The organism is Bradyrhizobium campsiandrae, from assembly GCF_014529705.1.
Lineage (GTDB): Bacteria > Pseudomonadota > Alphaproteobacteria > Rhizobiales > Xanthobacteraceae > Bradyrhizobium > Bradyrhizobium campsiandrae.
Genome location: NZ_JAANIH010000011.1, coordinates 1 through 56,001, shown reverse-complemented (window position 1 = coordinate 56,001; position 56,001 = coordinate 1). Strand labels below are relative to the sequence as shown.

The window sequence follows — 56,001 nt, the reverse complement described above, 5'->3', positions numbered from 1 at the left end:
TGTCCGGTTCTGGTCAAAGCTGGGCTTCGAACAGTTGCAACTGGCGGATGACTGTCCGAGCCGAACCATCTGGATGGGCCGCTCTTGAGAGCTGCTTGCTAGGAGAACATGCCCGAGCGTGGAAAAGCGAAGCGTGGTGCCCAGGGGCGGATTGCGATTTACCCGTCTTGATGGATTGAAAAGACTAGAGAATTTCTACTAGATATCTGATGAAGCTTATCCTTATCGCTCAAGATAATTTTGGGTCACCAACGCGAAGAGTAGGGCGTGGGAGCCGCAACGCGACTTCCCCCGCGGGGTATCACGAGGCCGGATGCCAAAGGCCGCTTGCTCCAAGCAGGCGCTCGAAAAGAATAGATGGCAGCGCCTATAATCGTCGAACTACCCGAAGGGGCGAGGGCGTAACTAGCTCCTCGCATCTGATGCCCGGGGCCTCGGCGATCGTAATCCAGAGAGAGGCTGTCCAGTACTTGACGAGGCAAAGCTCGATTGATCACGTCTGATCATCGGCTGTCATCGAGTTAGCTCACGGCACCGTACCAAGCAGCTTTAGCTCGGCCCTGGCGGCGTCCCACTCGTCGAAGCCGTGCGGGCACTCGTTTGCGACCTGACGGAAGAGACGCGTCGCATCCTCCTTCTGCCGCTTCGTCAACGCGAGCTCACCGATGTAGAAATTCGCCTCGCAGATATGGCCCTTCTTTGCGATGGAATCCGGGTGGTCTGCGGCGGCAAGAACGGCCTCTGGCGTCGTCTGGTCCATGAACAGCTTGACCAAAGGCGCCGGCCAAACAGTCATGTCGAGCTTGGAGCTGGTCTGCGCGAGGTGGCTCGGCTGGTTGTTGCGCCGGCCGGCGATATCGGCCCACAATGCCAATTGGACAATGTCCGGCGCATTCGTGTTGGCCTGGTTGAAATCGGCCAGCGCTTTTTCCGCCGCGCCGGCCGCGAGATAGAAACGCCCGCGCGCGAAATAGGCCAACGGTGACTTCGGATCGAGGCGTATGGCCTGATTGACGTCGGCGATGGCACGGTCGAATTCACCTTTTTCGCTGAACGCGTAACCTCGCCCGACCAAAGCTCGGACCGATTTCGGATCGCGCCGGATCGCCTCGTCGTAGTCGGCGATGGCGCGCTCGATGTCGCCCTTGGCGCGATAGGCGGAACCTCGCCTGGAGAGGGCGCTGACGTCTTCAGGGTAGAGCCGGATCGCCTCGCCGTAATCGGCGATGGCCGCGTCGTTGTCACCCTTTTCCAGGTAGGCGTCGCCCCGATGCCTGAACGCCGAGGCGGATTTTGGATTGAGCCGGATCGCCTCGTCGAAGTCGGCCATCGCGCGCTCGTAGGCGTCCTTGTCGCTGAAGGCGATGCCGCGACCGAGGAAGGCCTTGGCGCGTTGGGGATCGAGCCGGATCGCCTCGTCGTAGTCGGTGATGGCGTGGTCGTTGTCACCCTTGTCGTGGTAGGCGTTGCCGCGATTCTGGAAGGCGATGGCAAGCTTGGGAGCCAACCGGATCGCCTCGCTGTAGTCGGCAATGGCACGGTCGTTGTCGTCCTTGTCGTTGAAGGCGTTGCCGCGATTGATGAAGGCCGCGGCATGGGTCGGATCGAGCCGGATCGCCTCGCTGAAGTCGGCGATGGCATGATCAGTGTCGCCCTTGTCCCCATAGGCGACCCCTCGATTTTGGAAGGCCCTGGCGAAGTGGGGATCGAGCCTGATCGCCGCACTGTAGTCCGCAATGGCGCGGTCGTTGTCGCCCGTGTCGTGGTAGGCGTTGCCACGATTGTTGAAGGCCAAGGGCAATTTGGGATCGAGGCGGATCGCCTGATTGTAGTCAGCGATGGCGCGATCGTTGTCGCCTTGCTCGTTGTAATAGGCGCCGCGATTGTTGTAGGCCATCGCCAGCTTCGGATCGAGCCGGATCGCCTCGTTCAGGTCGGCAACGGCGCGCTCGTTGTCGCCCTTGGCGCGGTAGGCAGCGCCTCGATTGTTCAGAAGGGCCGCGAGATAGCGTCCCTTCGCCTTGTCCGAGATGATGGTCTGAGTACAGTCGACGATCGCCGCATCAGGATCTAGCGGGCTGTCACACCGCTCCCCGGCGCTGGCCAGACAGCTCAGGAAGATGGTGGCAGCGAAAAGCGAGCTCCAAAATCTCCAGTCCGTAGAGGCCATGCAATCGTCCCGAAGCGAACCTGGTCTTCTGAACTATGTGTCCGCATTGGTGGTCCTGGTTCACAGTTTGCCGGGTCAAGCGGGTGCCAAGTTCAAACGGTCTGCGAGGGATCGAAACGGTATCGCTGAGCTCGACCCGATGTTCAAAGATCGCACGGCTGAAAGAGGACGATCCGCGATCTGGCTCGCACTGACGCAGTTCTTGCCGACGAAGGCCCGCGATCTCGAAGCAAGGCAGCGCCGGACCCATCGCAGTGCCGAAGGCGCCGGATGCGATTGCGGACTGAGGGCTCGCGAAGCTTATTGAATGGCGGAGGAATGGTGCCCAGGGGCGGAATCGAACCACCGACACTGCGATTTTCAGTCGCATGCTCTACCAACTGAGCTACCTGGGCTTGCTCCACGAGAGGGGCCAAAGCCCATCGAGCGGGCGGTTTATAGTGGGCTCGCGGCGGCCTGTCTACCCACGCTTCGCCTTCGCTTGCGCGGGCTCAGGGCTGGCTGTGCACAAGCTGGGGCGGGCTTGCCGCCGCACCCCGCTCACTCGAATAAAGCATTGATATTACTGATCATTCAACGTCGTCCACGTCGTCATCACGACCGGGGATGACGTAGGAGCCCTTCAGCCAGCGGTTCAGATCGACGTCGCGGCAGCGCGAGGAGCAGAACGGGCGGGTGGCCTGCGCCTGCGGCTTGCCGCAGATCGGGCAGGTTTTGAGGGGGGCGGTGGGCTTTTTGACTTGGTCGTCCATGATGGCGGCAGTCTACACGAGGTGACGAGGCTCAAGAGCCTCTCGGCAAACGGGTTCCTCCGGCGAAGGCGCAGGCGCCCCGCCGGCCGATTGTACTGTGCATGGGGTTGTTTTCGAGATCTTTGTCAGGCGCGCCTACACGGCGGTGGCGTTGAGCCAGCCGAAGCGGATCGGAAAGCCTTCGCCGCCGAGCAGCGTCGTGGTCTCGTACAGCGGCAGGCCCACCACGTTGGTGTAGGAGCCCACCATCTTCACCACGAACGAACCGGCGATGCCCTGCACCGCATAGCCGCCGGCCTTGCCGCGCCATTCGCCGGAGCCGATATAGGCCTGGATGTCGTCTTCCGAGAGGCGCTTGAAGCGAACGCGAGTCTCGACCAGGCGCTGGCGGAAGGCCTCGCGCGGCGTCACCAGGCAGATCGCGGTGTAGACGCGGTGGTTGCGGCCCGACAACAGCCGCAGGCACTGCGCCGCTTCGTCGACGAGGTTCGCCTTGGGCAGGATGCGGCGGCCGACCGCCACCACCGTGTCGGCGGACAGGATGAAGGCGCCGCGCAGCTCATCATCCAGCTGCACCGATTTCAACGCCGCATCGGCCTTGGCCCGCGCGAGGCGGTTGGCGCAGGCACGCGGCAGCTCGCCCCGCCGCGGCGTCTCGTCGACGTCGGCCGGCCGGAGCGCATCGGGGTCGATGCCGGCCTGGTTGAGCAGCGACAGACGTCGCGGCGAACCGGAGGCAAGAACGAATTTGGGGCGGCCGAGCATCAGGTGATTTTTGGGAGATTTGGCAGGGGTTGAATTGCGCGCGGAACCTATCGGAAGGGGGCTGATTTCACAACCCAGGAACCCTGACTTTGCTGATTCGAAGGGCACCGACATGGCTGTGCCCTCAGTCTGTGACGCGGGTGTTACGGGAGGCCAATGCTACCCGCTCGCCGCGCCCGCCTTGGCGAACCGCCGGCGGATGCGCATCAGCAGCTGGTCGCAAACCTCGCGGTAGGCGGCAAGCTTCTGGTCGCGGCTGCCTTCGATGGTGGTGGGATCCTGCGTCGGCCAGTATTCGACGTCGGCCGCGAGCGTGCGGGTCAGCTCCAGCGCCTTGTGGTGCGCCTCGGGCGAGAGCGTGATGATGAGGTCGAAGTTCAGCCCCTCCCAGTCCTCCAGCTCCTCGAAGGTCTGCGGCTTGTGGGCGGAGATGTCCTGACCGAGCTCGGCCATCACGGCGACGGCGAAGGGATCGAGCTCGCCCTTCCTGGCACCGGCCGACTTGACGTAGAGGCCTTGCGGAAACATGTGCTGCAAGAGGCTCTCGGCCATCGGCGAGCGCACGCTGTTCATCGCGCAGGCGAACAGCACCGATTGCGGATCGCGTGCGCGTGGCGGACCCGCCATCGCACTTAACCCTTCCAGTGAAGAACGGTAATGAGCGTGAACAGCCGGCGCGACGTCTCGAAATCGACCCGCACCTTGCCCTTCAGCCGCTCCTGCAGAGTGCGCGATCCCTCGTCATGGATGCCGCGGCGGCCCATGTCGATGGCCTCGATCTTGTCCGGGGTCGCCGTGCGGATCGCCTGGTAGTAGCTGTCGCAGATCATGAAATAGTCCTTCACGATCCGCCGGAACGGCGTCAGCGACAACAGATGCGCGACCACGGGCGTGCCGTCCTCCTGGCGGATGTCGAACATCAGCCGGTTGCCGCTGATGCCGATATGCAGCGTGAACGGCCCCTTCCCCTCCGCCCCTTCAGGCGCGAACAGATTCTGCTCGATCAGATCGTAGATCGCGATCGCACGCTCATGCTCGATGTCGGGCCCGGAACGGCCGATCGAGTCCTCGTCGAGGGTGACCGCGACGATGCGGTTCTGCGAGTCGTCCTGTTCGGGCGGCTTTGTCATGACAGATTGAGGCGCAATCCAATCGAGCGCGAATGGGCGTCCAGCCCTTCCGCTTGTCCGAGCGTCATCGCGGCCGGACCCAGCGCACGCAACTGATCCGGGCCGCATTTCAGGATCGAGGTCCGCTTCATGAAATCGGCGACGCCAAGGCCTGAAGAGAACCGCGCCGAGCGCGCCGTCGGCAGCACGTGGTTGGAGCCGCCGACATAGTCGCCGATGGCTTCCGGCGTGTGCGCGCCGAGGAATACGGCGCCGGCGTTGCGGATCTTTGCCGCGAGCGCGTCGGGATCGCGGGTCATGATCTCGAGATGCTCGGCGGCGATCGCATCCGCGAGCGGAACGGCGTCAGCGAGAGTCTTCACCATGATGATGGCGCCGAAATCGGCCCAGGACTTGCCGGCAATCGCAGCGCGCGGCAGCGTCTTCAGCTGCGCTTCGACGGCCTTCTCGACGTCGGCGGCCAGACGCGCGGAATCGGTGATCAGGATCGACTGCGCGCTGGCGTCGTGCTCGGCCTGCGCCAGCAGATCGGCGGCGATCCAGTCGGCATTGCCGGTATCGTCGGCAATGACAAGCACCTCGGAGGGGCCCGCGATCATGTCGATGCCGACCTTGCCGAACACCAACCGTTTTGCGGCGGCGACGAACGCGTTGCCGGGGCCGACGATCTTGGTAACAGGCGCGATCGTCGCGGTGCCATAGGCGAGCGCCGCAACAGCCTGCGCGCCGCCGACGCGGTAGATTTCCGTGACGCCGCCGAGTGAGGCGGCCGCGAGCACCAGCGGATTGAGCTTGCCGTCCGGCGAGGGCACCACCATCACGAGGCGCGAGACGCCCGCGACCTTGGCCGGCACCGCGTTCATCAGCACCGAGGACGGATAGGCCGCTGTGCCGCCGGGCACGTAAAGACCGGCGGATTCGATCGCGGTGTAACGCCAGCCGAGCTCGACGCCGAGCGGATCGGTAAAGCGTTCGTCCTTCGGCAACTGGCGGCGATGGTAAATCTCGATGCGGTCACGCGCGAGCTTGAGCGCATCCAGCGTCGCGACATCGCAAGCCTTTACCGCATTATCGATCTCGGCGGCCGTGACGCGCAGGCCGGACGCATCCAGCGTCAAGCGGTCGAACTTTGCCGTGGCCTCGAGCAGCGCGGCATCGCCGCGCTTGGCCACGTCATCGACGATGGCACGGGTGGCGGCTTCGACGTCGGCCGACACCTCGCGCTTGGCGGCGAGGAAGGCCGCGAACTGCAGGTCAAAATCGGCGCTGCTGCGGTCGAGACGAACGGGCATATTGGGCTTGGCTTCTGCTGGTTTGAGGAGGCGCAGTCTGGCTCACCGGCCCCCTGCTCAATGGCGCGACGGGGAAGCTGCGTCAACCCTTGCCGGGTGCAGTTCGGGCGAAGGCCTGAGCCGGTTCGGGTGGTATACAGAGGTTACCTCACCCCTCCCCCTCAATCCCGACTCCCATCCCCAGCTCGTCCGTCCCAAGATCGGTCAACTGGCATTCCAGGCATTCGACGTCGAGGCGAATCGCGCCGCCATGGGCAAACAGCAACAGCGCGCTGCCGCCGGGCTCCTCGTCGCGGCCGCCCTGGGGATGAAACTCGATGCCGACGAGGTCCAGGACCTTGTCGGGTGCTTCCAGGTCGATGTTGCGTGATTTGCAGGCGAGCACGCGGTCGAAGCGGAGCGCTGCGACCAGCCGGCGCGGTTCGGCCTCACCGTCCAGCGTCTGCTCCCAGTCCAGCCGGCTCATGCCAACCACCAGGCGCTTCTCGCCCTGCCGCCAGATGATGTCGGAGGGCTGGACGCGAGCATCCTGCACATGGGTCGAGATCACGGCCAAATCGTCGGCGTCGAGGGCGATCAATTTGAGCTGGGGAGACATCACCGACACTTCTCCTCGTGGACTGATCCGGTCCAACGCGCGGGGCTGCCGAAATTTCCCCGCAAATTAGCGGCCCCGCGGACCACGGACTAGAGCCTATTGATATCCTTCATCTCCAATACCTTCTTGGGATAACCGAGCCGGGCGACCTGGATCATGGGCGCATCGATCAGATACTCGCGCAATACGCCCTGGCCGACCATGCCGGTCGCGCCAAAACCAATGACACGCATCGGACCGTCCCCGCCGAAGCTGCGGCTCACGCGGCGGCCGCGATGTCGTCGAAGGATACGCCGGTCAACGCCGCCGAGACATCCCACAGCCTGGCGGACGAAGCGAAATCCTTTGCCTGCGGCATGATCCGCGCAGCTTTGGGCGCTCCCTTCAACTCGTAGAACCCGTCAGGACCATAATAGCCGCCGGGCTGCGCCGCCGGCGAGGTCGCCGCAAACAGCGTCGGCAGCGCGCCTTCGGCCGCGGACTGGCTGATCAACGGCTGCAGCAACCGGCCGACGCGCCACTGCAAGGTGTTGGCGCCCGGGCCGTTCGAAATAAGGTCGGTGCGCGCAGAGCCGGGATGGGCGGCAATGCTTCTCAAGCCCCAACCGGCCGCATCACTGCGCCGCTGCAATTCGAGCGAGAACATCAGCATGGCGAGCTTGGACTGGCAGTAGGCGCGCCAGGGACGATAGGACCGCTCGCTCTGCAGGTCGCCGAAATTGATTCGACCTGAGCGATGCGCCAGACTCGAGAGATTGACGACCCGAGGCGCCCTGGCGCGGCGAAGGCGCGGCAACAGGCGCGCTGTGAGCGCGTAATGGCCGAGATAGTTGGTGCCGAGCTGCATCTCGAAACCATCCTCGGTCTGCTGCTGTTTCGGCAGCGCCATCACAGCGGCATTATTAACCAGGAGATCGAGCTGGTCGTTGCTGGCGGCGAAACGCCGGGCGAAATCGGCGACCGAGGACAGGCTGGCGAGGTCGAGACGCTCATAGGCGATCAGGGCGTGGGGAAACCGCGCGCAAATGCCCTCGATCGCCCGCAGGCCCTTTGCGTCGCTGCGTCCGGTGAGTATGACGATGGCACCAGCGCCCGCCAGCGCCAGCGCCGTCTCGTAGCCGAGACCGCCGGTGGCCCCTGTGACGACGGCGGTCTTGCCAGCGAGAGAGGGGATGTCAGCCGTGGTCCAGTCGGTCATGCCATGTCTCCGTTCGGGGCTGGATAAGGCCCGCGACCGGTCTAAATGTGCACTGAGTGCAAATTTGCAAGAGGTGAAATAGTTTGAAGGCTTCCAAACCCACCCGCCATCCGGTCAGGACAAGCGCCAAGCCGTTGCCGGCAAACGCAGAATCCCCTGAGAGCCCTGGCCTGCGCCAGCGCAAGCAGCAGGAGACCCGCGAGCGGCTGAAGCGCGCGGCGATCGCGCTGTTCCTTGAGCGCGGCTTCGAGGCCACGACCATCGACGACATCGCAACCGCTGCCGACATGTCGCGGCGGAGCTTTTTTCATTACTTCGCGTCGAAGGAGGACGTGGTCGCCGCATGGCAGGAGGATGCGGCGGCGGCGCTGGTCACCGAAATTCTGGCGCGGCCAGCGGACGAATCCATGCTGACGGCGGCCGAGAACGCCATCGCGGCGGCGATCAAGCGGATCGATCCGACCGAGGCGGCGGCGATGTCGCGGCTCAAGCGCGACAATCCTGCGCTTCACGCCCGCGACCAGCTCAAATACGAAAAACTCGAGCGGGCGCTGGCGGAGGGCCTGACACAACGTTCGGGGCGCAAGTCGGAGCGGCTGAAGGCCCGGCTCGTCGCCATGATCGCCACCGGCGCGATGCGCGTCGGCGGCGAGAGTTGGCTCAGCGAAGGCACGCGCGACAAGCCGGAGGCTTTCATCAAGCGGACCTTCGATGCAATCAGGGCGATCCTGGCGTGAGCGATCGGCTCACGCCTTGAAGAACGCCAGCAGATCCGCGTTGATGGTCTCGGCTTCCGTGGTCGGCATGCCATGCGGAAAACCCTTATAGGTCTTCAGCGTGCCGTTCTTGAGCAGCTTGGCCGACAGCGGCGCGGAATCGGCGTAGGGCACGATCTGGTCGTCGTCGCCATGCATCACCAGCACGGGCACGCTGATCTTCTTCAGATCCTCGGTGAAATCGGTCTGCGAGAATGCGACAATGCCGTCGTAATGCGCTTTCGCGCCGCCCATCATGCCCTGGCGCCACCAATTCTGGATCACCGCTTCCGACGGTTTTGCGCCGGGACGGTTGTAGCCGTAGAACGGGCCGGCTGCGATGTCGCGGTAGAAGGCCGAGCGGCCGCCGGCGAGCGCGGACTGGAAGCCGTCGAACACGCTCTTCGGCAGGCCGCCGGGATTGGCTTCGGTCTTCACCATCAGCGGCGGCACCGCCGAAAGGATCGCGGCCTTGGCCACGCGGCTCTCGCCATGCCGCGCGATGTAGTGCACGACTTCGCCGCCGCCGGTGGAATGGCCGACATGAAGCGCATTCTTGAGGTCGAGATGCGCGGTCAGCGCCGCGAGATCGTCGGCATAATGATCCATGTCGTGACCGTCGGCGACCTGCGCCGAGCGGCCATGGCCGCGGCGATCATGGGCGATGACGCGATAGCCACGCGTGACGAAGAACATCATCTGCGCGTCCCAATCGTCCGCCGACAGCGGCCAGCCATGGCTGAACACGATCGGCTGGCCCGAGCCCCAGTCCTTGTAGAAGATCTCGACGCCGTCTTTGGTGGTGATGGTAGGCATTGGGTAACTCCTTTAGCGAGATGCAATCAGGCGAACACCATCGGCTTGTAGCGGCGCCAGGCGCCGATGGTGACCACCACGAAGAACACCAGCACGATGCCCTGCACCACGGCAAACACCGGGCCGGATGGCGGTGCCGGCGGCACGGCGGGTGCGAGCGCGGCCAGCGCCGGGATCTTCAGGAAAGACTGGATGATCAGCACGAAGACATTGAAGTAGAGCGAGATCATCGCGGTCACGACATAGACCGGCCGCCAGACGCCTTTGAGCTTCATGCCGTACAGCGCGACGCAGGCGATCGCGAGCAGCACCAGCGAGATGCCGGCAATGATGTAGGAGGGCAGCAGCTCCTTGAACGGAAACAGGAAGCCCGTTGCATTGGTCAGGATGGTGAACACCAGGAAGATCGCGGTGAGGCCTGGCATCGGCTTCGAGCCGAGCAACCCGAACATCACGACGAGACCAGCCGCGATGGCGATCAGGCTGATGATGACATGGACCAGTGTGAAGGCTTGCAAACTCATTCCGAGAACCATGACATCTCTCCTCATGTCGTCACTGAGATCAGAGGATTGATATTACGCCCCTCATCGAATTGCCACCGGCGCTGGCCTCACATATCTGCGCGCAGCCATGCGTCATCGTGCGAATCGACAAACGCATGGCTGATTTTGAAGCCGAGCTTCACACGTCCTTGGTGTCGAAGATCAGGAGGTCGGCGCCGCCGCTGGCGAATTTCGGCACGTCGCCGGCGGCCGCCTTGCCCGCTTCGCTGCCGAAGGCCTTCTGGATGTCGGCCACGCTGTCGAAGGTGAGGATGGCGACGAGGTGAACGCCTGAGGGTCCGGCGGGCGAAGCAACTGCGCCGGTGCTCACGGCGTATTTCTTCAGGCCGGGAAGTTTCTTGGCGAGCGGAATGTGGGTCTCGGCATAATGCTTGTCGAAAGCGGCAGCGTCCTTGGGCGTCTTGTAGAGCACGACGAGTTCGGCCATTTAGTCCTCCCGTTGAATCTTCGTTTTCCACGCGCGATTGGGTTCGCGACGTGCGAGATAGTCAGGCATCACAGGGCACAATGGCAAGCCGGATTCGACTTGCCATTCGCTTGTCTTGTCCTTGACTAAAGCGCCGGTTTTGCGGCGTCGCCGAGATAGCCGTGGAGGGAGGCCACGACCTGGGCGCCTTCACCGATGGCGCCGCCGACGCGCTTGACCGAGCCGGAACGGACGTCGCCGACGGCATAGACGCCGGGCACGGAGGTCTCGAGCGGAGCCACCAGCTTGCCCTGGTTCAGCTCGGACTGTGCGCCTGTCACCACGAAGCCGCCGCGGTCGAGGGTGACGCCGCAGCCGTCGAGCCATGAGGTGGCGGGATCGGCGCCGACGAACAAGAACAGGTTCTTGATGTCGGCGACCTCCTCGTCATCGGACAGCCGACTCTTCCAGCGGATCCGCCGCAGCAGCGAGCTCTCGTCGCCTTCGAGCGCCGATATCTCGGTGTTGAACAAGAGCTCGATGTTCGGCGTTGCTTCGATGCGCTCGATGAGATAGCGCGACATGCTGGCACCGAGGCCGCCGCCGCGAATGATCATCAGGACCTTCCTGGCGTGGCCCGAGAGAAACACCGCCGCCTGTCCCGCCGAATTGCCTGCACCGACCAGCGCGACTTCCTCGCCGGCGCACAGCTTCGCCTCCACCGGAGAGGCCCAGTACCAGACGCCGCGCCCTTCGAACTTGTCGAGATTGGCGATCTCAGGCCGGCGATAGCGCGCACCTGATGCGACCACGATCGAGCGCGAACGCAAGGGATCGCTGCCATCGAGCGCGACTGAGAAGGCGCCGTCCTTGCGCGTGCAGTCGAGCGACTTCGCCGTGACGGGGATCATGATGTCGGCGCCGAATTTTTGCGCCTGGTTGAAGGCGCGGGCCGTGAGCGCCAGGCCGGAAATGCCGGTCGGGAAGCCCAGATAGTTTTCGATGCGCGCGCTGGCGCCGGCCTGGCCGCCGAAGGCGCGGGTATCGAGCACGGCGACCGACAGCCCCTCGGAGGCCGCGTACACGGCGGTGGCGAGCCCCGCCGGGCCGCAGCCGACGATGGCGACGTCGTAGATGCGATCATTGCGCGGGCCGCCGATCATGCCGATCGCGCGCGCAAGCTCGGTCTCGCCGGGGTTGCGCAGCACGGCGCCGTCCGGTGTGACGACCAGCGGCCAGTCCTCGGGCTTGGGCGAATAGCGCGCGATCACCTCGGCAGCGTCGCGATCCTTGTCGGGATCGAGCAGGTGATGCGGCTGGCCGTTGCGGGTGAGGAAGCCCTGCAAGCGCACCACGCCGGCCGAATGCGAGGGACCGATCAGCACGATGCCGCCGACGCCGGCCTGGAGCAGATTGACCCGGCGCAGGATCAGCGCACGCATGATGCGCTCGCCGAGCTCGGCCTCGGCGACCAGCAGCGCGCGCAGGCGCTCCGGCGGCAGCAGCAGCGTCTCGACATCGCCTTCGGCGCGGCCATCGACCAGCGCCGGGCGGCCGGAGAGCTGGCCGAGCTCAGCCAGAAATTGGCCGGGCCCCTGGTCGATCACCGGCGCCACATTGCCGAGCCCATCGCGCTGGCTGATGGCGACATCGCCTTTCAGCACGACGAACATGCCCGGCCCCGGCTTGCCGGTCTCGAACAGCAGCTCGCCATCCTTGTAGGTGCGAAGCTCGCCGAAATTCCTGAGACGCTCGATCTCCGCCGACGTCAGCGTCGGAAACGTCTGCTCGGGGCGGGTGAAACGCGCCATCTGCGCGTCGCGATCGCTTCGTTGGGATTCGTCTTGCCCCGTGGTCACTGCATGCACTCCAAATAATGCCGGCGGCTCGCTTCCAAGCTCAGGTCTCGCTGGCGGCCCCCTCATTTAGGGACCCATCGTCATCTTGCGAGGGGTCGCCGCTTGCGGCGCGTTCGCGCGCCTGCGCCTTGCGTCGCTTCAGGTTCTCGCGCAGCGCCGATTTCAGCCGGTCGTCCCGCGATGTGCGGTCTTGCCTCGTCGTCTTGTTGGTCTCGTCAGCCATCGCGGCTCCATCCGGCAGATGGCGATAACATGCAAAGAGAATGCGGCAGCTCAAGAGGCCTTGATGGTCCCGATCGTGCGAAATCCAAAATGGGCCGAATCCGCCGCAGCGGCCAACTGGCCAGTTGGCGGGGAAGCGGAACCGAAATCGGCCGAAAGTCGGTCGTTTCCGGCCCAAACAGCCGTAATACCCCCGATATCGCCCCGATTTTCTCGTCTGAGTGGGCCTTGCAAGCTTGCACAGCGGGGAGGCCTGTGGCAGATATCGGCCCGCTTGGTAGGCCCCCCGTAGCGGCCGATTCTGATCCCAGCACATGCTGCCGTAGCTCAGTGGTAGAGCACTCCATTGGTAATGGAGAGGTCGACAGTTCAATCCTGTCTGGCAGCACCAGCCATCCTATTGGATGCATTGATTTTCTTGAAATTTCGGTCCTGAGTGCCACACGAAAGTGCCACACAGACCATGGTTTCCCTGAAATTTTCGATGTCCAAGCGCGCAGGCTCCGTTGTTCCCCAATTCCGAATTCGCACTCCAACCAAGATCGTTGATCGACTGCGCGGCAAGCGTGTGCTGCTCAGCATCGGGAGCCCGGACCATCGCCCATGCGTGAAGACGGTGACGATCGGAAGCGACATCGCATTCAGTCTTGAGACAGAGGACAAAGCGATCGCAGAGGCGCGGCAGGCGAACGCTCTGGATCACTTCAGACGCTTGTTTGAACTGACCGAAGCAGACCCGATCCACCTGTCCCACAAAGATTTGGTAGCGCTCAGCGGAGAGACCTATCGACTCTATCAAGAGATTCACAACAACGAGCCGGGCGAGCCGGACGCCTGGATGTACCATAAAGCGCTCAGCCGTGCGGTGCTTGAGGGCCGGATCGCGAATGCACCACCAGCCACGCTCGTGCCGAACGAGGCAAGCACCGCTATCGAGTTATTTGGAAGTGGGGACCTGACCGCAGCAATAAATGATCTTCCCGTCGATCAATACGACGCGATAGAGGACCGGTTTGGGCTTCTCGCTGATTGGGTCTTAATACGGCATCGCATCAACCTAGAGCCGGGTGACCGACGACGGTTCCTGCGTCTCGTAGGGATGGCCAGCCTCGATGCGGGCTGGCAGTTGCGCCGAAACGCGGAGGGCAACTATTCGCCTGATCCCCAAGCTCAACGCTTCCCTTCGATCGAAACTGTCACGGCGGTCAGGCCGCGACAGACGATCAGCGGCCTATTCGAACTGTGGTGGGCTGAGGCCAAGGCCGTAGGCCGTACACAGAGCACCCATGACGCCTACCGGGGCGCCGTAGACAGATTGGTGAAACACCTGGGACATGACGATGCGGGCCGTGTGACCGATGCAGACATGATCGCGTTCAAGGATGCGCGATTGAAGGTCGTGAGCGTCAAGACCTTGCGGGATGGTGATCTTCCGGGGATCAGGTCCGTGTTCGGCTGGGCCGTCGACAATAAAAAGCTATCGAAGAACCCCGCCAATGCGATCAAGATAAAGGCAGAGAAGAAAGCGCGGACCCGATCAAAAGGCTTCACTGACGATGAGGCCAAAGCGATATTCGTTGCCTGCCTTGGCTATCAGCGAAAGCCCAAAGAGGATGCGCGGACTGCCGCCGCGAAAAAGTGGGGTCCATTGATTGCGGCCTATACCGGATGCCGGATTGCTGAAGCACTCCAACTCCGCAAAGAGGACGTTCGCAAAGAGTCCAAGCATCACATATTCGACTTCAATCCGGCCGCAGGGTCCATCAAGTCAAAATCGTACCGGTTGGTGCCCGTGCATCGCCACCTGATCGACCTTGGCTTTCTCGACTTCGTCAATGAGTCTGGGGACGGCCCGCTGTTCGCGAAGGGGGCGTACAAGCGCGTAGTGGATTTCGTGCGGACAGTCATTACCGATGAGCGGGTGCAACCGAACCACGGCTGGCGCCACCGCCTCAAGACGATCGCCCGAAACCTTGGATTGGATCACCGTGTTGTTGATGCCATCCAAGGGCACGCGCCGAGAACAGCCGGCGAGGACTACGGTGACGTGACGGTGCTGGCCATGGCCCGCGTAATCTCTGCTATTCCGCGAGTTGGCTGATAGCAGATCTTCGCTGTGGCGACGATTTCGGCTACATCACTCTCCATCGCGATTGCTCGTTCAGAAGTGTAAAGGTGCCTAGCTAAGGAACAAACGGCCCGCCATACACGAGGGTTAGCCATCATGAGGCAGGCTTCGCGCCAAGCGAAAGCCTTGATGATCTTCGCTTCTTTCGAGTTAGTTGCGGTGGCGATTGAGAACTTTGCGGCAACAAGTATGCAGGCCACATCCAAATCCTCTCGATCGTTCTTGCCGCAGGCTTTCAGATCGGCTTCCTCCCCTTGCCAGCGAAGCTGAGCAGCCATCCCTGCCATTAGTAAAATACAATAGCTTAAGGCTTGAGTTTTGCTTGAGTCTTGTATGAGTCGCCAATCACAAGGATGGTTACCAAAGGCAACTCGCCCATCTGTCCGGTGCTCATCGCTGGGGATTGCTGACACATGATCAAAGCGCAGTTTTAGAATTATAGCTGCGACAGCATGTCCAGCTTCATGATAGCATGCCCCTTCATTGTCGTTAAACTGCGCGAGATCGGGATCTACGCTCTGGCTAGTCAAGCTAAAATCTTCGGAGGCCGCGATCATTCGGTGTCTGTCGAGAAGTAGTCCCATCAGTAAAGAAGCCCCTGGCGCGTAACCATCGTCGATGGGCCATATATAGTTCGTCATTTCAAAATCGCGATGCTGCGTCAGCAAGCGCCACGCCGATAGGCTTGATCGAGATCGATACTGTCGGTCGCGGACTTCAGCCAGTCGCGAGCCCACCTCGGAGATATGAGGTGATCTGTATCGAACTCACATCCGGAAAGTTGTGAAGCGGTCAGCCATAAGGCGTTAATGGCCTCAAGTACCCGGCGAATCTGTGTGGAGAAAAGTTCAAACGGCTGCCCGTCGTCGTGTGTCGGCTTGGCGATGTAGACTTCGTCAAGCCGCTCAATCGTGTATCCGCGGTAGAAAAGATTCGTCACTTGCTTCGCTCCCTGCCTAAGTGATGCAAACCAACTGTGACCGAAACCTCATTTGCATTCCACAGCAATCCGTTTGCATTTTCTCCGTAGTTTTCCCGGACACTTAGGTCCGGGATCACCTTGTCCTGTGGTCAGGTGTATTCGCTTGCCGTGTCGTGGGTTCGCCAGTTCATCGACTCGTCGATCCGGCGTTGCACCAGTGTGGCCAGTGCCTCAGGATCATGGCTGCTACCGTTGATGTTAATGCTGACCGGGCCGCCAGCACCGCCGAGTCCACCGCGTGGTACAACCAGGCTCGCGTCACCACGGATTGGCGATGGGACGCTCTGGATCGCATCTGCCGCGGAGGGCACATTCTTCCACGGTTGCGTGCCGTTCCATTCGAAGTGCATCGGGTCGTTGTACTTCTTGGACCAATCGCCCCCCCATGACAGGCCATACTTGGCGGCCAGGTCGCGAACGTTCGCGGGCATGTCGGTGCGACCAGTGCCGTCCTGTGCGTTCTTATCGGGGTTGATGTCGATCGCATTTCCGTAGGCATGCTGTGACCAGCCGCCGCCCTTGCGCTTGCCTCGCATGGAATAGCCTCCGATCGATTTGATCTTGTAGCCAGCATTCTCAAGTTCGTCGACGAAGCCCTTGAAGGACTCTGCCGCAGCCGCGTTGACTGTCAGTCTTTTGCCGGAGGCCAACGTGATGGTAGCCAGGTTCTGCCCCACACCTCCATACTGTCCATGCATGAAGTTCGCTTTGCCACGCAGCCCCAGTCTATCGGCCAATCCAGGCATGACGCCAGACGCGACAGCCGCAGCAGAGTTGCTGACCGTTTGCGTTCCGTCACCCATCTCGCCCATGAATCTCTGGACACCAGGGAGCCAGGAGCCGTTCAGTCCCCTCGGGTCGTTCTTCGCACCGAGCGGAGCGTAAGAGTCGCGCATCTTGGCGAGGTCACCGCCGGCCGCATTGTAGTTCTTCGCGACCGCGAGCGCCGTCCTGTCGATGCCGGTGCCGAGATCGCCGAACTGCATCAGGCCATTGCGAGCCATGAGGCCGCCGGGATTGTTGCCCAGCATGTGCTTGCCGCGCCCCGTCTCCTGCGCCATCACAGATGCGAGCAGAGCCGGGCTAACTCCTGCTCTTCGAGCAGCTGCCACAACTGAGTCGTACTCGCCTGCGAGCGGCGTCCCAGCGAACGTCCTTTCGAAAGCGACCTTGTTGAGTGAGCTGGGGATGCCACCCGGCCCAATGCCGCCGAAAGACGGAATTTTGTCCCGTCTGATGATGCTGCCCGAGTTGAACGAGGGCAGCTCCCCACCGGGCGCGCTCTTCATCAGGTCGGGGATGCCGCCGATGTAGCTGCGCACGCCAAGACCACCGGGACCGCTTGCTCCGCCAATGGATGCGTATTGTAAGCGGCCCATGGTGTTGCTGTTGACGAACGCGGCGCGCTCGACCTTGCCCGTGAACCTGTTCAGGTCGTCTGACAGATCGCTGGTGCGACGCATGCCTGAGAAATCGGTCGCGCCGTCATAGCTGCTCTTGTGGTAAAGGTTCTTTCTGTGAGCGCGCTGACGCTCTCGCCACTGGCTAGTCGTCTCCCCAGGCCGTTTCACATTGGCGTCGGGCACGCCATCGTTCTGATGACGTACAGCGAACGCACTCAGAAGTGCGACGACGGCGGGCAAGCCCGCGATGTATGCGAGAGCATTTCCCAACCCGGTGAGACCGAAGGTGACAGCAGCCAGAACGTTCAGTACTGGCGCGAGGGCCGCAAGAGCGACGGTCAGTCCGGTCAGTTGCGCGACTAGGTTGCCCATCTCCCTGGCATCCGCCGGGTTCTTACCAGCGAGGAAACCCAGCGCGGAGAAGGCCATCTTGAGACCGCTGGCAAATTCGCGAATGCCCTCCGTGAAGCCCTTGCCGAACTCCCGCCACTTCGCCGCGGTCCCGGCATCGAAATTTTCAGCCAAGGATTTGACGATCTCGCCCCAATCCTTGAGGCCGAGGCCCTCACGAGCACCATCAACTAGTGCTGCAAAATGTTCGCGGATCGAGTCGAAGTTGAAGCTGTCCGCTAAGTTAATGACGGAGTCGGAGATTTGGTCGAACCAAGTCTCAAGGCCTGCACCAACCTTCTCCCATACGAGACCCAGCGCCGCCCTGATGGACGCCCACCGACCCTGCATCGATCGAATTTTCTGCAACGCGGTCTTGTCGAGGAAGCCGGGCTTGCTCTCGATATCCCGAACAACATCCTTCAGCTTGTCGCGCCCCAAGACGAGGGTCAGCAACTCATCCATAAATTCGCGGCCGCCGATCTGCTTTGCGACCCTGGTGCGAAGCTTCTCCGGCATCGAAGCGAGATTGTCGAGTATCTGCTGAATTGCTTGCATGGGATTGTTTCGCATGACGAGTGCCATGCCGGCGCGTCCGCCAAAACCGAGTGCGCGGCCGGCGGCGTTCAGGTCTTTGGCTTGCTGTCCATGTGCGCTATCCGCACCAGCCACCTGTGAGGTAAGAAAGGATAGGAATGTGCCCATCTTGTGCGGCTGAACGCCAAGGGAGATGCCGGTGGCATCAAGCGCGGCCAACTGCTCCGGAGTCATCTTCGTTGTGACGATCGCGGACAAGCTCCGGCGCATGGCCTCAATGATCTCATTTCCATCGGCCGCGGTAGCATTATTCGCGACCGCGACCGCGTTGAGGATGTTACTGAAGCGGCCGGTGCTCCATGGCATCTGAGTCGAGAGGCGACCGAGTAGCTTGCCGACTGCTTCGGGGTTGACGTCGAGACCTGCCTGAGCCTTCAGAGCCAGGTCCGCGAACTCACCCGCGAACTGCTTTGCAACACCGGCCTTGAGACCTTCAACCGCCGTGTCGATGACTTTGCTGCTTCCAATGCCGTACTTGATGCCGGCACGATCGGCAAAGCCTTGGCGGAGGTCCGCGACTTCTTTGGACGTGAGATCGCCGAACATCTGGGCGCGGACTTCGGCCGCCTGGACCTCCATACGCTTACGGAGGGCAGACGCCACACCGGCCCCAGTAATGGCCGCGGTGGCTGCAATGGTGCGGATATTCGGTGCCGGCAAGCGGCCGACTCCGCCGCCGTAGGACCGCCCGGAGGTGGTCCGGCCTTCCACGGCAGCACGCCGCGCAAGCTGGCGCTGATATCCGACCTCGAGTCTATCCAGAGCGGCATACGTCCTCCGTGCGTCGCTCAATTGCTGGGCGTTCGCCCTATTCCAATCAGCAGCGTACTCGCGAGCGGAAGACCGGCCGATGTTGGCTAGGCCTCGCATCTGATCTGAGACTGCCTTCGCAGAGCGATTGAACCCGTCCAGCGCCGACATGCCGGCGCGTCCCATTCCGTTCAGTTGAATGTTGACCCGTTTCGCGACGCCTTCAAACTTCTGGATGTCGCTGAGGACGCGCTGGAGCACGGGGCTCAGTTCGTTGACGGCGGTAAGGCGGGCCCTGATGTCGAGGTTGTTGTCGGACATTTTTCTTTCTTGGTGTGTTGCGGCCAGGCTGGACGCTAGGTGTGTAAAGGCCCTTTTTGGGGAGCGGCACGGTGGGCGAATGGAAAGGGTGACGCCCCATTCCGAGGGCATACCCCCTCTAGCGAAAATGGCCTTTTGGGCTTGGTTTCGGAAAATCGGTCAGACGATGGCGGCGGTAGTGCTCATAAAAAATTTTGCCTTCACTTCTCCAGCCCCTTCGCTCGCTGGGAAACCTCTGCGGGTTCGTTCGGTGCGGTGGCGAGCACGGCGATGATGGCCAGGGTGCCCTGGCCTGACCACAATTTGACCTACCGCGGTCAGGTCGAGTACAATGAGAACCAAGTCGAGCTATCGACCCGTGCGCCCTGCATCCCTTGCGGGGTCCGTGCTCAACGCAACGATCTTCAACGCATCAGCATGCACAACGCCATGGCCATCCCCGGCATGGCGAATGAAGGATCATTGTCATGAGCAACACAGTCACGTTCACCGCTGCCCGCCGTCGCTTCGGGCGCGCCCACGACGACCACCGAACGATTAGCAAGCTGGGCCAAGCCGAGATGCAGGGCTTGGGTGGCTTTGCTTTCGCTTTGCTGGAGAGCAACCACGTCTTGGACTACGGGGACCTGGCTGCGGTCGAGCGCTGGTGCCGAGGCGCTGGCGTGCTGAGCCTGGGCGAGACGATCACCCTCTAGCTTGGGATGGTGGAGCGGCGGGGACCGGTGAGTAGGACCAGCCCGCCGCGACGCCTCATTTTCCGCTTGCGCTCCACGTCCAGCTTTGATTACAAACTAGTCAACGAACATTGACTAGTTTGTAATTGGGGCTGGACATGGCTGCCACGGGCAAATGGGTCGCTTACTACAGGGTCTCGACTGACAAGCAGGGCAAGAGTGGCCTCGGTCTTCAGGCACAGCGCTCTGCCGTCGAGACGTACTTGAATGGTGGCGACTGGAAGCTGGTTAAAGAGTTCACGGAGGTTGAGAGCGGCAAGCGCTCCGACCGTCCGCAGCTACAGGCCGCCCTAGATGCTTGCCGTATGTTCGGCGCCAAGCTTGTCATCGCCAAGCTAGACCGGCTCTCGCGTGACGCTCATTTCCTTCTCGGACTTGAGAAGGCTGGCGTTGACTTCGTTGCGGCGGACATGCCGAACGCGAACCGGCTGACCATTGGCATCATGGCGATGGTGGCTGACGAAGAGCGACGCATGATCTCCGCCCGCACCAAGGCCGCTCTACAGGCCGCGAAGGCCCGTGGCGTCAAGCTCGGTGGTCGTCGCAAAGATTCGCAAGGCAAGCCAGTTACTTTGACGCCGGATGTCATTGCCATGGGCCGGGAGGCCATTGCAAAGCGCGCTCAAGCTAAGGCGGCAGATATTGCCCCTGCTATCAGAGAGCTTCAGGCGGCCGGCATCACCTCCCTGACGGCCATTGCGGTTGGTCTCAACGATCAGGGCATTCCGCCCCCCCGCGGTGGTCAATGGCAAGCTGTTCAGGTCTCTCGCGTCCTGGAACGGCTCGCAGTCTGATCAATCACCGGAACGCCTTGCACGCATCCCCGCTGCGGAACGTTTCGGACGGACAGGTCTTGCCCGGGATCGCCGGGAAGGCGTGTGGCGTGTCCCGCTGCAGGGCCTCACAGAACGCGCCCTTGCCGACGTAGCCGGTCGGGCAAGTGCCGGTGCGCTGAATACGCTCCCGGCCATCCCGCGTCGGTGTTGGATAGGCCGACTCGGCGAGGGCGGGGAGCGCGCCAGCGAAGATCAGTGCGAACGCTAGTCCCGCCTGTCGTTTCATCGTGTCGCGCTCCTTTAAACGGCTGACGGAACGTATCCTTCCGCCGGCCCGATCCGTCAACCGGCCATCAGGATGTTGGTTGCGTTGCCCTCCGCCTCGATGTCGGCAATCCTGGACCTGGTCGCCTCGATAGCAGCCGCTGACTCAGCCACTAGCGCAAGCGCATCCTGATGGGCCTGTGTGACGACGGCTAGTTCATGCTGGGCATCAGCAAGCCGCTGTAGCCGATCACGGGCGATCAGATGGGCAGCACGATTTTGTCGCACCGTCGGCGAAAGTTGTTCGATATCCTGCCGGGTGGCAACTGCACTGCGTAGTCTGCGAGACATGATGGTGACTCCTATCGATTGGTGCTGCGAGATGCAGCAAGCTCGACCAGATGAGAACGTGTGACACCTGTATATTTGGCGATGTCATCTGCTGTGATGGGGGGACGTCGCCTGCGCATCTGGCTGACGGTCCGTTCATCGTCCGGCTTGTCGGGCTGTTGCAGCCGGCTGAATCCGCTCGGTGCTCGGTCGTGCAGGTCTCGAAGATAGTCCGCGACCTTCAGCGAGCCCTTGGACGGGATCAGGATGGTGTCGCCTTCCAGGCTGCTCCCTGCCAAATCAATCGCGATCGTTTGGCAGACCGCACTGTTGATCTTGAAGCCCTTCGCGCGTGCGGCAGAAATAACCGCATCCTCGATCTGGTTGCTCATCAGGCGGCATCCTTCGAGGGCGCGGCCTGATCCTTGGTCAGTTCGGCCAAGAGAACCCGGCGCATCCAGGTGGATTTTCCGGTCAGTTCGGCCTTCGCGCGTTGCTCGATTGCGTTGACCAGTGAGGCAGGCAGGACGACGCCGATTGTTCGCGTGCGCTCGTGCCGAGCTTGATTTAAGTCGATCATTTGAGGTTCCTAAAGGCAACAGCGACGGCCGGCGCCGCACAGAGCGGCCCGGGTGCTGTATGTTTGCAAGTGAGGAAAAGCAGGCAGCAAAAAGCCGCCTCGCGGGCGGCTGCATCATCATCGTGTGATAGCTTTTGCTACTCTATAGAAGATAATACCGCAGGGGGTGGCAAATGTCAAATGTTCGATTTTTCCGCATCTATCCGAGATCTGAAATGACGCCGACCTGCAAGGCCCTTGGTGTTTGTGCGAGATAGTGCGATCGAATGTCAAAAGCTGAAAATTTAAGTGAGGGAATTCTGATGCTGTTAAAATATGCCTTGTTTTATAGGGTTTCTGAACGTTTTGCGTGATTGCATAATTGGGGCGGCACTTCTAGGCGCGTACCTTTGCACGTCCGCCAGCTTGACAAGATGGATCCTCCCATTCTGAGTTTGTGCCGTGGCTGGATAGCAACGGCGGCCTAGGAGGCCGTCCCGAGGTCGCTGAGCCGGGTTCGGTGATCGGTGCTGCTCTCTCTGCGGCTCGCTGTGATGCGAGCGCCTGGGCAGCGCTCTAGTTGGCTTGCTGGCCTGGTTGCATGATGGTGATGATGGCTGCGAGGGATGGGACCGGCTACGCTGTGTGGTTGCCGGTCCCGAATCATAGAACTAGATCGCGGGTCGCGCGGAGTATCCCGCCGTGCCCGTCTTGCCTGTACCTGCCGGCGGCTGGCGATACGTTTGCCACCGCCGCTCCCTCATGAACCGGACGGGATACACATGGCGGTCCGGCGGGGTGTCCCGCATGTAGCAGGTCAGTCCGTGCTTCACCTGTTTCGACTCGGTGATGACCCCGGCTTTGCACTCCTCCACGAAAAGCTTCACGAACTCGTCGTGTTCCCTGGTCGGTGCTCTTTGGAACATGAGCCAGATTTTCTCTGCGGCCTGCCGATATTGCTCAAGGCGCCCATCATCCTCCGACTCCTCGCTTCGGTGGTCGTCATGTTCCGGCGGATCATCCTGTCGGGATTCATCGCCATCACCATCATCAACATCATCACTACCAGCCGGCCCTAGCTCGCCGGAGGCGGGCGGAGCGTGAGAGGGGTCTATGTGTTGGGTTGCTGAGGTGAGTAGACGAGAAGAGTCGGGTGCGGTCACCGCGCCCCTCCCTACCGGTGACCGCACCCCCTCTAACAGGTTACCGCACCCCTCCTTGCCGGTGACCGCACCCCCTCCGGAATGCTGTTCGGTCACCGCACCCTCCGGCCCGGCATCTTTCTGTTCGGTCACCGCACCCTTCGATTCGTCCATGACCGCGAATGCACCCAAGGTCTTTAGCCGGTACTCATTCACTTCATCGGTCTTGCCGCTCTTTGCCGATTTTACGTTGAGCACCGCTTTGCACGGTACCAAGCTCCTCTCTTTGTCTTTCGAGCGCGTCTCTCGCTGGCCAGTTGTCAGCTCTTTGATGATGCGTTTCGCTGCACGCTCATCCTTCCCGATGTCCGTCGCAAGGGTCTCGTAGCTGGGATAAGCGCTACCCCAGCGGCTCTCCTCGCCAACTCTGCCGTCGTTCAGCCGGTCGATGACGACGAACAGGCCCCGAAACTGAGCATCGGTGATCTCTGGGTCGCGGCAGTAGGATCGCATCTCCTGAAGTTTTCGGCCGGCGGTGATTTGGTACTTTTCGCCTTGCAGTGTGGTGAGGATGGGCGCGTCGTCGCGCTTGCTCTTTTCGGATTTACGTGACATTGTGATTTTCGTGGTCTCGAACAGGTTGAAGCCCTTCGGCGTTGGCGCGCCGGGGGGCCTTTCTTTGGTGGGGTTACTTCGCGGTAGATTGGCGCTGTTGTCCGAGGTAGGCGGACACGGCCTGTCGCATAAATTGCGATCTGCTCAGCCGCAGTTCGGTGCGGACCTGATCCAGCTCTGCGAGCAGGTCGACCGGCATGACGAAGCCGACATAGCCGCGAGCGGTGTCGGGGTTGAAGTGCATGTAAGTTCCCATTGGGTTCTCCAAAAACAAAAAGGCCGCAGCGGATGCTACGGCCTTGGGTGGACGGAAAAGGCCCCACCTCCGGCAGGGCCTTTGTTCAAATAAAACAGCGATGTGTAGATAAGGTAGTGCGCGACCCTGCAAATTGCAACTTTTTGATCTTCCGGGTCACGCCTTGGGCTCTTTGCAAAAAGTTGACACACCCAAAAAAGTCAGGGCATGCGCTGCACCTGCCGAGATCATCTTGGCAGATTGCCGATAAGATCGAAGAGCGAGGCGCGCTGCGCGTCAAGCATGTCTGGAGACGTCTTCGCCGATAACGACGCCCTGTCCTTCCGACCAAGGAAGTAGGATATCCGTTCAGCGTTAGCTCCGCTCGGATGAGGTAAACCGATCAGCAGCCGGTCTGCCGATAGAAGTCCACGTTTTACCAGCACCGAGAGTCCTTCGCTCACCTTTGGGCTCAAAGGAACCCAAACCGCATCCGGTAATGCTGACACTTCCTCTGCGAGATACTGAAGCAACCCCTCTCGCAACAGCGGCGTGGTGACCATAGAGGGCGAACCACTATAGTTCTGGGCATTGATGAAGACCGGATATCGGATAGCGTTGGTGAAGTGAACGAGATCGCTCCACACCGTCCATAGCTCCGCCGTGCTGCCCAGGCCTAACCAAACCGCAAGCCCGATGTGGTCCAACATCGCGACCAAGTTCGCTCGCATGGGGCCCGAAAAACTTGCGAATGTCTTCGCGGCTCTGAGCGCAGTTTCGTCATCAGCACTCGCGATGAGTTGGCGGCGCAATTCCACAGAGCGCATTCCGGGCCTGTTGGGCACCGGGGGTAATCCCGACAATGGCGAGCCGGGCGCGCTGTTGTATATGCTCAAGGACGCATAGCTGATCGCAAGCGGATGCTGCTGCGCGAGGAGAAGGCGCCCACCGAAGTGACATCGGCGGCAATCTCGCTCTCATTTACCTCCGCGATCAGTTTCACGAAGCGTTGTAGTTCCGGTCCCAACGTCATTTCTCTTCACTGTTCTTCCGCACCTGGGCCAGTATCCGCTAGAAGGCTCCCGCCGCTCTCGGCTGCCTTCCGTTTATTGAGAGCGAACAGATTGGCCAGTGCGTCATCATCAGACATATCAGCCGGCCAGCCGTAGGCTTGTGCGACTGCGGCATCAAGAATCCGATGCACCTGATCCAGCCATGCCGGTCGCTCGTTGTACAGGTTCGTCAGAGTACGCCTCTTGAGTACCTGCTCTGCTTCTGGGCTCACGGGCAAGATGCGATCCGGAAAACTAGGGACGACTTCCGGTTCGCGTCGAACAAGGTCGGCCGGATTCAGCCAGTTCTCGCGAAGCTCATTCAAGCGAGCCGCGGCGGCAGCGATGGCTGTTGCGCGAGTGTCCGTGGCGTAGTCATCGGCGGGTATGTCTGGTGAGAGCCCGTCCGGGAATGGGAAGGTTTCAAAGCACGTCAAGTTGTTATAGCGGCGCTGGTTACCTGCTCCCATTCGATTACCTATTGCCGTTGCCCAGAGATCGTGAAAGCGCGACTGGAGAATGCCAAAAGTAGTATCATTCGCCCCCGGGAAGACGATCAGATTTTTGTCTGGCAGTATTGGGTATGAAAGCCAAGCAAAGACGCGGTGCTCTGCTGTCTCCGGGGTGACAAGATAACGCTCAACCCTCGATATCTTTGAGCGCATGTCGGGACGGGGCCAGTAAGGTTCCCACCAACGATCTCGGGCGTGTTGATCACGCGCTTGCTGCCTCTCATCACGAAGCAATTTGGATGCGGGGTCATCCGGATCGTAGAGAGCGGAATTAAGGTATTCGAATGGGGCCTGCCAAAGCGCTACATCCTCTTCCCTGAGAAGAAGCGGGAAGTCGATAAACCAGCGGTCGGTCGATCCGCTGACAATCTCATCTCCATTCATATAAGGTTTTAGGACGTCTGCATTTGACCGGCCATTCGGATTCACCGGCATTCTAAGCCATCTTCGCGCGGTCGTTCCGTCGATGTCGAACGGCCCGCTCTTCTGGATTCCGAGGAGACTACGACCGCGATTCTCTGCCAACCGGGAAGCGGTGCTAAAGTCCGTCCCGCTCGTCAAGCTCGCATTGATGGCAGGCACCTCGCGTCCATTAAGTTTGGCGGGGCTCGGCGTGTTATTCCTACGACCAAAGCAGACCAGCGCCACGCGCACCGCAGCACCGTCGACCACCCACGGCTCGTTTGCATAGGCGTTATAAATGGCGAATTCATCAGTGATGCGACGCATGACCGGAAGGTTCGTGTTCTTCGCGATCGATTTGGTCGCAACCAAGCCAACAAAGGTGGTAGTGCCTGCGGCAACGGCAGCCCGTGCCTTTTCGAACCAGTAGCAAACAAGATCAGTGAAGCCCGGCAGTCTGTCGCCAAAGACAGTACGGACACGTTCGGTATTCTCTGCTCCCAGCGAGCGCTTCATAATTTTGGCGCCAAGGAATGGTGGATTGCCGATGATGACGTCGGCAGCCGGCCACTCCGCCTCGGTCCATATAGGGGCGCCCCCCTCGTGAGCGGGCTTAAGCGTGAGGAGCGCGTCTCGGCACTCGATTGTCTCCATGGGCTTCAGAACTGGGTTCTGAGCCGCCGGGAAGCCGTTCTTCAGCATCCACTGAATTTCACCAATCCAAACCGACACCCGTGCAAGTTCCGCGGCGTACGGATTGATCTCGATGCCCTTCACGACCTCGGGTCCGATCGAGGGAAATCTTCGCGGAAGCCCCATAGCTTCGGCCTCGACCTGAGCGCGGTGCTCTAAATCCTTCAATTCACGAAGCGCGATGTAGAGAAAGTTGCCCGAACCACAGGCAGGATCGAGAACGCGGAAGTCAGCGAGGCGTTTCAAGTGCCGATCAAGCACCGTTTGCGCGTCTTTGCGGGCTACTGTCGCCTGGCCCAAAGCTGCAGAGGCAGAACGGCCCCCCTTCGTTTTAGCCTCGTTGTCCAGGCGCTGGGCCTTTTCTATCAATGCTGCAATATCAGCCTTCGCGCGTTCCCATTCAGCAACCAGCGGCTCAACCACGACAGGCTGAACGATCATCATGATCTTGTCGCGATCGGTGTAGTGAGCACCAAGCTGGCTGCGCTTGTCAGGGTCTAAGCCTCGTTCGAAAAGCGTTCCTAATATCGATGGATCGATATCGCCCCAATATCGAGCGGCTGCATCGCGGACGATCTTGATCTCATCCTGTGTTAGCGCGAAGACGCGATCATCGTTGAAGAGTCCACCATTAAACCAAGCGACCTTTTCGAATCCGACGCGTCCGCCAGTTTTCATCGCCGAGAACAGCGTCCGCGCGAAATCCTCGAACTCGGTCGGATCATCGATGGCGCGGTCTAGCATCCGCTTGAACATAGTCTCAGGAAGCAGCTTCACGTCTTCTGCAAACATGCAGAATACGAGCTTGTTGATGAAATGAGCCACCTCTTCGGCAGGGTTCCCGCGAGAGCGAAGCGAACGTGCTAGGTTGGCGAATTCGCCGGCGACCTCTTCGGTCAACTCTTGGCGTGTCTTCTTGGGTCGCAGAGCTTCTGGGTCTTCGAAAGCGGACTTCAGCCATCCTCGCTTCTCCGCATCACCCAACTCTGCGATCGGAATGACGTAGGTATGTGAGACCGAGTTCGTCCAGTTCGTATGAATGTGAATCGTGGTTCCGATGTCGGACACGATAAGGAGCGGAGGATTGTCGAGGGCGACAGCATAACGTTGAAGCTGGGAAAATGCCGTGTCTAGATTCGCGTGCGTTCCCTTGTACTCCCAGCCGAAATGCCCGCGCTTGAAGACATCCGCGAACCCGCGCCCGCCAGTCGTTTTCGTTGCGCCGACCTCGAATGCGTAATCGAGGCCGCTTGCGTCGACTTCGGCTGGCGTCTTCTCACCCAAAACGCGGCATAGGTCGATGAAATGCTCCTGCGCGGCAGCTCGCTCCTTGAGCTTCGAGTTTTGCCACTTCGTTATGAACTCGTGCGGCGTCATGATTCCCCCAGGTTCTGTCGCTGGTTGTAGCCGCCAAAACTACAGGTGTCATGAGGTGCGACAGACCTTTGCACTACTGCGACATTGTCTGAGCTGGCGGAAGATATCCTTATAACCAGCATCTCCCACAGACTGCGCGCCGTAGCTGTGCCATAGCCTCCGGGTCAGGGATATCCCGGTCAGTCATCGACATCGAAAAAGATGGAGTTGGCGGCGGCAGCTATCTCCGCTGAATTATCTGCTGTGGGAGCACTCACCCTGAATTGACTTGCGAGGGGGCGGCCGACCCCAATTGCTCTATATGAGCGTCGATCTGGGCGTAGAGTTCCGAGAACTCTTCGTCGTCTTTAATCTCGAAATGCCGCCGCAGCGTCGGGCTTCTTGTTTGCCGGGTGTGGAGCGCAGCTAAATCGGGCGCCGCTCGATACAAAGCTTATATGCGTACTCCGAAAACTGAGCGCCCGTCCTCCACTTCTTCCGCGCCGGAGAGAACGTAAAGCTCAACAGGCGGCGCAACATATCCCGATACTGCGGCGACTGATAGTATGGAGGTCCTCCGCCGTCAGAGCCTAGGGTGTTGATCACGTTCGTCTGAAAGGCCAACTGATCGACGCCGGAGGGCGGATTCTCAGCCAAGTCGTACCAAGCGAACGCAAATCCTTGATAGCTCAGGCAGAGCGGTTGAGCGGCTTGGTCGCGCCGACATTCTGCAATGTTTTCCGGCGTGTCGGCGCGTCGATCGCGAAGTTTACTGCAGGCGCCCTGACCGATCAGACCGGTCCATACCTGACCTTGCTGAATAGTTTCAGCTTGGTCATCGGCTGCCGACGCCGCACATACACCCAGCGCTAAGGCCATCGTCACCAGCCCCGAAGCCCACTCCCAACCAAGCCTGCCTGTCATCGCCGCCCCCTGCCCTGGCTTGCGCATTGAACCGCCAGAAGTCAACGAAACACAATCACCATTTCTACTTTTGAGGCGGAAGAAGCCGCCTGTCTCACGAGGTACTTCATTCGCGGGTCGGCTCGCGCATGTGTTCAAGAATTTGCAGGAGACGAAACGCTGGATTGTTGGCATCGGACGTGGAAGAGCTTGCAAATACGCGCAATTCGTCGATAGCATCCCGGTACACCCTGTTTACGAACAGCTCGAAGCCGATACCCCTAAGCGGCGCAACCAAGCCCGGACGAACGACCGGTGACCAGAACATAAAGCGGGCGTTGAAATCAGGAAGGTGCAGATGTCGCTCCGCATATAATTTCTGTCGCGCATGCTTGTCAGCCAATTTAGCTATGGTGGCTTCGCCTCCTCCGCCGATCAACAATCCATCTAGATGCGTGGTCACCTCGCAAAGGTAGACTTTGCGGTTGGCGAAATCGAAGCCGATCACATCAAGCTCGCCCAGCCCCGGAAGACCCCCGCCCTGCGGGCGGGCATTGTAGTCAACCACGCTGCATCCCAGCACGAGCTTTAGATAGGCTCCGACAAGATACTCACCCATCTCGGTCGGCATTGCCTTTTTTCTCCCATTTCGCGTTAGGTTTGACTGTTGTGCTCGGGGCCACCATTAAATTCGACGAACTGCCCTGTGCGCTCATCGTATCGCCAACAGGCCCGGGTGACGTGCCCACTAGAGAACGTGCCCCGATATCGAATGATCACCCAGAAGAATAGCTCTTTCCCGCCCAGGTCCGCTGCGTCCCCTTGATAGGGATCAATTGTCACGCGATCCCAGGCAAGTCCTTCATACAAGTCGTTTCGCGGTTCGCCCGGGACAAGGACAGCGGACACCGCAAGGGGATGGTTGTAGTCGTAGTTCGTTGGCGGCAGCGGCTCGTCGTGCACGCTCAGGCTGACTTGCATGTGTTCGATGACCGCAGGAAGCTTCCCATAGTTTGCGACCGAGTATTTGACGCTCAATGTCGATCCAGTTTCCCCTTCATACTCCCATTGGTCAATCTTGAGAGAACTGACATTGTAGACGAAGACATAGGGACGCTCGATTTTAGTGAGCGTGTCTTCAGCAACGCGAGCCTGTCGCGTGGCCGCGGCCGACACGACCTTGGCATCCTCCAAGCTAACGCGGATTAAGCGAAGCTGATAGATGAAGAGGACAGCTTGGGCTGTCGCCACAAGGAATTGCAGTCCAGTGAAAAAGCCACTGGCATCCTTGGAAAACCAACCCCATGCCTCGCTTGCCCGCGTGGCTGACACAAGCATCGTCCCCACCGTGAGAGCGGCAATGGAGAGCAAGCAGCCTATAACGACTTCGGGCACCCGTCGTGGCCCCTTCACTGCTGTGTCCTCCATTTGCATTCTGTCTCGCTAATATTCATCGCTATCGATCAACCGAATAACTGCGCCAATACGGCCGTTCAATTGCGTATGAACGTCGATCACCTGTGGACGCATGACAAAATCCTGCGCCAAAAAATGCCGGCGCCACTCACCACTCTGGCGATAAGGCATTGGATCGAGATCGGTACTCGCGGTGCCGGAGCAGTGCCCTCACGATTGATCGTCCCTCGCAGCCGCCAACCTAGCCCAACGCAAGCGTCTTTTTCTGGCGAGTATATTTTGGACCCACCGTGAGACCGCTTTTTTCAAGCGTTGGATCAATCATCGACGTTGTAAAGATGATCTGGTGCGGGAATTTTGCCTTCTGCGATTCGCGAACGATGAGCCTCTGATAGTTATGGCTACGCTCTTGCTCCATCCCCTTGTCTTCGATGTTATCCATCAGCAAAAACCTCGGATGCCAAAATTCGGCATCGTAACAGGCAGCAAGAAACAGCGACAAGATCGCGGTGTTCTTCAACACAACATTGCTGCTTTCGGCAAAATTCATCTTGCCATTGACGAGCATCGCATCGTCGCCGAAATTGACAGAGAACGAATCTGGGTTTTCAAAACTGTCTTCTCGCGGCAAGTCGTCAATTAAGAGGCGCCGACCGATGGCGCTAACAGCGTTCATGGCCTTTCGGGTCCGCGTCGTAGATGAAGCTTCTAGCGTCTTCAATCTTGCCTTCAGGCGATCGATCTCGTCATTCAAATTGGCTCGCTCTTTAGAGAGTTCATCGATCTTTTGTATCGTCGCACGCAGCTCTTCAAGATAAGCGATTTCGTGCTCGAGCCGACCCAGGCGCTTGTTTCGCTCGGCCAGAAAGCTTTCTCGCGGCGAATTACTGACGTCATACCGGCCCGCGAACTCAGCGACTGCGACCGCATAGTCGCGCCGCCTGACTCGCAATTCACCTTGCAGATCCTCTAGCTCCGCGGCTTTCGACTTCAGAAGCTGCTGCGATTCACGCACCTGAAGCTCATTGTCCATCTTGAGCTCGAAATACTTCGACTTAGCCTTATCCTCATCAATCTCCTGATGGCACACGATGCAATGCTTACTATCAGCGCCGTCCAAGGGCTTTAGACATGCGGGGCAATACTGAAATTCGATCGTGCCAAGCTTCTCTGACAGCTCTTCTGATGCCCCTAGCGAAGCCAGCTGGTTTGTGAGGTGCTCTACAAACAATCCTATCTCAGAAATCTCATCTGCGAGGTCACTCGAATGCTGTTCTTGTTCCTGAAGGTCAAAGGCCAACTTTCGCAGCTTGGTTTGCATTGCGCGCCGATCAGCGACGAATTTATCGGACTGTTCGCCGGCGACATGCGAATCGACGTTGGCGATCTCGTCTTGAAGCACAGTCCTTTGAGAGACAATTTCGCCAATTCGCGATTCCAAGGCGGCGATCGATGCGAGGCCCTCCGACCTCGGCAAGGTGAGCAAGGCGGCTTTATACAGCCGATCTTTCTCGGCATAATCGGAGTTTAGTTGACGCAGTTCGATCTGGGTCTCGTATAGTTCATAACCATTCACGCCAATCACTAGCTGCCCGACAGCTTCGCGGATATCACGAGTATCGAAGCTCTCAAACCGGAAGAGCTTTCCCGCCGGGGTTTGCTGGTCAGAATAGAGGAGCCGCATGATCTGATGCATCGTGACATTCGAATTGTCGACGTTTGGCGCCTCCGGGATTCCCGCCGCTCTGAAAAGAACTTGTGTGAAAGACAGCTCTTTGCCTCCGGGCAGACGCCGAATGGGCACTCTTTGCCATTCGTCAATCCCCCTCGAAAGCGAGTCTTCGAGTCCTCCATAGAAGACGAGGACTGGCTCTTGCCTACTCCCAACGTTTCTGTGAACGGTCAGCAGAGAGCTTTCCGTCTCGATCTCCAGCCGGACAGCGCTGCATTGCGCAGCCGCATCTTTCCAGCGATCGAACTCGCCACCGAGGCCATAGAAAAGGAAATCCGATATCGTCGATTTCCCTGAACTGTTTTCGCCGCGGATGATGTTGACGCCACGATGAAACACCTCATCGTATGCGGCTTTGTTTCCGTGAGCAATCCTTACACGGTTGACTGCGAAGAATGAAACCAATGCTATGTTCCCAGACGCCTGAGGCCCGTAACCGCCCGCAAGCCGCCCTTGCCTTGCCCAATTGATGCGAACTCTGTGGTGAGGAAATGAAGTACACCTTCTTCGGTCGGAAGGACTAGTCGGCTCTCCATGCCGTTCGCGAGCGCGTTTCCGGTCTCGCTGAGACTGTATTGATCCTTGTCAACAAGTTCGAGGCGGAGAAGCCCTTTTCCTGTCAGATTGTGAAGAGCCTGGGACTGTATCCCACCCATTTTGCCGTAAAGGATTGGCGGTGACGGATACTTCAGAAAGGTTTGGTCGGGCTTCGCGACTTTTAGGGAGTTAAACGCGCGCCGCACGTCAGCCGTCATGTGCGTGAGGTGCAGTAGACTTGGATTGGCCAGATAAAAGTCTGAGATAAACAGACGATCGCGAGTGGGTGCCGCGCCCTTCCATCTGACCAATAAGGCGAGATAGCGACGTATCGTATCATAGACGTCAAGTTGGGCGTACCACTGGCGATAGCTCATGGCTTGTCCCATCGGATATGACAACGCTCAGTCAGGAAATAGAGCGCATTCATGATCGTTACCGATGTCGCGTTCTTGTCGGCATACTTCGCGCTGAGCGGATCCACCACATGCGTTTGAACCGCGGCTAGAACCGCTGCGTTGTCGGCCCCTCCGCAGATTAGCGGATGGAAGATCAAGTTCTGAAAACGCTGCTCAATGTCGGCGAGTAGATTGTTGTACAGCGTGGCGGACGCAGTCTTTAGTCCGTGCTTCGCGAACGACCGCGCAAACTTGTTCTGTGCATCATTGGCGTAGCCGTACTCGTGCTCGCGCCCTGCCGCAGTCATCTTCTCAAACAGGTCTCGCCGATCGCGAGTGCTTCCCTCGCCCAGATTGTCGTCGTCAAATAGCGCAGCCTCGTCCAGTTCAGCGACGGTGACCACGGGCACCAGCTTCTTTAGCTTTCGCAGAACACTCGTATAGACCAAGCTGCTGCGGCTGCTCGGCTTACAAATATTCAAATGATCCGCATCGATCGGAATAGGTATGCTTGCGTTGACACCGGGATCGGCACTTTTTGCGTCCACGATCACCGCCAGCTTATTAGTTTTGTGCATCTCGTGGTAAGCGGTGACACGGATATTGCGGGTCTGACAAAACGTCCGAAAGCTGGCGTTGAGCTCATCAAGTTGGGAGCTGTCTTCCAGGAGCTTGTCAACGTGTGGAGAACTGAAGCACCCGGAGAAGGTTTTTAGAACGTTAGCCAGACTGGAGCCGCTATGAGGAGTGGCAAGGAACAGCACACCCCAACAGTTATCTGCGACCTTGTGCCAGTCTTCGTCAGGCGACTCCTTAGCCGTGCGGAGGATTTGCTTGACGAGAAGGCCTCCCAAGCTGTGACAAACGAAAACGAGTGGGCGATTCCCGAACTCGTATCCCGCCAATGTTTCGAGGACATTCTTCGCGCGTTGGTATAGGTCCATTTCCTTCTTTGCCCATTGAGCAAAGAGGCTTGCCGGATAGCCCAACGTGTAAGAATTGAGATGCGGAAGATCGGTTACTAGCCATTTCGGCCAGTAAGGTCCCTCCGCTTCCTGGGTTCCTTGAGACGACCATGTTTCGACAGGGTCACCGGTTAGACCATGCACGAAGATGACGTCCGCGGAGCCGCCGTTTGCTGAAATTGTCGCAAAGAAGGTCGAGCTAATGGACAAGCGAAACTCATTGAGTCGGGAAATTTACAACCTAAAAGATACCGCAGTTTGCGCAAGTAACGTAAGATGTTTTGTCCTAGACTAAGGTTGGGTCGGTTCAAAGGCCGGCTTCGTCCGTACCCCGACTGAGGCAACAGCAATAGTAGCAGGCCTCGCCACCGGCATGGGGGGCTCCTGCGAAGTGTGAACAGTGGCAAGAAGGAAGCTGCAAGCTCAAGGGTCCAAAGGTAATCTGCATCCAACTCGCCACCCAAGAGTGCCACACAAAAACAGATCGCCGGATCGAAAAGTACAATAAAATCAATAAGTCACAGGGTTGCAGCAATAGTTCAACCCTGTCTAGCCCATGACCCGAAGTGCGGTGCCGCATGAGCGCACGCGCTCTCAAGAACCACTCACGGCAGGCTAGGCGGCGACGAAGCGGTAGGCTGAGCCTGACTTTTCAGCGTGTCCAATACCGGGATACTTGAAGTGGAATCCTAAAAGCTTCGTACGCTCGGCCGCCACCAGCGCAAGCAGCTTCCTGCGGTTCGCTATTGCTATGTCCGACACCAGATCAAAGCCGTTGACCCACTCCGGATACTCGAATGAAATGACTTCGTGCGTCAGCGCGTCCGCGGTGATGATCAGGCCAGTATCGCCCTCGAGCTCCAGCGAAAACTGCCCTGGGGTATGTCCAGGGGTGCTTAAGACCCTCATTCCGGACACGATCTCATCACCGTGCTTCACGAAGGTCACCCTGTCCGCTATGGCGGCGAGCGCCCGCTGGGTCCTGGGTACGATCCCTCTGAAGTCGGCAGGGAGCGAGGTTGCCACATCGGAGCTCATCCAGAAATTCCATTCCGCGCTCCCGACGTGGTAGGTCGCGTTCGGGTAGTTCAACTCACCGGCCGAGTTGCAAATTCCCCAGAGGTGATCGGGATGCGCGTGCGTAAGCACCACTTTGGTAATGGACGCCGGATCGATGCCGTTCACCCGAAGGCAACTTAGAAGCTCGCCCTCCGTCGGCTGGAAGTTTTTCCCATCGCCGACGTCGACTAGGACCAGTTCCCGACCGATTTGAATCAGAGGAATATTCGCGGCCGGCCAAGCCATCGGGGCGGGTGCGTTCGTACGCCGAAGCACCTCAGCCAGCTTGTCGACCGGAGCTCCGATCGCAAGCATCGAAGCCGGCACGACCATGTGGCCGTCGCTACACACGCGAATATCAAAAGCTCCGTGCCCGAAGGTATGAAGACCAGTCGCGAGGCCGCGGTTCGGCAGCAGGGGCGACGCTACCACGCCAGCTGTCGCCGCCATGAACCGTCGACGGCTCATCAAGTTGCACTTATCGACGTATCCGATCGTCGCACCCATCTTGAAGCTCCCGGGCTCGCAGTCGTTGGTGGTTCGGTCTGCCCTAGCCAGCGGAGGACTGTGATCGCCTGCTGCTCTCGAACAGGAACCATACCCGGCCCTCGGCTTCGTCTATCCATGGTTCGAGAAGACTGGCGCTTGCAACGTCACTGCTCTCCTCGCAAAGCCGGTGGGTCTCGCGCATCCGGGCGATCAACTGCATGTTGTCGTCGCGCAGCTCTGCGAGCATGTCGGGCGGCGTTACGTACTCCGCATCGTTGTCGAGGATCCGCTGCAGGCGTGAGACATGCCCGATGGACCTGATGGTCGTTCCGCCGACCTTGCGCACACGCTCTGCAATGGAGTCGGTCGTAGCGAGAATTTGAGCACTTTGATCATCCAGCATCAGGTGATCCTCGCGGAAATGCGGACCCGAGACATGCCAATGGAAATTTTTGGTTTTCAAATACAACGCAAGCATGTCCGCCAGGAGCGCAGTCAACGCGACGGAGACGTCTCGCACCGCATTCGACCCGAGGTCGCTTGGCGTTTTCAGCGGCGCGGCTTGGCGCGTCTTCGTTTCCAAGATATCCATCTTCGATCCCTTTTCATTCGCGTCCACGACACTATGATCCGAACCATCTCACGCGGGACGACAGAGATATTGCACAAACGTCCGATACGTTGGCCGATCTCACTCTGGTATGGTGAAGCGCACAGTTTGGCTGTCGATCACGCGGTGCGTAGGGTCCGCCAACTCGAACAAGATCCGGTGCGCGCCTGGAGCAAGCCCCACGACGACGACTGTTTCGCCCGACGCATCAATGAAATGCCACGGCATATCATCCACGGTGATGTGCACGTGTCCGACCCTCGGCGATACTTCCAGCGCCCCGGCGCCGAAGACCGGCAGCACACGGAGATTCTCCGTCCGGTATTGGATAAAGACCCTTCCCTCCGCCAGGGATTTGGCAAGCGGCGGATCGACGATCAACCTTGCGGGCGCTTCGTCATTGAGAGCAAGCAAAGGCGACGGACCTCGAACTTCGCGAGCCGTTGCGGCACGGGGGTTCGCCGTAGCGCAGTTCACGGCAGCCCTAGCGTTGATGTCGGAGACGGCGTCCATGATGAAGTTTCCTTGCTGTGAGGTGGTCCGGCGTCAAGACGTTGCGAGTTCCTCCCTCGCCCAGAGGCGCAGTCCCAGTGGGCGCTGCGCCTCTGAGTGCGGTTCTTCACGATGCAGGCAGTTTTCGTTCGAGGAAGCTGCGGATCAGGGGGACCATCTCGTCCGCCTTGTCCTCCAGGGCAAAGTGACCAGTGTCGATCAGATGCAATTCAGCATCGGGCAGGTCACGCAGATACGGCCGCGCGCCGTCCGCCGGGAAGATGAAATCATTTTTGCCCCAGACGATCAGCGTCGGCGGCTTACGATCCCGGAAAAACGCCTGAAACTTCGGGTAGAGCGGGACGTTTGATCCGTAGTCGTGGAAGAGGTCGAGCTGGATGTCCATGTTACCCGGACGGTCCAGCAAGGTCTGGTCGTGCAGCATGTTGTCAGGGTCGATGCGGCTGATATCGCTCATCCCGTCGGTGTACTGGAATTTGGTCGTCTCCGGCTTCATCAGGACTTCCAGGGCCTTGCGGTGCGCTGGTGATCCGTCGGCCCAGTAAGCTTTGATCGGATCCCAGAATTTCTTGAGCCCCTCCTCATAGGCATTCCCGTTCTGGATGATCAGCGCGCTCACCCTCTCCGGATGCTTCAGGGCGAGCCGGTAGCCGACCGGGGCGCCGTAGTCCATCACGTACATCGCATAGCTCTTGACGTCGAGTTGCCCGAGAAGACCGTCCATCAGGTCGGCGTAGTGAGCGAAGGTGTAAGCGAACTTCTTGTGGTCCGGAGCTGCGCTCTGACCGAAGCCGGGATAATCGGGCGCGATCACACGATAACGAGACGCGAGCTGCGGGATCAGGTTGCGGAACATGTGCGACGATGTCGGGAATCCGTGAAGGAGCAGCACGACGGGAGCGTCGGCAGGTCCTGCCTCGCGGTAGAAGATGTCTACGCCCTCGATTTTCGCCGTCCGATAGTGCGTCACCGGTATTGGGCTCGCGTCCATCGTCTGACTTGGTCCGGAGACAGCCTCCGGCATCGGCGAAAGCGCAGCTACGCCGGCCGCGAGAGCCGCGATCTTGAGATATCGTGCAAGTCTAGTCATGTTTGCTCCTCTGGGGTGTTGCGCTTGTGCGACCGCCGACGGACGGCGCGGTCGTCGCAAACGACTCTGTTGCTTCGTTTTCCAAGTCTCCGTCCTGTAAGATGCGCCAGCTGTTCTTCGGACTGGCGGCGATTTCCGCTGGCTTGATCTGGTCTCCGGCAAGCGGCACGGATAACCTCGCGATGGTTCCTGAGGGCGTGCTGCGATAATCGAGCGTGGCTTTGAGAACGCTCGCGAGATGCCGCACGATTTTGGTGCCTTGACCCTCGCTGAAGTCATCCAGTCCGCGCCCGTTGTCAGCGACCGTAACCTCCATGCTGCATCCCCGGTCGGTCATGGCGACCTGGATCTTGCCCCCGCGATCGCCGAAGGCGTGGCGAGCGGCATTGTTGATGAGTTCCGCGACGATCATTCCGACCCTCCAGCATTCGAAGCTGTTAAGGCTCAGTGGAGCGTCCAGGAATTCGAGTTCGATATCCCTGTACTGCAGCTTGGCCGCGCTGATGGATCGACAGAGCCCCGCCAGATAGCCTGCGCAGTCGACAGATTGATCGATCGGCACCCGCAACGCCCGCTGTGTCGAGGCGAGGTCGAAGAGGCGCTGCAGAACGCCTGCCATGGCAAGTTTGACTTCCTCGTCAACGGATCGCGCAGCGGCCAGCGACACGAAGCCAGTCAGAGCCGCTAGGTCGTTGTTGAAACGATGCGTGAGCTCCTGAACCAGAAAAAGCTCTTCGTTCGCTGGCGTGCCACCGAACTCGGGCGGCAAATACACCTTCTCATCGCAACTTGTGTGGGACGCTATGTGCATCTGCCAAATCTCCTTCGATCCAGGGGAGATTACTTGCGCGGGCCGATCTGATCTTGCATGCGACTCCGTTGAATTGTCTGTTCTTACCTTTCGTGCAGAAACGTCAGCGCGAAGTGCGGCGCGTCTAGGGCCGCCCTGCGACTCGCTCGTCCAAAGCATTGTGATGCACGCCGCTCGTTCGCGGCAAACTCACACCGTCAGAAGCGAACGTTCACATGGGAAGGTTTGGGGTGGTACGCTCACGGCGCCAAGCGCGTGAACACGAAGTCGTGACCTTTGACGCCGGCGGCGTGGCAGACGAAACACGTTTTGTGTTGAGCCTCGTCGACAGGCTGACCATCGACGAAACGGCCGAACCCCCAGCCTCCGGTCGACGAATACCGCTTCGAGTCCTTGACCATGACCTGGACGGTCGTGGCAGACCCGGGAACGAATGCGGGTTTGAATTCTGTCGACTGAACGTGCTTCCATGCAAGCTTGACCAGGATCGATCCGTCCGGAAACGGCAGCGTTCCGGCCCGATAGGCCTCGATCGCCGTGGCGTTGCCGACGATGCCACGAAGCTCGTCCAACCCAGTTTCGTGCGCCACCCCGACCAACGCCCAGCCACGATAGTCCGGTGGAATTGCCACGCCGAAGATCGGAGACAGCGCAAGCTCCCCAGGCGCTCGACTAGACGACAGGGCGACGGGAGACATACTGACCGCGGCCAAAATGATAACTCTTGCCGTGCCGTTCATCTTAATTTTCCCGTCATCCGTGTAGGCTGGACTGACTATTGTTCGATGAACGCTAGAAGCTCCGCATTCACGCGGTCCTTGTGGGTCGTGCACAAGCCGTGCGGGGCCCCCTCGAGAATGACGAGCTGCGCGTCGCGGATAAGCTTCGCGGAGAGGAAGGCCGAATCCGATATCGGCACCATCTGGTCATCTTCGCCGTGAAGGACGAGCGTAGGGACATCGAAGTTCTTCAGATCGGCGGTGAGGTCCGTCTCCGAGAATGCCGCTACCGAGAAATACGATGCAGGAAATCCAGCCATCATTCCCTGCAGCCAGAAGGACGCCCGAACGCCCTCCGAAACCTTGGCACCTGGTCTGTTGTAGCCATAGAACGGCATACTAACGTCCTTGAAGAACTGCGAGCGGTCTGCACGCAGATTGGCGCGTACGTCGTCGAACGCCGTCAAGGGAGTACCGCCGGGATTGGCGATGGACTGCACCATGACCGGGGGAATCGCGCTGATGAGGACCGCCATGCGCAAGCGTTCGGTGCCGTGACGACCGATGTAGCGTGCGACCTCGCCGCCCCCGGACGAGTGCCCGACGATCACCGCCTTTCGCACGTCCAGTTCGTGCATCAGGTCCGCCAAATCGTCGGCATACGTATCCATATCGTTGCCGCGCCACGGTTGGCTCGACCTGCCGTGCCCGCGACGGTCGTGCGCGATGCAGCGGTATCCGCGAGACGCGAAGAAGAACATCTGGTCCTCGAAGGCATCGGCGCTGAGTGGCCAACCGTGGCTGAAGACGATCGCCGGACCCGAGCCCCAATCGTTATAATAGATCTCGGTGCCGTCCTTGGTCTTGAGGCGGCCCGACCGGGTGCTGCCAACAATCCCTGCCGCGGTGGAAAACGCAGCGCTATCGGCGGCCAAGGAAGGTTGGATTTGAAGCAGCGAGGCTACGCCTACCGCAGCTGCGCCGCCGAGGACTTCGCGCCGCGTTCGCGACGATTCCGAGGTCTTGTTCATGTTCATCTTCCCGCGCAACGACAAGGGCGCTGCTGTTGTGTGCTGCGTGATCTAGAGGTTGGCCGGCGCTGTCGGGCGCCGGCGTTGGAGCCGCTATCCTTGGATGAACGAGAGCAGCTCGGCGTTGACGCGGTCCTTGAGGGTCGTGCACATTCCGTGGGGTGCGCCCTCGTAGACGACGAGCTTCGCGTCCTTGACGATCTTGGAGGAGAGCAGCGCCGAGGCGCCGATCGGGACGATCTGGTCATCGTCCCCGTGCAGGACCAAGGTGGGTACGTCAAACCGCTTCAAGTCCTCCGTCAGGTCCGTTTCCGAGAACGCCTTGATGCAGAAATAGGACGCCGGTAGGCCGGCCATCATGCCCTGCAGCCAGAACGACTCCCGTACTCCATCCGAGATCTTCGCTCCGGATCGGTTGTAGCCGTAGAACGGCAGGCTCAGTTCCTGGAAGAACTTCGACCGGTCGGCAGCCACGCTCGCGCGGAGCTCGTCGAACACGGCGATCGGCAGGCCGCTTGGGTTCGCTTCGGTCTTGAGCATGAGCGGCGGGATGGCGCCGATCAGAATGGCCTTCGACACCCGGCCCGTCCCGTGCCGGCCGATGTATCGGGTCACTTCGCCGCCACCCGTGGAATGCCCGACATGGATCGCATGCTTCAGATCCAGCTTCTCAACGAGAGCTGCCAGGTCATCGGCATAGGTGCTCAAGTCGTTGCCCTGCCAAGGCTGGCTCGAACGGCCGTGCCCCCGCCTGTCGAGGGCTATGCAACGGTAGCCGCGCGAGGCGAAGAAGAACATCTGGTCCTCGAAGGCATCCGCGCTCAACGGCCATCCGTGACTGAAGACAATCGGCTGACCCGTACCCCAGTCGTTGTAGTAGATCGTCGTACCATCTTTCGCCGTGATCGTGCTCATGTCCGCTCCTCTACATCTGTTCTGTATCGCGCCGATATCGAACTTGCGGCCCGAGGCTCAGTCGAAACTCGCACTAATATCGGCCAACCCGGAGCTCGCGTCTTTTCGCATTCTCTGCGTTTTGTAACGAACGCATCGTTTTAGGCGTGCGCAGCGATCACCTTTCCTGGGCGCGTCCCCAAGCGGCGGGACTTTTTTTGACCAGGCGTGAGAAGACACGGGTGAAGTGGCTTTGATCGGCAAATCCGGTGGCGAGAGCAATCTCGCTGAGCGGTTGGTCGCTGTTGAGGATCAATTCCTTCGATCGCTCGATCTTCTGCGAAAGCAGCCACTGATGAGGCGGGCAACCGACCGTTTGTCGAAACGCTTGACTGAAATGGCTGCACGAAAGGCGACACGCCTGCGCAAGCTCCGGCAAAGTCACGTTGCCGTCCAGATTCGCGAGCAGCAATTCCTTGGCCCGACGCTCCTGCCAGGGAGCAAGACCGCCCCGGGCGGCTTGCGGGCGTGCATCGTCCGAGCCATAGGCCCTGACCAAATGCGCGGTCAGTGCACGCCATGTGTGGTCGAGAAAGACCCTGTTGGCTTGTTCCGGTCGCATCAAGGCGGGCAGAAGCGCCATGGCGACGTTCATCACGACGGGGTCGGTTCTCCTCTCATCCATTGGGCAATGTAGCGCCTCCGCTCGCCGCAGGTCCTGACCTTCAGCGAACTCGTCGAGGGCAGATTGCGGTATGTAGAAGTTGAGGACCTGGAACGTCCCCTGGATATCTGCGAGCCACGAATGGCGCATATCACTGATGTGAACCGTACCCGCCGGAAGAGCAAGATCCGCGCTGTGCTTCTCGTCGCGCCAGACGTCGTAGGATGCGAGTTCGTCCAAATGCACGCAGACTGCATAGCCTGTCTTTTTCGCTTGTGGCTCCGTCAAGCCATGTCCGGTCCTGCTTCTAGATATATGCGAGATTACCACCTCATCACCGCCGGCCCGGACAACCAAACGCCTCATAATGTCGACGCGGCATGTAGATGTTTGTGCGATCACAGCGCTTACGCCGTTCTGCGGTCGGTGGCTGTCTCTGATGCCCCCGGATATCTGCGGGTGCCACGCGGTGCCCACACTCGCTTGATCAAGTGCGCTCATGTCAATCTCCCGTACCTAAGGGCGGTTCAATTGCGGCATCAGCCAGGTACGGATTGGCTTTCGCGACTAAAGAAAAGGCCGCCTTTGGCCAACTGGCTTCTCGATTCATCCCGAGGACGATCGGATCATCATCGAACGATTTGGGGATCGTGTTTTTCGGCAAACTAACCTCCTCTGACGGGCTTGATGATCATGCCGGCATGAAAGTCTTGCGGCTTTGCCGGGCTTGCCGCGCATTTTTCATTTCTTGCTGTTCGCACCCGAAACCGATGAATGGAGCGGAAACAGGAGCTGCTCAGCGACTAGAGTGCGGTCCTGCGGAATTGGCCTGGAGCTTGGCCCGCGATGAGCTGGAAGGCGCGAGAAAAATTGGCTTGCGAGGAGAAGCCCAAGGCCAGCGCGATGTCCACTATCGGCCGATCTCCCTTCGCCAAGAGCGCTTTGGCCCGTTCCATACGTTTCGCGCTGACGTATCGGTGCGGGGGCTGCCCCATCGCTAGCTTGAACGCGCGAGCGAAGTGAAACCGGCTGAGACAGGCTATCGATGCAAGCTCATCCAGTGTGAGATTTCCTTCGATATTTGCTTCGATGTAATCCAGCACCCGCGACAATCTGCGATGATCAAGACTCCCATATTGGGCGTCAGAAGAAGCCCGGGCGGGCAATCGACTCACATAATTCTGAATCAACCTAGCTGCGAGACTGGACGACAACGTTTCTATGAGTAGCCGACCGGAAGAGGTCTGAGACTGCAGTTCCGAGGCTATGGCGTACGCAATCTCGGCGAGGAGAGGATCTTGAAAGCTATTTTCGAATCGGAGCGAAGCAAGCACCGAATTGTCGAGTTCACCCCCAAGACTATCGGCAGAGAAGTGGCTGTCTGGAAGATAAATATGCAAGACGTTTGGCATGACATCGGAGATGTCGAGTAGATCCTCCTGCAATCCGGCCGGAGACATCCAGATTGTCCCTCGTTTGGCGACCGTCCTGTCAAGAATGCCGCCACCCGTTCTCGTCACAATCGAGCGACTCCCACGCAAATCCACACATATCTCGGTGTCGGGTTGCACGTTTTTCCAGTTGAGCACGCCGGGTTCGTGATGGAAGAGCGCGGCCGTTAATCCGTTCCATCCTCGATCGACTGATGACGCCAGAAGCCCTGAGGGCCCGTACTTTTCCACCCCGAATTCCGGTCCGCGTATATCTCCCGGAGACATCTCATCGCCTTGCGTTTCCTGCGCAGGCAATATTTGCGGTAGCATCGCAGTGTCCCTTTAAATGACGGCGCTCGCGATGCCGCTCACAGCGGCTGCGCGTCGCTCTTGCTGCCGGGAGCGGCATCGTACGAGGGCAGCAGATATTCTTCTTGCTCGTCGCGGGTCTTGTCTCGGCCGGCCTCGAACAGAAACCAAACTCGCTCTTCGGCGCAATCAATCCAGTTTTTCAGAAGACCGGCGGTCGCGACATCTCCGTACTCGTCGCATAGAGAATGTGCGGCGCGCATGCTTGCCAAGAGCTGAGTGTTGTCGTCACAAAGTTCGGTCAGCATCTCATGTGGGACAACGTATTGGGAATCGCTATCAAGAATCCGTTGCAGTCGTGCGATATGAGAAATCGATCGCAGGGTGGTCCCGCCAATTTTCCGCGTTCGCTCGGCGAGCGGATCGGTCATTTCAAAAAGCTGAACCCCCTGTTCACCGAGCATCCGGCGATAATGGCGATAGTTCGGATTCGAGAGATGCCAATGAAAGTTCTTTGTTTTCAGATAGAGTGCGAAAACATCGGCGAGCACCATGGTCAGTGCGCCAGAGATGTCTTTGACAGCCAGCGCCTGAAATCCTGATTGGGCCAGGGGCGCCGCCCGCCTGGTCACTTCGTTATGGGCCTGCTCCATCGAATGTTCTCCTCAGCAAGGCCGTGATTCGTTTGGTTGTTTTCATGGGCCTCTGCTGATTGAGATACCCGTAGGCATGTTTCCTTGCCCTGATTCAAACCTGAAGAATCCTGATATCCTCGCCGCCCAAATAATAGGCACGCAACTTTCGGATGTTTCAAATTGAGCTGATGATCAGGGTAGTATCGTAAAATCGTCAGACCCGCAGATTGCAGCTGACCAATTACAGCCGGACCATGCCGACCAGTAAGGACGTCTATTTATTTGGAAATTTTGAAATAGACCTTCTCCGGCGCGAATTCCGTGCTGGAGGGGTCCCAATCCCCATGGGCGGCCGTTCGTTTGAGATTATCGATGTCCTGGTTCGCGCTGGCGGCGAGCTAGTGTCCAAAGACGACCTTATGGCCGAGGTTTGGCCCGGTGCCATTGTCGAGGAAAACACCCTCCAAGTGCATATCTCGGCGGTCCGGAGGGCTCTCGGCCCTGAACGGGGATTACTCAAAACCTCGTTCGGCAGGGGTTACCGCTTACTAGGCGAATGGGCCGTTCGCGACGATGACACGCACGCGCGTACGGGAATCGTCAAGACACCTGCGACGCCGCCTTTGACCACCAATCTGCCGCTCAGTCTTTCCAAGTTGATTGGTCGAGACGAAGCCGTTCGCGAGCTGCTAGACCTTGTCTCGGCTTACCGCGTCGTCACTTTGACCGGTACTGGTGGGATCGGGAAGACGGCCTTGGCGCTCGAAGTGGCTCGTCGCCTAATGCCAGACTTTCCGGGCGACGTACGGCTAATCGAACTTGTTTCGCTCGTCGACCCTCGTCTCGTGCCGTCTGCGGTCGTCAGCATTCTCAACCTGAAACTTGGCCCCGACCTCCTTTCGGCGGAAGCCGTCGCGCGCGGGATCGGTAACAGAAGCCTTCTCCTGGTATTTGACAATTGCGAACATGTTATAGATGCGGTCGCAGTCCAAGTTGAGGCCATCGTGCGAACATGCCCGCGTGTCTCGATTTTTGCAACGAGCCGAGAGCTTTTGCGCATTGACGGCGAATATGCGTATCGTGTCCAGCCGCTTGACGTCCCAAACGAAGAGACGAAGTTGCCAAGTGACTTGCTGGCGCACAGTGCGGTACAACTTTTCACAACACGGACGAAGGCGCTCGGATCCACTTCTGCCGGACATAATGAAGACTTGGCCGCCGTGGCTGTCGTGTGCCGAAGACTGGACGGCATACCCCTGGCCATTGAATTTGCAGCGGCGCGTGCGGCGACGCTTGGTCTCGCGCAAGTTCTTGCCAGCTTCGACGACTTTTTCGGTTCGCTGACGAGTGCGCGCCGTATCGCAGTTCCCCGGCATCAGACGCTCCGTTCTGTCCTTGATTGGAGCTACGAACTTCTACCGAAGCAAGAGCAGCGCTTGCTTCGCGTCTTAAGTGTCTTTTCTGGTGGCTTTAATTTGGAGGCCGTCCTTGCTGTTTCCGGAGCCGGCGATTTAGCTGCGACGTCGGAAGGCATCGCAAATCTTGTTGGCAAGTCGCTGGTTGCATTGGACCAGTTCGGGACGACCAGTCGATGGAGATTGCTTGAAACAACGCGAATGTACGCCCTGGAAAAGCTAAAGCTTGAGGGAGAAGCCGAATCGACTGCCAGGCGACACGCTGAGTTTTTCCGAGATCTGGTCACGCAGAAATCAGAGGCTCGTCCCTCTCCAGCCAATTTTGCGCTCTACGGCAGAGAAGTGGGCAATGTCCGCGCCGCGCTTGACTGGGCATTCTCCCCCGGCGGAGAGATTTCGGTTGGCGCGGTTCTGGTTGCGGCCTATGCGCCAGTTTGGCTGTACCTATCGTCGATGGGAGAGTGCGGACAGCAGGTAGAACGCGCCCTTAGCCTTCTGGATGACCAGTCACCTGAGACCGCGCGGCTCAGGATGGAGCTGTACATCGCGCTTGGGCTCATACTCGCCTACACAGTGGCGATGGAGGAAAAAACAGACATAGTTCTAACGAAGGCACTCAAGATTGCAGAGCAGCTTGACGACGTTCACAATCAGCTACTTACGATCTGGTCCTTATGGAACTTACGACTAAAGAATGGTGACCACCGACAGGGAATGCAACTCGCAGAGCGGTTCCTTGAGGTCTCCCGTCGATCGGTTGAGCCGGTAGATATTTTGGTGGGCGAACGCCTCGTAGGCACGTCGCTTCATTCGAGAGGCGACCAGCGCGGAGCGCGTCGCCATCTCGAATCGGTGATTGAGAACTACGCGACGCCCACCAATGAACGGCATTCTACCTGGTATCTGTACGATCTACGTATGGTTACGTGCGCCCAACTGGCGCGCGTACTCGCCCTGCAGGGACACATTCAGCAGGCTCGTCAGAAGGCACAGGAGAGCCTCGAAATTTCCGAACGGCTTCAGAGCCCTTTGTCGACACTCTTCGCGCTTCGTTACGCTATTGGTTCAGTGGCTTTTTTTGTCGGCGACTTCGCGAAAGCCGAGCGGTACATCGAGAGACTTGTTAACATATCGACCAAGTTCAACATTCTGCAATTTCTGAAGCAAGGCCGCTACATCCAGGGCATGCTGCGTATCAAGGACGGAGAGTTCGCTACCGGGATAGAGATGTTGCGCACCGGTCTCGACGCCAACATGGAATCTGGCGGCTGGTCACTTTGCTATCCGGAGGCGCTCGGCGTTCTGGCCGAGGGTTATGCAGGTCAGGGAAACTTCGCGAAGGCCTTCCGGACCGTCGAAGATGCTCTCGATTGGTCCGATCAAAAAGGTGAACGTTGGTTCGACGCTGAACTCCTTCGGATCAAGGGGACGCTATTACTTCAGGATCCTCGCGGTCGTAACGAGATAGCCGCAGAAGAGAATTTCCTCCAGGCCATCAGGATCGCGAAGCACCACGGTGCTCTCTTGTGGGAGCTGCGAGCAACACTCAACCTCGCGCGGCTAAGCATAGTGCAGGACAAGCTTGCCTATGCGCAGTCCATGCTTGCACCAGTGTACGATCAATTTGCCGAGGGCTTCGATACACCTGATCTCATTTCTGCAAAAGAAATAATGGACGGTGCTTTGCTCTAGTTGCGCACGTTAGCTTGCGAAGCGTAACCCGGCATGGAGGCCGCGGGGTTAGCGATCAATCCAGGCGTCGCGAAATCCGTCATTCACACCTATCGCAGTTGTAACAAGATCTTTAATTCTGCATCGCGTGATGGTTGGAAACTCGAGTTCCAACATCCAAGCGACCGGCACGTCCTCAACTAGGATTTTTTGTGCTTTCTCGTAAATTTCCTTGCGCTTGGAGGTCGGGGTCGCAACTGCGCCGTCTGCGAAAAGTTGATCGATTTCCGGGTTGGAATATCCTTCAACGTTATTGAACGGCGACCCCTTGGCGATCTGGTTCGAGGTGTAGATGCGGCCGACACCCAATGCCGGATCTCCATATTGAGCCATGTACGTGAAGCCGATATCGAAATCCCAATTCGAAAGCTTCTGACCGTAGCCTGGTATATCAGCTGCAACCATCTCGATGTTGATGCCGACATCAAGGAGGTTCTGCCTTACAGCTTCGCCCCACCGCGCCCAGGTTTCACCATAGGGCAGTGGCAACAGCCGTACCTTCTGGCCGTCATAGCCCGACTCCTTCAAGAGGGCCCGTGCCTTTCCGGGATCGAAATCGTATTTCGGCACGTCATTGGTGTAGAACGCCAAGTTCGAGGCGACGGGACCGGTCGCGATGCGACCCAGGCCATTCCAGACAACATCGCGCGCAAAGTTCCGATCGATTGCGAACATGACGGCCTGACGAAAGAGCTTGTTCGAGGTCGGCCCAGCCCGGTTGTTGAGCCACAGCAAGGCGACGGGGCTGAATAGCTCCCAACCAGCGCCGGTGACGCAGACGTCCTTGAGTTTGCCCAAGCGCGCGACGTCGAAATTTTCCACGGCACCAGCGGGCAGAATGTCGACCTTGCCGGTTTCGAAAGCTACCGACCGCCCTGAAGCATCTGGAATAATGTGCCAATAAACTTCATCAACGTACGGCTTGCCCTTGACATGATATTTTGGGTTTTTGACTAGCCGAATAAAGGATCCCTTCTGCCATTCCTTGAACATGAAGGGACCCGTGCCGATCGGAGTATTGTTCGCCGGGTTCGTCTTGTAGTCGGTTCCTTCATAAAGGTGCTTCGGGATCATGGGCATCGAGCCCACTTCAAAGATGCTAAGGAACGGTCCGAACGGTTCTTTGAGCGTGAAGACAACGGTCAAGTCATCCGGCGCCTCGACCTTTTCCAGTTGAAGCAGGTTGTTGCGAGCGCGGGGATGAGTTTGCTTGAGAAATTCGACCGAGAAGAGGACGTCGGCGGCAGAAAACGGCCTGCCGTCGTGCCATTCCACGCCGGATTTGAGCTTGAATGTATAAACCCTGGCATCGTCGCTGACCGTCCAGCTCTCAGCGAGGCCTGGTCGCGGCTCGAGGTTCGGGCCATAGCGCAGCAATCCTTCATAGATGTTGCCGGCTACCATCTGGGCGGGACCGTTCTGTGTGATCCCGATCATCAGTGCAGGCGGCTCCGGCTGAAGAACGACGTTAATGATGCCCCCCGCCTTAGGCTCTTGCGCAGTCGCAGCGCCGCTAAAAATCATCATCATAACAATGCTGACGACTGCTCGTTTGATCATCTGGTTCTTCCTTGGCAGGTCGCGCATCGAAATAGTTGAGACTTGTCGGCGAACTGAAAAGACGCTGCTGGCCGTAATTAATACAGGCATCGCCCGCCCTTACAACACGAGTAGCGGCGGCGGGCTCGGAAATCCGGCAGAACGTACAAAGCCTCAGAGCTTTTTTCAATCACAACTGTTGCGCGCTACTCATACTGACGATCGTCAGCACGTCCCAGTGCGTGTGTCACCAGTTTCAGTTCAAAGGGCACTTCCATGAAGCAACCCCAGTCCAGGCTTACGCGCCGAGCTTTTTGTCTTTGCTGTGTCGCCTCAGCTACTTTTGCCGCCGGCGGCGGATGGATGACGCCCAGAGAGGCGTATGCCGAAGCGAAAAACATCGTCGATATGATCCGTGCCGATGCGGCGACCGCGACCATCAAGATTCACAGGCTGCGAGGTGGCGTGAGCGTTCTGGAGGGGTCCGGTGGCAACGTCGGTGTTCTGACTGGACCGGACGGCAAGGTCATGATCGACGCAGGCATAACGGCTTCGAAGCCGCGAATGTTGGAAGCCCTGGCTAGCCTGGGTAGCGAACCGATCAGGCACCTTATCAACACGCACTGGCACTTCGACCATGCCGACGGCAACGAATGGGTTCATGGCGAGGGTGCCGCTATCACCGCCCACGAGAATACCAAGAAGCATCTGTTGTCGATGCAGCGGGTGGAGGACTGGGATTTCGACTTCCCCGCGCTGGCACCAGGGGCCATTCCGACCGAGACCTTCGCGGAGCGAAAAAAGATTACAGTGAACCGCAGCACCATTGAACTTGAGCATTACGGACCGGCCCACACGGACAGCGATATCTCGGTACATTTTGTCGAGGCAGACATCCTGCATGTCGCGGACACGTTCTGGAACGGCATCTATCCTTTCATAGACTATTCGACCGGCGGGAGCATCGACGGGATGATCCTCGCCGCGAATGCGAACCTGGCGAAGGCGAGCGAAAAGACCATCGTGATCCCGGGACATGGCTCCCCGGTGAGCAATCGGGCTGAATTGAAGGAATATCGCGACATGCTCGTGGCGATCCGCGACAATGTTGCAAGGCTCAAGAAGCAGGAGCGGACGCTCGAAGCGGTGGTCGCTGCAAAGCCGACCGAGGCCTTCGACGGGAAATGGGGGCAGTTCGTTATCACGCCTGCCCTGTTCACGAAACTGGTCTACGAAGGCGTCTAAACCAAGCCACTTCGCAACGGGAAGAAAGCATCACCCGCCCGGCGCTGCGGCCATTCGCTATCGAAACTGCGACAGCGAAAGACGCCCGCGGAGGATGGTTGTAATTCGAGAGATCCGGCCGTTGTCGCACAGGCTTACCGCCCGACGGGTCATGCAGAAGCCGCCGTCCCAGACCCGGGCTCTTTCGGCTTCTGAGGAGATGTCTATGACCAGCGCAGCGATCCACTCCAGCGACATCGCATTCACCCCCGCCGTGAAGAAGATCCAAGCGCGAAAGGGATCGCGTCGAATTTACGAGCGCGTGGAAAGCAAGGGCTCCTGGCAGACCTCAGTCACGCCTGAATTGAAGAAGTTCATTGAGGAGCAGCGCAGCGTCTTCCTGGCGACGGCCAGCAAGGAGGGGCAACCGACGATCCAGCACCGCGGGGGCCCAGCCGGCTTCCTACGAGTAGTCGACGAGAAAACGCTAGCGTTCGTGGATTACGTCGGCAATCGCCAATATATCACCCTGGGCAACCTATCCGAGAATTCCAAAGCCAATCTGCTCCTGATCGACTACGCGCACCGCAAGCGCATCAAGATCTGGGGCACGGCGGTCGTCGTCGAGGACGACGAAAGGCTGGTCGCGGCGCTCATGCCCGAAGGATATCACGCGCGGCCCGAACAGATTATCCGCTTCACCGTGAAGGCTTGGGATGTGAATTGCCCGCAACACATCCCTCAACGCTTCGAGGCCGAGGACGTCTCGGCGCTGCTCGCAGCACGAGACAAGCGGATTCATGAGCTCGAGACAGAACTAAAGCTGCTGAAGCAGGTGAATCCGTTACAGACAGCACTGAAATGAACGAACCCCAGAAAGTTACGGTTCTTGCCGGCGCCGCGAAGTCGCATGCCAGCCTAGGCGTAGGATCCTGGACCATCATTGTGATTCTGGTCGTGCTTCTGGCAGCAACAGGCTTCGCCGCCTATCTCGGCTGGATACTCGGGAGCGGGGCTAAAGTCACGACCTCAGGCTACGTCTCGATGGCTCTGGGCGTGATCCTTTCACTGGCCGTTGGGTTCGGCCTCATGGGCCTGGTGTTCTACAGCAGCCGCAGCGGCTACGACGAGCCTCCGGTGTTCATCACCACGGAGGGAGAATCCCCTCCGGAATCCTCCGTCGAGCCTACCGGTGAGAGCAAATGATACGCAACTTCCGGGATCATGCCGCGAACGAGCGCACGTTCCTGGCTTGGATACGGACGGCAATCGCCGTCATGGCATTCGGTTTCCTGATTGAAAGATTCGATCTGATGCTGAAGGCCGCCGGTTTGGCCGCGCACGCGGCTACACCGCCTGCGCCGGAGCGTGAACTCGCAAACATCGCGGGAATCTCGGCGATCGTCGTGGGAACGGCACTGTTTGTCCTCGCGACCGTTCGCTTCCTGCGGAACGCGACCATGATCGACAACGAAGAGCAGCGTCCGGTCCCCGGCTCACGCCTGGATATCGTGCTTGGCGGGCTGCTCAGCGTGATGGGAATTGCGCTGCTGGTCTACCTGTCCCACCTTTATACGGTCGCGTGAGCCTTGATCGACGTCGAGGCGACGTTCATGGCTCCGACGCGACCTCGGCTGCAATGCCCTGGAGCAGCTTCGACATCGCGTCGACAGCGGCATTGGCACTGGGGCTCGCCGCGTGCCTGACGGCGATCCAGGCCGGATCATTGTACGACAGCCATGTGATGCCGTTTGCATCCTGCCAAACCAGCGCCTTCAGAGGCAGATCGATGCCCGCGGTCTGGGCCGCCTGCATCACCGGTGTTCCGCCCTTCGCATTCCCGAAGATCAGCAGGTCGGTCTGGCGCAGCGACTGCCCGACCTGGGCGGCGCCGGCCGAGTGATCGACCCGCGCGAAGATGGTCAGGCCTCGCCTAGACACTGCTGACTCTAGCCGCCCCATTGTCTCCTTCGGGTCGAAGTGGCTCTTCTGACTGATCAATCCTTCGGCGGCCATGCCGCTTGCTCCTGACAGGTAGACTGGGGAAAAGACGATGGTTGCTGCGAGCAAAAACCTTCGCGAGCGGTTGAATTGCGAGCTCGTCGCGTGCGCCATGGAGGACCTATTTCTTGCTTCGGCTGAATTCCGGTTCTGGGATGAAGCCGTCCCGGTTGGGCATGCGAACTTCAGGCAGTGAGTGGTTGTCGAGTTTGCCCTCTGAAGGTAGGATCCCGTTGAGGCTGAGAATGTAGGCGGCGACCGCGTAGGTGTCGTCGACGCTAAGCGATCCAGGCGCCTGATATGGCATGGCCCGGTGGATGTAGTCGAACAGGGTCGTGGCGTACGGCCAGAAGCTTCCCACGGTCTTCACGGGCATGGCCGAGGCAAGTGTCCCTTGTCCGCCAGCCAGCCGATCCTTGATGCCACCAACTCCATTGTCCCCATGGCAGGCTGCGCAGTTTTCCGCGAAGACCTCCTTACCTTGGGCCACCGTGCCGCTGCCTTGCGGCAAACCCTTGCCATCCGGCCGAACATCGATATCCCACAGCGCGATTTCATCCGGGCTCGCAGCGCGACCAAAATCCGAGGCCGCTGCGGAGGAGATAAGGGCGAAAGCCATAGCACCGGAAAGCAGCGCCATTCTACGACAGGACATTTTGGACCCTTCCCGCCTGGTCGATGCTCCAGGTCTGCTGCGCGTTGTAATGAAACAGGGCGTTCGTCCCCATCGCCGCGATGAAGGAGTCTCTATCCGGCTGCACGTTGCCCTGCTCGTCTATGGAGCGGCTAACGATTTTCGTGGGCTTGCCGTCCCAGGTCCAATCCATCTGGAAGCGTGTTTGCGCCTTGGGCAATACTGGAAGGTTGAGTTGCGCCTCCTTCCAGCTCTTCGCTCCGTCGGTGCTGATTTCCACCTTGGCTATCTTGCCGTGGCCGCTCCAGGCCAGCCCCGAGATACGATTGTATCCCGGCCGGATCTGCATGGTACCGGACGGCTGCGTAATGACTGAATTGGTCTCCATCCGCAGCTGGAATTGCCTGGCTTTCCCGCTTGCGAGAAGCTGCGTGTAACGTGCCGTCTCCCATCGGGTCATCCATGGCTGGTCACCGAATTTAAGGCGACGCAGCCATTTGATGTTCAGATTGCCCTCCATACCAGGAAGGATCAATCGGATGGGAAACCCGTGCGCGGGTCTGATCGGCTCGCCGTTCTGCCCGTAAGCCACGATGGCTTCGTCGACGATCTCTTCGGTGAGCGGGATGCTGCGGGCGACGCCGGCGGCGTCTCCGCCCTCCGCGAGCATCCACGTTGAAGCCGGGTCTCTTGCGACTAAACCGAGGATGAATTTCAGCGGCACGCCAGTCCATTCATTGGTACTGACGAGACCATGCGTGTTCTGAACGGTTAGATTGCCGTCGGCCTTCTTCCAATTCTCCCAACCGTTGCCCGTGCACTCAAGAAATGCGATGCGGGATACAGCCGGCATAGCCTTCAAGTCTTCGACCGAAAGGACCAACTGCTTCCGAACCATGCCATGCACCAGCAGCCGGTGCTTGGAGGGATCAAGGTCGGGGACACCTGAGTGACTTCGTTCGTAGTGCAGGTCGGAGGGAGTGATGCCTCCCACTAGCTTCTGCAAAGGGGCTTTTGAATTGATGGCATCAGCGGGATCGACGTTCCGGTGACCTGGTCCGGCCTCGGGGATCCGCCCGATCCGCACGTACTTTGAGCGTGCGCTAAGTGCGCCCAAATCGGTACCCGGCTCGCGAGCAGGCACGTCTGCAAGCGTCTCGGCCGACGCGCCTCCTGCGACCGCGCTTCCGACGATGCCGGTCGTTGCGGTGGCGAGGAATTTCCTGCGATTCCAACCGACCTCTCTTCCGCTTCGTTCCGACATGTTGTCGTCCTCTTTCATCTGGCCGACCGAGCCGCGGTCCCGCGCATCATGCCCCGCCCGTTCGATATTCGACTTGAACGGAAATCGCCGCCATGGAAGGATTCCGCTGCGGCGGTCTCGATTCTTTGCCAGCGATCAGACCTGTGCGAAACCGCCGTCCACAAACAGCTCAGCACCGTTCACGAAGGAGCTCTTGTCGGACGCCAGGAATAGCACTGCCTCGGCGATTTCGATCGGCAGTCCAACCCTTCCGGCCGGCGCCACATCGCTGTGCCCTTTCAGGAAGCCAGCCATCTGGTCGTCGGTCATGCCGAAACCGTCGTAAGCCGGCGTCGGCACCGTACCTGGGCTCACGACGTTCACGCGAATCTTTCGATCTTTCAAATCGACGCTCCAGCCGCGAGCAAACGACCGGATCGCTGCCTTTGTCGCTCCGTATACGCTGAATGCGGGAAAGCCCTTCGTTGCGGCGATCGAGGCGTTCATCACGATCGAGGCGCCCTCGCCCATGAGCGGCAGCGCTTTCTGCACCGTGAACAGCGTTCCGCGCACGTTAACTCCGAACGTCTTGTCGAAGTGGGCCTCGGTAATCCCCCCTAAAGGGGCGAATTCGCCGAGGCCGGCGTTTGCGAAGAGAATATCGAGCCGTCCTTTGACGTGCTTGATCTCCTCGAAGAGACGATCGAGATCGCCAAGGTTCGCAATGTCACCTTGGATTCCCTTGGCACTCGGCCCGATCTCGGCGACGGCCGTATCGAGTTCCGCCTGTCGTCTCCCCGTAATGAAGACAAAGGCTCCCTCCTCCGCGAACAGCTTTGCGGTTGCCAATCCTATGCCGCTGGTGCCACCGGTTATTAGCGCGATCTTTCCTGACAATCGTTCCATGTGTTCCCTCGTGCAGTCATCCGCCGGCAGCCCTGGCGATGGTGAAGTTAAGGGAACATGTCCGAGGCTGATTGGACCTTTCTGAGGACTTTTTTTCGATTGTCGGGTGTCTAAATCATCCAACAAGGACGCCGCTGAAGTAAAAGCGGCCTGAGCAAGGGCTCTTAAAGTTGGGGGTCTTAATTCCTTCGAGATGCCTCTGAGCGCAGTGGCGTCGGCCAAACATTGTGGTAATTTAGGAGACCAGCTCGCCACGCAAGAGTGCCACACAAAAACCCATCACCGGATCGAAAAATCCAATAAAATCAAAGGGCAACAGGATTGAGATAATAGTTCAATCCTGTCTGGCAGCACCATTTTTCATCTTCGCAGGCAGGCACGATCAGGCATTCTCGCGGCACCAGAGGCCCGAGTTTTGCTCATTTCCGCTACCCTCTTTCGTGAAGAGGGCGCAGGGAAGACCGGGTGCCGACAGGCACCCGCGGTCCGCTGCGCGAAAGTGTAGCGCAGAAAAACCGCACAGCAGCATACAGGTGACGCCGAACACTCGGCCTTCCCTGCGCGATGGTCGGACGGCTTATGCCGTGCTCTCCCCGGCGACGAATTCTTGCTGTCACCGTCACCTTGCGAAATTCACCGGCACCGCGCCGGTTGACGCCAGTGCCGCCTCCGCGAAGGCTTGACCGTAGCGACGACGGCCAGGACCACACGGTTTTGCCGTACGCAGCGTCTCCGTCTCCGCCCTGCGGGCTTCGCCGGACGCAGCCGGCTTTGAGCCAAGAGCTTCATCGGACACAAGCGCCGTTCGTACGACACGGCTTGCTCCGGCTCACGGGGTTCGGCTCAATCCTCCGCCCGCCCTGCCCTCACATCCGCGCCAGCGCTGCCGCGTCCACCGCCTCCCCAGCCCACAATCGTGACGACGTACGATCGCCCTTCTCCATCGGGCCGGGATGGCGAGGGAATGCCGCAAAACCGAATTTCGGTAAAGTGGGAATATTTTTGTGAGGAGGGGTTGACGAGGTTTGGCGGGAGGCGGGTGTTTTGCCCGACGGATCAGATTGTCACAAGGCCAACTCGACCGAAATTGGAAGCGGCATCCGGAAGGGCTCGTGCTCGTGCCGCGCAGCTCGTAGGATGGGTAGAGCGAAGCGAACCCCATCACATCTCTGTCTGCGCAAAAGCATGATGGGTTTCGCAAGTGCTCTACCCATCCTACGCACCGCCTGTTCAGCCGCCGAGGTAAGGTTAATTCTTCCTTTCGATTGTCGGTAAGATTTTATCTATTATCGTCCTGGGCATTCAAGACGAACTCGGGGCTCCGATAGTG

At 59.4% G+C, this 56,001-nt stretch carries 57 protein-coding genes, 2 tRNA genes and 1 pseudogene (1 of these 60 only partly in view); 11 read left to right on the top strand and 49 right to left on the bottom strand.

Going from position 1 to position 56,001, the window contains the following annotated elements; translation table 11 throughout:
* Positions 1–88, top strand: the 3' end of a protein-coding gene (locus G8O24_RS10400) for a GNAT family N-acetyltransferase (RefSeq protein WP_188098827.1). It extends 533 nt beyond the left edge of the window; only the last 88 of its 621 coding nucleotides appear in the window; the start codon falls outside the window, past its left edge; it ends in the stop codon at positions 86–88.
* A 438-nt stretch (positions 89–526) separates the two neighbouring features.
* Here G8O24_RS10400 and G8O24_RS10395 read toward each other — a convergent pair whose 3' ends face one another.
* From G8O24_RS10395 to G8O24_RS10350, 10 genes and pseudogenes are all read right to left on the bottom strand, one after another.
* Positions 527–2,170, bottom strand: coding sequence for a tetratricopeptide repeat protein (locus tag G8O24_RS10395; RefSeq protein WP_188098825.1), 1,644 nt, complete (start codon positions 2,168–2,170; stop codon positions 527–529).
* 319 nt (positions 2,171–2,489) lie between these two features.
* Positions 2,490–2,565 (bottom strand) — tRNA-Phe (locus G8O24_RS10390).
* Between the two features lie 174 nt (positions 2,566–2,739).
* The gene (gene yacG / locus G8O24_RS10385) at positions 2,740–2,922 is read right to left on the bottom strand and encodes a DNA gyrase inhibitor YacG (RefSeq protein WP_188098823.1); all 183 of its coding nucleotides are present in this window, start codon (positions 2,920–2,922) and stop codon (positions 2,740–2,742) included.
* 135 nt (positions 2,923–3,057) lie between these two features.
* The gene (locus G8O24_RS10380) at positions 3,058–3,687 is read right to left on the bottom strand and encodes a Maf-like protein (protein WP_188098821.1); all 630 of its coding nucleotides are present in this window, start codon (positions 3,685–3,687) and stop codon (positions 3,058–3,060) included.
* Positions 3,688–3,846: 159 nt separating this feature from the next.
* Positions 3,847–4,314 carry an arsenate-mycothiol transferase ArsC gene (locus tag G8O24_RS10375; protein ID WP_188098819.1) on the bottom strand — a complete coding sequence of 156 codons (468 nt, stop codon included), beginning with the start codon at positions 4,312–4,314 and terminating at the stop codon, positions 3,847–3,849.
* A gap of 5 nt (positions 4,315–4,319) precedes the next feature.
* A complete protein-coding gene (locus G8O24_RS10370; protein ID WP_188098817.1) occupies positions 4,320–4,817 on the bottom strand; it encodes a UPF0262 family protein in 498 nt (165 codons plus the stop codon).
* Positions 4,814–6,109, bottom strand: coding sequence for a histidinol dehydrogenase (gene hisD / locus G8O24_RS10365; protein WP_188098815.1), 1,296 nt, complete (start codon positions 6,107–6,109; stop codon positions 4,814–4,816). The genes G8O24_RS10370 and hisD overlap by 4 nt, the downstream gene beginning before the upstream one ends.
* 148 nt (positions 6,110–6,257) lie before the next feature.
* Positions 6,258–6,707, bottom strand: a complete 450-nt coding sequence (locus G8O24_RS10360; protein WP_188098813.1) for a DUF2948 family protein — start codon at positions 6,705–6,707, stop codon at positions 6,258–6,260.
* A gap of 134 nt (positions 6,708–6,841) precedes the next feature.
* A pseudogene (locus G8O24_RS10355) lies at positions 6,842–6,970 on the bottom strand (epimerase); the annotation flags it as partial.
* Positions 6,967–7,905 carry an SDR family oxidoreductase gene (locus G8O24_RS10350; RefSeq protein WP_188098809.1) on the bottom strand — a complete coding sequence of 313 codons (939 nt, stop codon included), beginning with the start codon at positions 7,903–7,905 and terminating at the stop codon, positions 6,967–6,969. The gene G8O24_RS10350 and the pseudogene G8O24_RS10355, both read right to left, overlap by 4 nt.
* 83 nt (positions 7,906–7,988) lie before the next feature.
* Between G8O24_RS10350 and G8O24_RS10345 the strand changes: the two genes are divergently transcribed.
* Positions 7,989–8,642, top strand: coding sequence for a TetR/AcrR family transcriptional regulator (locus tag G8O24_RS10345; RefSeq protein ID WP_188098807.1), 654 nt, complete (start codon positions 7,989–7,991; stop codon positions 8,640–8,642).
* A 9-nt stretch (positions 8,643–8,651) separates the two neighbouring features.
* Here G8O24_RS10345 and G8O24_RS10340 read toward each other — a convergent pair whose 3' ends face one another.
* The 5 genes from G8O24_RS10340 to G8O24_RS10320 all read right to left on the bottom strand — a co-directional run bounded on the left by G8O24_RS10340 (position 8,652) and on the right by G8O24_RS10320 (position 12,530).
* A complete protein-coding gene (locus tag G8O24_RS10340) occupies positions 8,652–9,476 on the bottom strand; it encodes an alpha/beta fold hydrolase (protein ID WP_188098805.1) in 825 nt (274 codons plus the stop codon).
* Positions 9,477–9,502: 26 nt separating this feature from the next.
* Positions 9,503–10,012 carry a hypothetical protein gene (locus tag G8O24_RS10335; protein ID WP_188098803.1) on the bottom strand — a complete coding sequence of 170 codons (510 nt, stop codon included), beginning with the start codon at positions 10,010–10,012 and terminating at the stop codon, positions 9,503–9,505.
* Positions 10,013–10,160: 148 nt separating this feature from the next.
* On the bottom strand, positions 10,161–10,469 hold the full coding sequence (locus tag G8O24_RS10330) for an EthD family reductase (RefSeq protein ID WP_188098801.1): 309 nt from the start codon (positions 10,467–10,469) through the stop codon (positions 10,161–10,163).
* 125 nt (positions 10,470–10,594) lie between these two features.
* The gene (locus G8O24_RS10325; protein WP_188098799.1) at positions 10,595–12,259 is read right to left on the bottom strand and encodes an FAD-dependent oxidoreductase; all 1,665 of its coding nucleotides are present in this window, start codon (positions 12,257–12,259) and stop codon (positions 10,595–10,597) included.
* 88 nt (positions 12,260–12,347) lie between these two features.
* Positions 12,348–12,530 carry a hypothetical protein gene (locus G8O24_RS10320; protein WP_188098797.1) on the bottom strand — a complete coding sequence of 61 codons (183 nt, stop codon included), beginning with the start codon at positions 12,528–12,530 and terminating at the stop codon, positions 12,348–12,350.
* A 315-nt stretch (positions 12,531–12,845) separates the two neighbouring features.
* Between G8O24_RS10320 and G8O24_RS10315 the strand changes: the two genes are divergently transcribed.
* Together G8O24_RS10315 and G8O24_RS10310 are read left to right on the top strand one after the other, a co-directional pair.
* Positions 12,846–12,920: transfer RNA gene (locus tag G8O24_RS10315), tRNA-Thr, on the top strand.
* A 93-nt stretch (positions 12,921–13,013) separates the two neighbouring features.
* On the top strand, positions 13,014–14,630 hold the full coding sequence (locus tag G8O24_RS10310; protein WP_188098795.1) for a site-specific integrase: 1,617 nt from the start codon (positions 13,014–13,016) through the stop codon (positions 14,628–14,630).
* Here G8O24_RS10310 and G8O24_RS10305 read toward each other — a convergent pair.
* From G8O24_RS10305 to G8O24_RS10295, 3 genes are all read right to left on the bottom strand, one after another.
* A complete protein-coding gene (locus G8O24_RS10305) occupies positions 14,567–15,325 on the bottom strand; it encodes a hypothetical protein (protein ID WP_188098793.1) in 759 nt (252 codons plus the stop codon). The two genes, G8O24_RS10310 and G8O24_RS10305, sit on opposite strands and share 64 nt — an antisense overlap.
* Positions 15,319–15,597, bottom strand: a complete 279-nt coding sequence (locus G8O24_RS10300) for a hypothetical protein (RefSeq protein ID WP_188098791.1) — start codon at positions 15,595–15,597, stop codon at positions 15,319–15,321. The genes G8O24_RS10305 and G8O24_RS10300 overlap by 7 nt, the downstream gene beginning before the upstream one ends.
* A 131-nt stretch (positions 15,598–15,728) precedes the next feature.
* Positions 15,729–19,100 (bottom strand): phage tail tape measure protein, encoded by a 3,372-nt coding sequence (locus G8O24_RS10295; RefSeq protein WP_188098789.1) that lies wholly within the window; start codon positions 19,098–19,100, stop codon positions 15,729–15,731.
* Between the two features lie 467 nt (positions 19,101–19,567).
* Here G8O24_RS10295 and G8O24_RS10290 point away from each other — a divergent pair, with 467 nt between their 5' ends.
* A complete protein-coding gene (locus G8O24_RS10290) occupies positions 19,568–19,795 on the top strand; it encodes a hypothetical protein (protein WP_188098787.1) in 228 nt (75 codons plus the stop codon).
* A gap of 137 nt (positions 19,796–19,932) precedes the next feature.
* Positions 19,933–20,628, top strand: a complete 696-nt coding sequence (locus G8O24_RS10285; protein WP_188098785.1) for a recombinase family protein — start codon at positions 19,933–19,935, stop codon at positions 20,626–20,628.
* A gap of 4 nt (positions 20,629–20,632) precedes the next feature.
* On the opposite strand, the gene G8O24_RS10280 is transcribed toward G8O24_RS10285, so the two are convergent.
* From G8O24_RS10280 to G8O24_RS10155, 26 genes are all read right to left on the bottom strand, one after another.
* The gene (locus G8O24_RS10280) at positions 20,633–20,896 is read right to left on the bottom strand and encodes a hypothetical protein (RefSeq protein ID WP_188098783.1); all 264 of its coding nucleotides are present in this window, start codon (positions 20,894–20,896) and stop codon (positions 20,633–20,635) included.
* A gap of 56 nt (positions 20,897–20,952) precedes the next feature.
* On the bottom strand, positions 20,953–21,225 hold the full coding sequence (locus G8O24_RS10275) for a hypothetical protein (protein ID WP_188098782.1): 273 nt from the start codon (positions 21,223–21,225) through the stop codon (positions 20,953–20,955).
* An 11-nt stretch (positions 21,226–21,236) separates the two neighbouring features.
* Positions 21,237–21,596: a hypothetical protein gene (locus G8O24_RS10270; protein WP_188098780.1), complete on the bottom strand. Its 360-nt coding sequence runs from the start codon at positions 21,594–21,596 to the stop codon at positions 21,237–21,239.
* Entirely contained in the window at positions 21,596–21,784 is a 189-nt protein-coding gene (locus G8O24_RS10265) for a hypothetical protein (protein ID WP_188098778.1), read from the bottom strand. Before G8O24_RS10265 ends, G8O24_RS10270 begins: the two co-directional genes overlap by 1 nt.
* A 650-nt stretch (positions 21,785–22,434) precedes the next feature.
* Positions 22,435–23,520, bottom strand: a complete 1,086-nt coding sequence (locus G8O24_RS10260) for a helix-turn-helix domain-containing protein (RefSeq protein WP_188098776.1) — start codon at positions 23,518–23,520, stop codon at positions 22,435–22,437.
* Between the two features lie 73 nt (positions 23,521–23,593).
* A complete protein-coding gene (locus tag G8O24_RS10255) occupies positions 23,594–23,776 on the bottom strand; it encodes a ribbon-helix-helix domain-containing protein (protein ID WP_188098774.1) in 183 nt (60 codons plus the stop codon).
* A 227-nt stretch (positions 23,777–24,003) separates the two neighbouring features.
* On the bottom strand, positions 24,004–24,474 hold the full coding sequence (locus G8O24_RS10250) for a hypothetical protein (protein ID WP_188098773.1): 471 nt from the start codon (positions 24,472–24,474) through the stop codon (positions 24,004–24,006).
* Positions 24,475–24,794: 320 nt separating this feature from the next.
* Complete coding sequence (locus G8O24_RS10245; RefSeq protein WP_188098772.1) at positions 24,795–27,791, bottom strand: class I SAM-dependent DNA methyltransferase; 2,997 nt, start codon at positions 27,789–27,791, stop codon at positions 24,795–24,797.
* A gap of 405 nt (positions 27,792–28,196) precedes the next feature.
* Positions 28,197–28,694, bottom strand: a complete 498-nt coding sequence (locus tag G8O24_RS10240) for a hypothetical protein (protein WP_188098770.1) — start codon at positions 28,692–28,694, stop codon at positions 28,197–28,199.
* A gap of 106 nt (positions 28,695–28,800) precedes the next feature.
* Entirely contained in the window at positions 28,801–29,304 is a 504-nt protein-coding gene (locus G8O24_RS10235) for a hypothetical protein (protein ID WP_188098768.1), read from the bottom strand.
* Between the two features lie 23 nt (positions 29,305–29,327).
* Complete coding sequence (locus tag G8O24_RS10230) at positions 29,328–30,107, bottom strand: hypothetical protein (RefSeq protein ID WP_188098766.1); 780 nt, start codon at positions 30,105–30,107, stop codon at positions 29,328–29,330.
* Positions 30,108–30,330: 223 nt separating this feature from the next.
* A complete protein-coding gene (locus G8O24_RS10225) occupies positions 30,331–32,226 on the bottom strand; it encodes an ATP-binding protein (RefSeq protein WP_188098764.1) in 1,896 nt (631 codons plus the stop codon).
* A 2-nt stretch (positions 32,227–32,228) separates the two neighbouring features.
* Positions 32,229–32,735 (bottom strand): ABC-three component system middle component 5, encoded by a 507-nt coding sequence (locus tag G8O24_RS10220; protein ID WP_188098762.1) that lies wholly within the window; start codon positions 32,733–32,735, stop codon positions 32,229–32,231.
* Positions 32,732–33,931, bottom strand: coding sequence for an ABC-three component system protein (locus tag G8O24_RS10215; protein WP_188098761.1), 1,200 nt, complete (start codon positions 33,929–33,931; stop codon positions 32,732–32,734). The genes G8O24_RS10220 and G8O24_RS10215 overlap by 4 nt, the downstream gene beginning before the upstream one ends.
* Before the next feature lie 405 nt (positions 33,932–34,336).
* Positions 34,337–35,287: an MBL fold metallo-hydrolase gene (locus tag G8O24_RS10210; protein WP_188098759.1), complete on the bottom strand. Its 951-nt coding sequence runs from the start codon at positions 35,285–35,287 to the stop codon at positions 34,337–34,339.
* Positions 35,288–35,330: 43 nt separating this feature from the next.
* Positions 35,331–35,861: a Dps family protein gene (locus tag G8O24_RS10205; protein ID WP_188099031.1), complete on the bottom strand. Its 531-nt coding sequence runs from the start codon at positions 35,859–35,861 to the stop codon at positions 35,331–35,333.
* A 99-nt stretch (positions 35,862–35,960) separates the two neighbouring features.
* Positions 35,961–36,392 (bottom strand): DUF6130 family protein, encoded by a 432-nt coding sequence (locus G8O24_RS10200; RefSeq protein ID WP_188098757.1) that lies wholly within the window; start codon positions 36,390–36,392, stop codon positions 35,961–35,963.
* 106 nt (positions 36,393–36,498) lie between these two features.
* Positions 36,499–37,383: an alpha/beta fold hydrolase gene (locus tag G8O24_RS10195; RefSeq protein ID WP_244645815.1), complete on the bottom strand. Its 885-nt coding sequence runs from the start codon at positions 37,381–37,383 to the stop codon at positions 36,499–36,501.
* A 91-nt stretch (positions 37,384–37,474) separates the two neighbouring features.
* The gene (locus G8O24_RS10190) at positions 37,475–38,293 is read right to left on the bottom strand and encodes a sensor histidine kinase (RefSeq protein ID WP_188098754.1); all 819 of its coding nucleotides are present in this window, start codon (positions 38,291–38,293) and stop codon (positions 37,475–37,477) included.
* A 239-nt stretch (positions 38,294–38,532) separates the two neighbouring features.
* On the bottom strand, positions 38,533–39,033 hold the full coding sequence (locus G8O24_RS10185) for a cytochrome P460 family protein (RefSeq protein ID WP_188098752.1): 501 nt from the start codon (positions 39,031–39,033) through the stop codon (positions 38,533–38,535).
* Positions 39,034–39,068: 35 nt separating this feature from the next.
* A complete protein-coding gene (locus G8O24_RS10180; protein ID WP_202988754.1) occupies positions 39,069–40,043 on the bottom strand; it encodes an alpha/beta fold hydrolase in 975 nt (324 codons plus the stop codon).
* Positions 40,044–40,136: 93 nt separating this feature from the next.
* Positions 40,137–40,958, bottom strand: a complete 822-nt coding sequence (locus tag G8O24_RS10175) for an alpha/beta fold hydrolase (protein WP_188098749.1) — start codon at positions 40,956–40,958, stop codon at positions 40,137–40,139.
* 157 nt (positions 40,959–41,115) lie between these two features.
* Entirely contained in the window at positions 41,116–42,102 is a 987-nt protein-coding gene (locus tag G8O24_RS10170; protein ID WP_188098747.1) for a helix-turn-helix domain-containing protein, read from the bottom strand.
* A 1-nt stretch (position 42,103) separates the two neighbouring features.
* The gene (locus G8O24_RS10165; protein WP_188098745.1) at positions 42,104–42,265 is read right to left on the bottom strand and encodes a hypothetical protein; all 162 of its coding nucleotides are present in this window, start codon (positions 42,263–42,265) and stop codon (positions 42,104–42,106) included.
* A gap of 139 nt (positions 42,266–42,404) precedes the next feature.
* Positions 42,405–43,364: a helix-turn-helix domain-containing protein gene (locus tag G8O24_RS10160; RefSeq protein ID WP_244645812.1), complete on the bottom strand. Its 960-nt coding sequence runs from the start codon at positions 43,362–43,364 to the stop codon at positions 42,405–42,407.
* 38 nt (positions 43,365–43,402) lie between these two features.
* Positions 43,403–43,996, bottom strand: a complete 594-nt coding sequence (locus G8O24_RS10155; RefSeq protein WP_188098743.1) for a Dps family protein — start codon at positions 43,994–43,996, stop codon at positions 43,403–43,405.
* A gap of 209 nt (positions 43,997–44,205) precedes the next feature.
* Here G8O24_RS10155 and G8O24_RS10150 point away from each other — a divergent pair, with 209 nt between their 5' ends.
* Positions 44,206–47,085: a winged helix-turn-helix domain-containing protein gene (locus G8O24_RS10150; protein ID WP_188098741.1), complete on the top strand. Its 2,880-nt coding sequence runs from the start codon at positions 44,206–44,208 to the stop codon at positions 47,083–47,085.
* A 48-nt stretch (positions 47,086–47,133) separates the two neighbouring features.
* Here G8O24_RS10150 and G8O24_RS10145 read toward each other — a convergent pair whose 3' ends face one another.
* Positions 47,134–48,684, bottom strand: a complete 1,551-nt coding sequence (locus tag G8O24_RS10145) for an ABC transporter substrate-binding protein (protein WP_188098739.1) — start codon at positions 48,682–48,684, stop codon at positions 47,134–47,136.
* Between the two features lie 255 nt (positions 48,685–48,939).
* Here G8O24_RS10145 and G8O24_RS10140 point away from each other — a divergent pair, with 255 nt between their 5' ends.
* The 4 genes from G8O24_RS10140 (at position 48,940) to G8O24_RS10125 (ending at position 51,473) form a co-directional block, all read left to right on the top strand.
* Positions 48,940–49,908: an MBL fold metallo-hydrolase gene (locus G8O24_RS10140; protein ID WP_188098737.1), complete on the top strand. Its 969-nt coding sequence runs from the start codon at positions 48,940–48,942 to the stop codon at positions 49,906–49,908.
* Positions 49,909–50,113: 205 nt separating this feature from the next.
* Positions 50,114–50,752 (top strand): pyridoxamine 5'-phosphate oxidase family protein, encoded by a 639-nt coding sequence (locus G8O24_RS10135; protein ID WP_188098735.1) that lies wholly within the window; start codon positions 50,114–50,116, stop codon positions 50,750–50,752.
* Positions 50,749–51,093 (top strand): hypothetical protein, encoded by a 345-nt coding sequence (locus G8O24_RS10130; RefSeq protein ID WP_188098733.1) that lies wholly within the window; start codon positions 50,749–50,751, stop codon positions 51,091–51,093. Before G8O24_RS10135 ends, G8O24_RS10130 begins: the two co-directional genes overlap by 4 nt.
* A complete protein-coding gene (locus G8O24_RS10125; protein ID WP_188098731.1) occupies positions 51,090–51,473 on the top strand; it encodes a YidH family protein in 384 nt (127 codons plus the stop codon). The genes G8O24_RS10130 and G8O24_RS10125 overlap by 4 nt, the downstream gene beginning before the upstream one ends.
* A 25-nt stretch (positions 51,474–51,498) precedes the next feature.
* Here G8O24_RS10125 and G8O24_RS10120 read toward each other — a convergent pair whose 3' ends face one another.
* From G8O24_RS10120 to G8O24_RS10105, 4 genes are all read right to left on the bottom strand, one after another.
* The gene (locus tag G8O24_RS10120; RefSeq protein WP_188099027.1) at positions 51,499–51,903 is read right to left on the bottom strand and encodes a DUF302 domain-containing protein; all 405 of its coding nucleotides are present in this window, start codon (positions 51,901–51,903) and stop codon (positions 51,499–51,501) included.
* A 106-nt stretch (positions 51,904–52,009) separates the two neighbouring features.
* Positions 52,010–52,528 (bottom strand): c-type cytochrome, encoded by a 519-nt coding sequence (locus G8O24_RS10115; RefSeq protein WP_188098729.1) that lies wholly within the window; start codon positions 52,526–52,528, stop codon positions 52,010–52,012.
* Position 52,529: 1 nt separating this feature from the next.
* The gene (gene soxC, locus G8O24_RS10110; protein WP_188099026.1) at positions 52,530–53,786 is read right to left on the bottom strand and encodes a sulfite dehydrogenase; all 1,257 of its coding nucleotides are present in this window, start codon (positions 53,784–53,786) and stop codon (positions 52,530–52,532) included.
* Between the two features lie 135 nt (positions 53,787–53,921).
* Positions 53,922–54,671 carry an SDR family oxidoreductase gene (locus G8O24_RS10105; RefSeq protein WP_188098727.1) on the bottom strand — a complete coding sequence of 250 codons (750 nt, stop codon included), beginning with the start codon at positions 54,669–54,671 and terminating at the stop codon, positions 53,922–53,924.
* Positions 54,672–56,001: the final 1,330 nt, after the last annotated feature.

Excerpts from the sequence above, each read along its gene's own strand:
- G8O24_RS10395 (WP_188098825.1), bottom strand. The coding sequence starts at position 2,170 with ATGGCCTCTACGGACTGGAGATTTTGGAGCTCGCTTTTCGCTGCCACC.
- yacG (WP_188098823.1), bottom strand. The coding sequence starts at position 2,922 with ATGGACGACCAAGTCAAAAAGCCCACCGCCCCCCTCAAAACCTGCCCG.
- G8O24_RS10380 (WP_188098821.1), bottom strand. The coding sequence starts at position 3,687 with ATGCTCGGCCGCCCCAAATTCGTTCTTGCCTCCGGTTCGCCGCGACGT.
- G8O24_RS10375 (WP_188098819.1), bottom strand. The coding sequence starts at position 4,314 with ATGGCGGGTCCGCCACGCGCACGCGATCCGCAATCGGTGCTGTTCGCC.
- G8O24_RS10370 (WP_188098817.1), bottom strand. The coding sequence starts at position 4,817 with ATGACAAAGCCGCCCGAACAGGACGACTCGCAGAACCGCATCGTCGCG.
- hisD (WP_188098815.1), bottom strand. The coding sequence starts at position 6,109 with ATGCCCGTTCGTCTCGACCGCAGCAGCGCCGATTTTGACCTGCAGTTC.
- G8O24_RS10360 (WP_188098813.1), bottom strand. The coding sequence starts at position 6,707 with ATGTCTCCCCAGCTCAAATTGATCGCCCTCGACGCCGACGATTTGGCC.
- G8O24_RS10350 (WP_188098809.1), bottom strand. The coding sequence starts at position 7,905 with ATGACCGACTGGACCACGGCTGACATCCCCTCTCTCGCTGGCAAGACC.
- G8O24_RS10340 (WP_188098805.1), bottom strand. The coding sequence starts at position 9,476 with ATGCCTACCATCACCACCAAAGACGGCGTCGAGATCTTCTACAAGGAC.
- G8O24_RS10335 (WP_188098803.1), bottom strand. The coding sequence starts at position 10,012 with ATGGTTCTCGGAATGAGTTTGCAAGCCTTCACACTGGTCCATGTCATC.
- G8O24_RS10330 (WP_188098801.1), bottom strand. The coding sequence starts at position 10,469 with ATGGCCGAACTCGTCGTGCTCTACAAGACGCCCAAGGACGCTGCCGCT.
- G8O24_RS10325 (WP_188098799.1), bottom strand. The coding sequence starts at position 12,259 with ATGGCGCGTTTCACCCGCCCCGAGCAGACGTTTCCGACGCTGACGTCG.
- G8O24_RS10320 (WP_188098797.1), bottom strand. The coding sequence starts at position 12,530 with ATGGCTGACGAGACCAACAAGACGACGAGGCAAGACCGCACATCGCGG.
- G8O24_RS10310 (WP_188098795.1), top strand. The coding sequence starts at position 13,014 with ATGTCCAAGCGCGCAGGCTCCGTTGTTCCCCAATTCCGAATTCGCACT.
- G8O24_RS10295 (WP_188098789.1), bottom strand. The coding sequence starts at position 19,100 with ATGTCCGACAACAACCTCGACATCAGGGCCCGCCTTACCGCCGTCAAC.
- G8O24_RS10290 (WP_188098787.1), top strand. The coding sequence starts at position 19,568 with ATGAGCAACACAGTCACGTTCACCGCTGCCCGCCGTCGCTTCGGGCGC.
- G8O24_RS10285 (WP_188098785.1), top strand. The coding sequence starts at position 19,933 with ATGGCTGCCACGGGCAAATGGGTCGCTTACTACAGGGTCTCGACTGAC.
- G8O24_RS10280 (WP_188098783.1), bottom strand. The coding sequence starts at position 20,896 with ATGAAACGACAGGCGGGACTAGCGTTCGCACTGATCTTCGCTGGCGCG.
- G8O24_RS10275 (WP_188098782.1), bottom strand. The coding sequence starts at position 21,225 with ATGTCTCGCAGACTACGCAGTGCAGTTGCCACCCGGCAGGATATCGAA.
- G8O24_RS10270 (WP_188098780.1), bottom strand. The coding sequence starts at position 21,596 with ATGAGCAACCAGATCGAGGATGCGGTTATTTCTGCCGCACGCGCGAAG.
- G8O24_RS10265 (WP_188098778.1), bottom strand. The coding sequence starts at position 21,784 with ATGATCGACTTAAATCAAGCTCGGCACGAGCGCACGCGAACAATCGGC.
- G8O24_RS10260 (WP_188098776.1), bottom strand. The coding sequence starts at position 23,520 with ATGTCACGTAAATCCGAAAAGAGCAAGCGCGACGACGCGCCCATCCTC.
- G8O24_RS10255 (WP_188098774.1), bottom strand. The coding sequence starts at position 23,776 with ATGGGAACTTACATGCACTTCAACCCCGACACCGCTCGCGGCTATGTC.
- G8O24_RS10245 (WP_188098772.1), bottom strand. The coding sequence starts at position 27,791 with ATGACGCCGCACGAGTTCATAACGAAGTGGCAAAACTCGAAGCTCAAG.
- G8O24_RS10240 (WP_188098770.1), bottom strand. The coding sequence starts at position 28,694 with ATGACAGGCAGGCTTGGTTGGGAGTGGGCTTCGGGGCTGGTGACGATG.
- G8O24_RS10235 (WP_188098768.1), bottom strand. The coding sequence starts at position 29,304 with ATGCCGACCGAGATGGGTGAGTATCTTGTCGGAGCCTATCTAAAGCTC.
- G8O24_RS10230 (WP_188098766.1), bottom strand. The coding sequence starts at position 30,107 with ATGCAAATGGAGGACACAGCAGTGAAGGGGCCACGACGGGTGCCCGAA.
- G8O24_RS10220 (WP_188098762.1), bottom strand. The coding sequence starts at position 32,735 with ATGAGCTATCGCCAGTGGTACGCCCAACTTGACGTCTATGATACGATA.
- G8O24_RS10210 (WP_188098759.1), bottom strand. The coding sequence starts at position 35,287 with ATGGGTGCGACGATCGGATACGTCGATAAGTGCAACTTGATGAGCCGT.
- G8O24_RS10205 (WP_188099031.1), bottom strand. The coding sequence starts at position 35,861 with ATGGATATCTTGGAAACGAAGACGCGCCAAGCCGCGCCGCTGAAAACG.
- G8O24_RS10200 (WP_188098757.1), bottom strand. The coding sequence starts at position 36,392 with ATGGACGCCGTCTCCGACATCAACGCTAGGGCTGCCGTGAACTGCGCT.
- G8O24_RS10195 (WP_244645815.1), bottom strand. The coding sequence starts at position 37,383 with ATGGACGCGAGCCCAATACCGGTGACGCACTATCGGACGGCGAAAATC.
- G8O24_RS10190 (WP_188098754.1), bottom strand. The coding sequence starts at position 38,293 with ATGCACATAGCGTCCCACACAAGTTGCGATGAGAAGGTGTATTTGCCG.
- G8O24_RS10185 (WP_188098752.1), bottom strand. The coding sequence starts at position 39,033 with ATGAACGGCACGGCAAGAGTTATCATTTTGGCCGCGGTCAGTATGTCT.
- G8O24_RS10180 (WP_202988754.1), bottom strand. The coding sequence starts at position 40,043 with ATGAACAAGACCTCGGAATCGTCGCGAACGCGGCGCGAAGTCCTCGGC.
- G8O24_RS10175 (WP_188098749.1), bottom strand. The coding sequence starts at position 40,958 with ATGAGCACGATCACGGCGAAAGATGGTACGACGATCTACTACAACGAC.
- G8O24_RS10170 (WP_188098747.1), bottom strand. The coding sequence starts at position 42,102 with ATGAGCGCACTTGATCAAGCGAGTGTGGGCACCGCGTGGCACCCGCAG.
- G8O24_RS10160 (WP_244645812.1), bottom strand. The coding sequence starts at position 43,364 with ATGCTACCGCAAATATTGCCTGCGCAGGAAACGCAAGGCGATGAGATG.
- G8O24_RS10155 (WP_188098743.1), bottom strand. The coding sequence starts at position 43,996 with ATGGAGCAGGCCCATAACGAAGTGACCAGGCGGGCGGCGCCCCTGGCC.
- G8O24_RS10145 (WP_188098739.1), bottom strand. The coding sequence starts at position 48,684 with ATGATCAAACGAGCAGTCGTCAGCATTGTTATGATGATGATTTTTAGC.
- G8O24_RS10140 (WP_188098737.1), top strand. The coding sequence starts at position 48,940 with ATGAAGCAACCCCAGTCCAGGCTTACGCGCCGAGCTTTTTGTCTTTGC.
- G8O24_RS10135 (WP_188098735.1), top strand. The coding sequence starts at position 50,114 with ATGACCAGCGCAGCGATCCACTCCAGCGACATCGCATTCACCCCCGCC.
- G8O24_RS10130 (WP_188098733.1), top strand. The coding sequence starts at position 50,749 with ATGAACGAACCCCAGAAAGTTACGGTTCTTGCCGGCGCCGCGAAGTCG.
- G8O24_RS10125 (WP_188098731.1), top strand. The coding sequence starts at position 51,090 with ATGATACGCAACTTCCGGGATCATGCCGCGAACGAGCGCACGTTCCTG.
- G8O24_RS10120 (WP_188099027.1), bottom strand. The coding sequence starts at position 51,903 with ATGGCCGCCGAAGGATTGATCAGTCAGAAGAGCCACTTCGACCCGAAG.
- G8O24_RS10115 (WP_188098729.1), bottom strand. The coding sequence starts at position 52,528 with ATGGCGCTGCTTTCCGGTGCTATGGCTTTCGCCCTTATCTCCTCCGCA.
- soxC (WP_188099026.1), bottom strand. The coding sequence starts at position 53,786 with ATGTCGGAACGAAGCGGAAGAGAGGTCGGTTGGAATCGCAGGAAATTC.
- G8O24_RS10105 (WP_188098727.1), bottom strand. The coding sequence starts at position 54,671 with ATGGAACGATTGTCAGGAAAGATCGCGCTAATAACCGGTGGCACCAGC.